We start from the raw sequence: 55,514 nt of genomic DNA, 5'->3' as shown, positions 1-55,514 counted from the left end.
TGCCGCAGATCATCGAACGCCTGGGCATCGCCATCGCCCAGGCGCAGTCCGCGCTCGACCGCAACAGCATCGAGACGGCCAAGGCCATGGCCGAGGCCGAGATCGAACTGGGCGGCGAGACGCACAACCTGATTTCGCTGGGCTTCACGCCCACCTTCTACAGCTTCACCGAGGCGACGGTGGAGGCCAAGCTGTCGTTCAGCATGACCGAGAGCACCGAATTCGGCGTCTCGGCCGGGGCCACGGTCGGCGTGCAGGCCGGCTTCGTCATGGTCGCCGCCTCGGTCAACGTCAGCTACGCGCGCAAGTTCTCGGTCAGCGCCGAGGGCATGAGTTCGATCGCGGCCCGGCTGGTCAGCCTGCCGCCGCCCGAAAACCTCGAAAACCTGCTTCGCAAGATCAGCGAGCCCACCCCTGCGCCCGCGCCCAATCCCTAGGAAGGACCAGACATGTCGATCGGGAGAGAGCTTCTGAACGTCCCCATGGGGGACATGATCCGCCAGATGGCCTTCGCCATCGCCGAGGGCCAGATCAAGCTGGACGCCAACAGCATCGAGGTGGCCGAGATGATGGGCGGCCTCCAGGCCGTGACCGACGACGAGGGCAAGACCACCTTCGACGACAGCCGCATCTTCTTCGGCTACGACCTGATGACCGCCAGCGACGCCCTGGCCTACATCGCCGCCGACAACGCCATTTCCGGCGGCGACACCAAGGCGCTGGAAAAGGTCGTCAAGGACCAGAAGGACGCCGCCGAGGACAACGGCGAGAACCCCGACACCACCCTGATCCGGGTGCCGACGCGCCTGTCGATGCTGGAGCTGGGCTTCTCGCCCACCTTCTACCAGTTCGTCGACACGATCATCGAGGTGAAGATCGCCATCAAGATCACCTACAGCAGCGAGTCCACCCGCACCTCCAAGGCCACCAGCCAGGTGACCACCAAGGGCTCGAGCTTCAGCTGGAGCCTGTTCCGCGGCAAGGCTGGCACGAGCAACACGACCCAGGTCTCGACCAGCCAGGTCGACGCCAGCTACTCGTCGAAATACAGCTACTCGGCCGAGGGTTCGAGCCTGCTGCGCACCAAGCTGGTGCCGATCCCGCCCCCGGCCATCCTGGAAGAGCGGATCCGCCGTCAGCTGGACGAGGAGGTCGAGCGTCGCCGCCGCTTGCTCGACAAGAAGCTGGGAACCCAGAACCCCGCCCCCGTGAACCCGTAACGTCCCGGAGGGAGAACGCGCCATGAGCGTGGGCACCGAACTGCTCGCCGTCCCCTTTCCGGAGATGGTCCAGCGCCTGGGCGTCGGCATCGCCACCGCCCAGCTGCAGCTCGACATGGTGTCGCTGCGGATAGCCCGGCTGATGGCCGGCTACGACGAGGACGCCGACGAGGAGAAGGAAGGCGAAGGGGCCAAGTCGAAGACCTACATGGTCAAGTTCGGCGACGGCCAAGAGTACAGCCTGCTGGAGCTCGGCTTCACGCCGACCTTCTACCAGTTCGTCGACACCGTGATCGAGCTGAAGATGTCGATCTCGTTCAAGTCCGAGACCGAGATCAAGCGCAGCAGCAGCAGCACGACGGTCAAGGCCGGCGGCTTCTGGACGCCGTTCGGCGGCGGCGGCGCGGTCAGCGCCAGCAGCGTCAGCGCCAGCTACGCGGCCAAGTACCAGTACAGCGCCGAGGGTTCGAGCCTGATGCGCACCAAGCTGGTGCCCATCCCGCCGCCGGCGCTGTTCGAGGAGCGGGTGCGCGCGCTGATCGAGAAGCGACGGGCCGCCGAGGAAGAAGACGACGGATGAGCGATCCGCCCTGGAAGGACGCCCTGCGTCGCGCCAAGTCGCCGGCGCCGGCGGCCGCGCCGGCCGCGCGGGCGACGCCTTCCCCGCCTCGCGGCCTGCCGCCGGGCGCCGACCCGGCCGCCGTGTCTCCGAACCTGGCGCGGCTGATGGCCGAACGCCAGGCGTTGGAGAGCAGGATGGCCGGCCTGACCGGCCAGGGCGGGCTCGGCGATCCCCGCTACGCCGTCACGCCGCTGGACCAGCGCCGGGCCGAGCTCGAACGCTGGAGCGCCGGGCGCGACGCCGCCCGCGCCGCCGTCGCGCCGCGACCCGACCCGCATCCGCCGGCCCTGCCGCCCGCCCTGCGCGGCACGGCCGCCGACGCCCTGCGGACCACGCCGGGCGAGGGCCTTCGCGCCACCCCGGGCGAGCAGGCGCGACCGACCCCCGGCGAGCTGACGCCCGACCTGCGCCGCTTCACCACGCCCGAGATCTTCGAGCGTCCGCCCGCGCCCGCCCGTGAGGCCGCCTGGGAACGTCCGGCGACCACGCCGCGCGAGGCGCCGTGGGAACGGATCGCCGCCCGCCGGGAACCCGCCTCCTCCACCGAGCCGTCGCGGCGGCTGGCCTCGCTGGCCGAGGCCGGTCGGGGCCTGCGCGACGCCGGCCGCGCCCTGCAGGGCGTCGACCAGCGTCCGCGCGCGGCGTCGGCCAGCGATCCCCTCGACCGACGCCTGGCCAAGGCCCGCGACATGGTCAGCCGCGGCCGCAAGGCCTACGCCGCCGCCGAACGCGCGCTGGACAGCGCCCGCGACGCCATTCCCAGCGACTGGGTGGAGCGGGCCCGCGAGCGCATCCCGGGCCTGGGCCGCGCCGATCCCTATGTGCGCGAGACGGCCCGCAAGCTCAGCGTCGCGGTCGGCGAACTGGCCGACTACGCCGAGAAGGCCGACCGCCTGCGCGAGATGGCCAGCGACGTGCGCGAGCTGAAGGAGGCCGACGAGGCCCGCGACGACGCTCGCCGCGACCGCGCCCTGGAGCGCCTGAAGGCCAAGCGCTCCGAAGAGTCCCGCGACAATTCCGAGGGAGACGCCTGATGCCGGCCGAAAGCCGCTTCGTCGGCAATTCGATCGAGGAGTTGCTTGTGGCCCTCGCCGAAGGAGTGCGCGAGGCGCAGCTGGCCCTCAACAGCGGCCCGAAGGTCGACGCCAGCGGCGCGCCCATCGGCGGCTACCAGCTGCCGTTCCTCGACTTCTCGATCAAGGTCGACATGCAGACCAAGGCCGACAGCGGCGGGCGGCCCATCGCCCTGCTGTTCACCGCCAAGGACCAGAACAGCACCAACCAGCAGGTCAGCAGCACGATCAGCGGGCGCCTCGTGGCCACCCCGCCAGGCGAGGGCCTGCCCACCCCGCGCATCGCCGTCTCGGGCGGCGGCAACATCGGCGGGCTGGCCAACCTATCGGTCGTGGTCACCAACAGCGCCGGCGAGGTGCTGGCCGGCCAGCCGGTCGAGCTGAACATCGACGACGCCGCCAGCGCCACCCTGTCGGCGGCGCGGGGCGTGGCCAATTTCGTGCGCCAGCCCGGCACGCGGCTGCAGCAGGCCCTGCTGCGCACCGACGCCGAGGGCCGCGCGGTCGCCGCCCTGTCGATCGCCAAGGAGCCCGCCCGCGCGGTCGTGGTGGTGGTCGCCTCCATCGGCGCCTATAGCGGCCGGGGCGTGATCGGCATGGAGGAAGTCGGATGAGCACCGCCTTCTCCTGGACCGCCCGGCTGACCGACGCCGACGGCGCCGTCGCGGCCGGCGCGTCGCTGGACGTCCAGCTGTTCGACCTGAAGACCGGCGCCTGGGCCAGCGCCTCCAGCGCCAAGACCGACGCGGCCGGCACGGCCAAGGGCGCGGGAACCATCGCCGACGACACCCTGCCCTTCGCCCCGGCCTTCCGGCTGGTCGAAGGCGCCGGCGTGATCTCGGCCAGCCCCGAGTTCACCCGCAACGCGCGCACCGGCGCACTGGCCATCGATTTCGGCCAGGTGCGCCGCCTGGCCGTGCAGGAGACGGTGATCGCCCGCACCCTGTCGGCCCGCACCCTGCGGACGGCCGCGCCGATCGGCGGGGTGGTGGCCACCGACGCGGCCATCGCCGCGACGCCGACGGTCGACGCCGCCGCGATCCGCGCCCAGGCGGTCGACGACACCACCAAGACCTTCACCGCGCGGCTGGCCAAGAACGACCAGGATCTGGCCGCACGGGACGCCCAGATCTCGACCCAGTCGAAACAGATCACCGAGCGCGACGCCCAGATCACCACCCTGCGCGCCGAAAAGGCCGACATCACCGCCGCCCGCGCCAAGAGCGACCAGGACCTGGCCGCCCGCGACGTCCAGATCGCGAGCCAGTCCAAGGCCCTGGGCGAGCGTGACGCCCAGATCGCCGCCGTCAGGGCCCAGGCCGCCGACGACGCCGCCAAGAGCAACGCCCGCCTGGCGCAACGCGACCAGGAACTGGCCGGCCGCGACGCCCAGCTGGTCGAGCGGAGCCGGGTGGTCGCCGAGCAGGAGAAGGAAATCTCCGGCCTGCGCGCCACCCTGGTCGCCAAGGACCTCGAGATCGAGGACATCAAGGCCACCCGCACGCCGGATCCCACGACGGGAACCACCGGCGGGACGACGGCCGGGACCACGGCCGGCGTGATCAACCCCGCCGTCGCGTCCACGCTGCGGACCGTGGCGGTCACCGATCTGGCCACCACCATGGCCACCCAGCTCGACAGCGCCCAGAAGACCCTGAAGCCGACGGGCTTTTCGCTGGGTGCGATCCAGGTCAGCGCCAAGGGCATACTGCGCGACAGCGGCAGCATGGAATTCCTCGACGCCGACACCCTCAAGACCCTGCCGCAGGACTCGCTGAGCGACCTGAAGTTCCAGTTCATTCCCGAGAAGGTCGCCAGCGAGGACGACGGCCCCCGCGTGCCCGACGTGCTGCAGCTGACCGAAAGCGCGGTGCGCCGCGTGCTGACCTCGGTGGGCCTGGTGCTGGAGGCCAGCACCGGCCCGCGCGGCCTCAACCCGGCCGTCGCCCCCGGCCAGGCCATGGTCCAGTCGCCCGGGGCCGGATCCATCATCGCCCGCGGCGCGCGGGTGATGGTCATCTTCGCCGACGAACAGGGAGCCTGACCCATGGCCCAGGACGCTTCGGACCTGCTCAGCGAAAGCCTGGCCACGCCGCTGGGCGAGGTGATCGCCGCCGTCGGTCGCGGGGTGGCCGAGGCCCAGGCGGCGCTCGACCACGCCTCTCTGGCCGCCACCCTGGCCATGTACGAGAGCGACGGCGACGAGGGCGTCGAGGCCCTGCGCGCCATCGGCTACCAGCCGACCTTCTACGTGCTGCCAGAGACCACCTGCGAAGTGCAGGTCTCGATGCACATCGGCGGCACGGGCGGCGCCGACGGCAGCGCCGGCACGTCGGGCCAGGTCGCCGCGATCGGCAAGGCGCGGACCTATGTCACCCCCGTCGATGCGGCCTTCCAGCAGCGCTACGCCTTCCAGGCCAGCGGCGCGGCCAAGCTGACCTTCAAGATCGTGCCCGTGCCGCCGCCCACCGCCCTGGACGATGCGGCTCCCATGCCCGAGGTGCGCGGCCTGACCGGCGCGCAAGCCGTCGCCGCGATGTCGGCCCGCGGCATCACCGCGGCCTTCGTCGACTCCCAGGGCCAGGCCGTGACCGCCGAGAAGGCCGCCGAACAGACCGTAGCCTCCCAGGACGCCCCGCCCCGGGCCCTGGTGCGCACGACCAACCCGGTCACCCTCGGGCTGAAATAGGCTGGACTTCCCCTCCCCGCCCGTCGGGCCGGCTCTTCCAGAGGGGGAGGATCACCGAGCCCGCAGGCCGAACGGGTCGTCGATCGACGGAGACGGCGGGGTGAACCAGGCCGCCCCGTCCTCGGTGACGTGGAAATGGTCCTCCAGGCGCACGCCGAAGCGGCCGGAGATGACGATCATCGGCTCGTTGGAAAAGCACATGCCCGGCGCCAGGGGCGTCGCATCGCCGCGCACCAGGTAAGGTCCTTCGTGGATCGACAGGCCGATGCCGTGGCCGGTGCGGTGCGGCAGGCCCGGCAGGGCGTAGTCGGGGCCCAGGCCATGACGTTCGAGCACCCGGCGGGCGACCGCGTCGACAGCCTCGCACGGCAGGCCGGGACGGACGGCGGCGAAGGCGGCGGCCTGCGCCTCGTGTTCGATCTCCCAGATCCGGCGATGCTCGTCGCCGGGCGCACCGAATACGTAGGTGCGGGTGATGTCGGCCTGGTAGCCCTCGACCTGGCAGCCGGTGTCGATCAGCACGAGATCGTCCTCGGCCAACTCCTGGTCGCCAGGCAGGCCGTGCGGATAGGCCGTAGCCTCGCCGAACTGCACGGCGCAGAAGGTCGAGCCGCCGCCGCTGGCCGCGCGATGCGCCTCGTCGATGAAGCGTTTCACCTCGCTGGCCCGCACGCCCGGCGCCAGCACCGCGCCGGCGCGGCGATGGACGTCCAGGGTGATGGCCTTGGCGTAGCGCATCAACGCCAGTTCGGCCGGCGACTTCACGCCCCGGCAGCCGTCGACCACCGGCCCGGCGTCCTTGACCGACAGCGACGGTGCGGCCTGCCGCAGGGCGGCGAACAGCGAGAACGGCGCAGCCGGATCCAGCGCCAGCACGTCGGCGCCCAGCTGCGCCAGCGCCCGGCCGACCAGGGCGGCGGGGCTCTCGTGCTCCTGCCACAGGCGGATCTCGACCTCGATCTTCAGGTCGGCCTGCAGCGAGCCCAGCTCGAAGCCGGGGCAGATCATCACCGGCGCGCCGGTCACCGGCAGCAGCAGGGCGACCAGCCGCTCGGTCGCGCCCCACGGCACGCCGGTGAAATAGCGCAGCGAGGCGCCGGCCCCGATCAGCAGGGCGTCGGCGCCCAGCGCGCGGGTCAGCGCCCTCGCCTTCTCCAGCCGCGCCTCGTACTCGGCGGCGGCGATGGCCGGCGGCCGGCCGGCGCGTAGCGAAAGGTCGGCCAGTTCGGCGGCCATGGTCGATCCGCCCACGCCCAGGGTCATGTGTCTTTCCTCGTGGTCTTGTCGCGACCGGATGCGAACCGGTCCAGGTCGAAGGGAGCCAGGTCTACGGGCTTGCCGGCCATCAACCGGGCCGTGATCTCGCCGGTGGTCGCCGCCAGGGTCAGCCCCAGGTGCTGGTGGCCAAAGGCGTAGTAGAGGTTATCGGCCCGCCGGCTGGCGCCGATGGCCGGCAGGTAGTCGGGCAAGGTGGGCCGCGCGCCGGACCATTGCCGCACCTCGCCCTGCAGCGAGATGCCCAGCGCCGCCAGGTGATGGTGCAGGCGCGCCCACTTGGCCGGGTCGGGCGGCGCGCCGTCGCGGCAGAACTCGACGAAGCTGGCCGCCCGCAGCCGGTCGCCAAAGCGGGTGAGGATCAGCGAGCGGTCCTCGAACACCACCGGCGGCAGGTCGGCCCAGCCGCCGGCCCCGCCTTCCAGGTGATAGCCGCGCTCGGCGATGACCGGCGCGACATGGCCAAGGCTTCGCATCAGGGGTCCCGAACCCACCCCGCCGGCGACCAGGATGCGGCCGGCGGCCACGCGCTCGCCGCTGTCCAGCACGGCCTGGACGCCGCGTCCGGCGGGCGCCAGGCGGGCCACGCTCGCAACCAGCCGGCGGCCGCCCTCGGCCTCGAACGCCTCGCCCAGCAGACGCAGGGCGCCGCCCGGATCGCTGACCTGGGCCGTGCCGTCGAAGCGCACGCCGCCGACCAGCGGGGGCTTCACCTGGCGGGCGACGCGGCGCAGGCCCGCATCGTCAAGGGTGGACAGGCTCGCCGTCCCGATGTCGGCCTCGCGCCAAGCGGCCAGGCCCTTGCGGGCCGCGTCGCTGGTCTCCCAGACCACCAGGTGGCCCTGCTCGATGACGAGGTCGGGGCGCCCCAGCGAAGCGGCCAGGCGTCGCCAGGCCGGCAAGGCGTCGGCCAGCAGGCCGCCCAGCGCCGCCCTGCCCCTGCCCGCGCGTTCGGCGGTGCTGGCGGCGACATAGCGGGCGACCCACGGCGCCCAGGTCCCGACGTCGGCGAGGCGGAAATCCAGCGCCCCGCCCAGACCGAACAGCCGGCGCGGGGCCGAGGCCAGGGCCGTCGGCGACGCCAGCGGCTCGACCTGTTCGACGGCGATGTGGCCGGCGTTGCCGAACGAGGCCGGCGGCGAGTCCCGGCGCGGATCGATCAGCAGCACGTCCTCGCCGGCGCGGCGCAGGGCGAGCGCGCAGGCCGTCCCGACGATCCCGCCGCCGATCACCGCCGTTCCAGCCGCCTTCATGCCCTTGCCACGTCCCTCAGCTTAATATCGTATACGATATGACGAAACAGGAGCCGCAAAGCAATGAGCCCCATGCGCTGGACCGGGGTATTCCCCGCCGCCACCACCCAGTTCAAGCCTGACCTGTCGGTGGACCATGACGCCAGCCAGCGGGTGCTCGACAATCTTGTGCGCGACGGGGTGCATGGCCTGGTCGTGCTGGGCACCTGCGGCGAGAACAATTCGCTGGAGCCCGACGAGAAGCGCAGCCTGCTGAAGGCCGCCGTCGAGGTGGTGGCCGGGCGGGTGCCGATCATCGTCGGCTGCTCGGAGCTGACCACGCCGCGCGCCGCCGCCTTCGCCCGCGACGCCGAGGCGATCGGCGCGACCGCGCTGATGGCCCTGCCGGCCATGGTCTATGTGCCCGCCGAGGCCGAACTGGAGGCCCACTTCCGCACGGTGGCCCGCGCCTCCGGCCTGCCGATCATGCTCTACAACAACCCACCGGCCTACCGCGTCTCGATCGGCCTGGAGGTGCTGTCGCGCCTGGCCGACGAGCCGACCATCGTGGCGGTCAAGGAAAGCGCGCCCGACACCCGCCGCTTCACCGACCTTTCCCGCGCCTTCGGCGAGCGCTTCGTGCTGATGGCGGGCTTGGACGACGTGGCGCTGGAGGGCCTGCTGCTGGGCGCCAAGGGCTGGGTCTCGGGGCTGACCAGCGCCTTCCCGCAGGAGTCGGTGGCCTTGGTGGAGGCGGTCGAGGCCGGCGACCTGGAGACCGCGCGGCGCATCTACCGCTGGTTCATGCCGCTGCTGCACCTCGACGCCGAGCACGACCTCGTCCAGTCGATCAAGCTGGCCGAGGAGATGATGGGCCGCGGCTCCGAACGCGTGCGCATGCCGCGCCTGCCGCTGGCCGGCGCCCGCCGGGCCCAGGTGGTCGCCATGGTCGAGGAGGCCGCCGCCAGCCGGCCGGTGCTGGCTAAGCCCCAGGCGGCCTGACACACCTGACCCCGACAGTCCCGCCGGTTCCCGGAGACGCCATGCGCCACACCTTCTTCTGCATCGACGGCCACACGGCCGGAAACCCCGTGCGGCTGGTCGCCGGCGGCGCGCCGCTGTTGCGCGGGGCCAGCATGAGCGAGCGGCGGCAGGACTTCCTGGCCCGCTTCGACTGGATCCGCACCGGCCTGATGTTCGAGCCACGCGGCCACGACATGATGTCGGGCGGCTTCCTCTACCCGCCCACCCTGCCCGACTGCGACGCGGGCATCCTGTTCGTCGAGACCAGCGGCTGCCTGCCGATGTGCGGCCACGGCACGATCGGCATCGTCACCTTCGCCCTTGAGAACGGCCTAATCACCCCGCGTGAGCCCGGCCGCCTGCGGCTGGAGGTTCCGGCCGGGGTCATCGACATCGCCTACGGGACCCAAGGCTCGAAGGTGACCTCGGTGAAGATCCGTAACGTCGCCAGCTATCTGGCCGCGACCGGGATCCGGATCGAGGTTCCGGGCCTTGGCCCGCTCAACGTCGACGTCTCCTATGGCGGCAACTTCTACGCCATCGTCGAGCCGCAGGGCGCCTATGCCGGGGTCGACGCCCTGGGCGCGGCCGAGATCCTGCGGCTGAGCCCGCTCGTGCGCGCCCTGGTGCGCGAGCAGGTCGAGCCGGTGCATCCGCTGGACCCGACGATCCGCGGGGTCAGCCACGTCCTGTGGGCCGACGCCCCCGCTGGCGACGGCGCGGACGGCCGCAACGCGGTGTTCTACGGCGATCGGGCCATCGACCGCAGTCCCTGCGGCACCGGCACCTCGGCGCGACTGGCGCACCTTTTCGCCACCGGCCGGCTGCAGGTCGGCGAGGCCTTCGTCCACGAAAGCTACATCAAGAGCCGTTTCGTCGGGCGGGTGGAGGCCAAGGCCGTGCTGGGCGATCACCAGGCGATCATTCCCTCGGTTCAGGGCTCGGCGATCGCCACGGGATTCAACACCCTCTGGATCGACCGCGAGGATCCGTTCTGGGCGGGTTTCCAAGTGGTCTGAAATGACCGAGGTTTAATCCGGGTCCCGGCGCAATCTGGTATACGGGGCTTGTTTCGGCGCGGGGGCGCCGACTGGGGCCAGTTCGCAACGCATGAGTATCGTCGTCCGCACCCTGTCCGATCAGACCTACGAGATCGTGCGACGGAGGATCCTAACGGGCGACATGCCGCCAGGCGCGGCGGTGCGGCAGGACACCATCGCCGCCGAACTGGGGGTCTCCAAGATTCCGCTGCGCGAGGCCTTGAGCCGCCTGGAGCAGGACGGGCTGCTGAGCTCGTACCCCAACAAGGGCTATGTCGTCCGGCCGGCGTCGACCGAGGAGGCCAGCGAGGTCTTCGCCCTGCGCCTGCGGCTGGAGCCCGGCGCGGCGGCCGAGGCGGCGCTGAAGGCCGGCCCCGACGACCACGCCCACGCCGAAAGCGCCCTGGCGACGCTGGAAGCCGAGCTGGGCAAGCCGCAGGGCGACCACGTGACCTGCAACCGCGCCTTCCACATGGCCCTGGTCCGCCCCGGCGGGCATGTCACGAGCCAGTTGGTCGAGCGCCTGCAGATCCTGTCGGAGCGCTATGTGCGCCTGCATCTGGAGCCGCTGGGCCGCGACGAGCGCGCCAGCCGCGAGCACCGGGCCATCCTCGACGCCTGGAAGGCCGGCGACGCGGCGCGGGTGGAAGCGCTGCTCGCCGAGCACATCGAAGGCACGCTGGCCGACCTGCGCCAGCAGCTGGCGGCCTAAGCCGCCCTCCGCGCATAGAGGAACTCGATCACCGCCGCCCGGGCATGGACGTAAGACGCGTCCTCCGCCACGGCCAGGCGATCGCGCGGCCGGACGAGATCCACCGGGCGCACCTCGCCGATCGTGGCGCGCGGGCCGTTGGTCATCATCACGATGCGGTCCGACAGCAGCACCGCCTCGTCGACGTCGTGGGTGACCATCAGCACGGTGTTGTTGAGGCTGGCCTGGATCTCCATGACGCTGTCCTGCAGGTGCGCGCGGGTCAGGGCGTCCAGCGCCCCGAACGGCTCGTCCAGCAGCAGCACCTTGGGCTGCATAGCCAGCGCCCGGGCGATGCCGACCCGCTGCTTCATGCCGCCCGAGATCTCGGACGGCCGCTTGTCCCTGGCGTGGGTCATCTTGACGAGGTCGAGGTTGTGCAGCGTCCAGTCGCGGCGCTCGGCCGCCGACTTCTTGCCGGCGAACACCTTGTCCACCGCCAGCTGCACGTTCTCGCGCACCGACAGCCACGGCAGCAGGGAGTGGTTCTGGAACACCACCGCCCGCTCCGGCCCCGGCGCGCTGACGGCCTCGCGGTCGAGGATCACCGCCCCGGTGGAGGCCGGAACCAGGCCCGCCACCACGTTCAGCAGCGTGGACTTGCCGCAGCCCGAATGGCCGATGATCGAGACGAACTCGCCCTTGGCCACCTGCAGCTCGACGCCGCGCAGCACCTCGGAAGCCCCCGCGCCGTGCCCGAAGGTGACGCCCAGGTTCTCGATGGAGAGATAGGCCTTGCCCATGATGTTTCTCCTTCTCAGCTCGCCGCGTCGCCGCGGGAGACGATGCGGCCCAGGAGGGCGACGATGCGGTCCAGGGCGAAGCCGGTCAGGCCTACCCACGCCAAGGCCACGACGATGTCGGAGATGCGCGAGGCGTTGTACTGGTCCCAGATGAAGAAGCCGACGCCGACGCCGCCCAGCAGCATCTCGGAGGCGACGATGGCCAGCCAGCTCATGCCCACCCCGATGCGCAGGCCCGTAAAGATGTAGGGCGTGGTCGCGGGCAGCAGGATCTTGAAGAAGTACTCTATCGGCGACAGCCGCAGCACGCGGGCGACGTTGCGATAGTCCTCGGGGATGTTGCGCACGCCGACGGCGGTGTTGATGACGATCGGCCAGATCGAGGTGACGAAGATCACGAACAGGGCCGACGGATTGGCCTCGTGGAAAGCCGCCAGCGAGATCGGCAGCCAGGCCAGCGGCGGCACGGTGCGCAGCACCTGGAAGATCGGATCCAGCCCCCGGTGGGCCCAGCGGTTGGCGCCGACCAGCACGCCCAGTCCGATGCCGACCACCGCCGAGATCGAGAAGCCGAAGGCCACGCGCTTCAGGCTGGTCAGCACGTGCCAGAACAGGCCCTTGTCGACCCCGCCCCGGTCGTAGAACGGATCGACGATCAGCTCCTTGGACTCCAGCCAGATGCGCGAGGGCGACGGCAGGCCCTCGTAGGAGTCGCCCGACAGCCCCTGCCAGAGCGCCATGATCACCAGCACGGTCAGCGTCGGCGGCAGGACGGCGGCGACGACCGCCCCCGCCCTGCGACCAAGGCCGCCCCCTCCAGGGTTCTTCGCAGCCGCCGGCGGCGGGACCGCAACCGAGGCCTTCACGGGGGCCGCGACGGGCGCGGCCTCGGCGAAGTCGGGCTTGGGATAGGTCATGGGGATCCCCTCCTCAGGCGAGCTTCTTGATGGGCTGGCTGGCGAGGTACGCGCCCGGATTGGCCGGATCGAACACCTTGCCGTCGAAGAACCGCTCGGGGCCGCGGCTGTCGCCGGCGGGACCCGACTGGCCGATGGACTTGGCGGCCGCGCGCCAGATGTCGGCGCGGTTGACCTTGTTGACGAGCGCCTGCTTGTTGACCCCCTGCCCGATCACGCCCCAGCGGATGTTCTCGGTGACGAACCACAGGTCGTGCGACTTGAAGGGAAAGCTGGCGTTGTCGGCCCAGAACTTCATGAGGTGGGGAGAGCCTGTGACCTTGCGGCCGTCGCCGTAGTCGATAGTCCCCTGCTGGCGGGGCAGGATGTCGCCCATCGGCACGTTGATGTACTGCCGCCCCGAGACGATCGAGCACATGGCCGCCTTGTTGGCCGGCTTGTCGCACCACATCTGGGCCTCCAGCACGGCGGCGGTCAGGGCCTGGGCGGCGCGCGGATAGCGGTCGACCCAGTCGGCCCGCATGCCCAGCGCCTTCTCCGGATGGTTCATCCAGAGCTCGCTGGTGGTGGTGGCGGTGTAGCCTATGCGCTGGTTGACCGTCTGGCCGTTCCACGGCTCGCCCACGCAGAAGGCGTCCTGGGTGCCGGCCTTGAGGTTGGCCACCATCTGCGGCGGCGGGATGACGATGGTCGAGACGTCGAGGTCGGGATTGATCCCCGCCGCGGCGAGCCAGTAGCGGACCCACAGGTCGTGGGTGCCGCCCCGGAAGGTCATCGCCACCTTGGCGATGTTTCCCGAGGCCTTCAGCTGGGCGAACTTGGCCTTGGCCCCGGCGGCGCTCAGCCCCACCTTCACGGCCTTCAGGTCGTTGCCGACCGAGATCGCCTGGCCGTTGGTGTTGAGCCTGGCCAGCACGTACATCGGCAGCGGCTTGCCGCCGGTCTGGACGCCCAGGGTGAACTGCAGCGGCATGGGCGAGAGGATGTGCGCCCCGTCGATGCCGCCGCCGCCCGAGCCCAGCACCAGGTTGTCGCGCGTGGCCGCCCACGAGGCCTGCTTGACCACCTCCACGTCGGGCAGGCCGTGCTTGGCGAAGAAGCCCCGCTCCTTGGCGATGATCAGCGGCGAGCTATCGGTCAGGGCGATGAAGCCCAGGCGCGCCTTGGCGGTTTCCGGCCCTGCGCCGGCGGCGTGGGCGCCCGCCGGGAACGCGGCCTTGACGGCGGCCATGGTGGCGGCGGCCCCGATCAGGGCCGTGCGGCGGGAGACGCCCGATTGGGCGGTCTTGTCGGTCTTGGTCATGATCGGGCTCACAGCTTGTATTCGAGGGAGAACCAGGCCTTGGTCCGCGAAGCCGGCGGGGCCAGGGTCCCGGCCGGCACGGTCGTCTCGCGCTGGAAGTCGGCGTACTTCAGCAGCAGGGTCAGCTTGGGCGTGATCGCCGCGGTCAGCTGGACCTCCCACTCGTGGCCGAGGTCGGCGCCGGTCCGCTGGTCGTCGAAATCGTGGTAGCGGACCAGCAGATCGCTGTTGAAGAAGTAGGTCTTCTTGAAGCGCGGCTTGACGTTGAGGCCGACGTTCAGGTCCTGCAGGCCGTCGGCGAAGCTCTTGTTGCCGCCCGGCGAGACCCACGAGTCGGACCAGCCGTTGAAGGCGTGAACCGTGCCCAGCGGCGTGGTGAAGCCCCGCGTGCCGTCGCCTTCCAGCTGCTCGTAGGCCAGGCGGGCGGTGTAGATGTCGAAGGTCCCCGCCACCTCGCCGGCGAGATAGTCCAGATCATAGCTGGGCGTGTTGCCGTGCCAGTCGCTCTGGCGGGCGAAGGTCGCGCCATAGGCCACCTGGTAAAGGCCAAGCCAGGTCTTGCCCGAAGCCTTCGCGCCCTTGGTGATCGACGAGTTGATCGCCGAATTGCCGAAATCCAGCGCGTAGACGAACCCCTGCAGCCGCAGCGCCTCGGCCGGCGACCAGGTGACGTTCAGGAGGTGGCTGTCGCTGTCCCAGTCGCGTAGTTCGCCCAGGATGCGGTTGACGTGGGTGAGATAGGCGTAGGTCCCCTTCACCCGGCCCGCCGCGAAGTCGGCGCGGACGCCGTCGAAGGTCTGCTCGTCCTGGCGCCAGGCGACGCCGCCGACGAAGCGCTGGTCGTCGAGCACGATGCGCTGGCGGCCCGCCGTGACCTGCAGCGCCGCGCCCGGCGTCCAGGTCACCTGGGCGCGGTTGACCTCGGTGACGTCCGGGTCGTTGACGATCGGATAGCGGGCCTTGTCGGCGCCGTTCAGCGGCGGCGTGGTCGCGCCGGGCACGTTGACGGCGTAGTGCTCGGGGCCGACCAGGCGGACGTCCTCGAACTCGATCAGGCCCTTGAGGCCATGGAAATCGCCGGTCTCCCAGCCAAGGCGAGTGCGCACCGTATAGGCCGAGGCCCTGTCGCGCAGGTTGGCCTGGTCGACGCCCTCGTAGCGGAGGCGCACCTCCAGGATCGGCTTGCCGGCCAGCACCTGGTCACTGAACGTCGGCGGCGGCGCGGGCGGCGGCGGTGGTTCGGCCGCCTCGGTCACGGCTTCCGGCTCGGCGGCCAGCGGCGTGCTTTGCGTTGTCGTCTGGGCGTGCGTTCCCGATGCCCACAGCAGCGCCGCGAGCCCAGCGCCGAGCGTCAGCCCGGCCCTCTTCGTCCTCATGCCTCTTCCCCTTAAGGCCAAAAAAAAACGCCCGGCGAGGGCGTGAGCCCCCTCCGGACGTCGTTGTCCAAAACAGTCGCCGACCCCGTCGTCGGCGTCAGGGCCTTGCGGCCCCTCGCGGAACGTCGTTGCCCCGCGTGTCGGTGATCAGGGACGCACCGACCGCCGGGGATCGGCAATCGACAAACCGTCGTTATCGGTCGCTTCGCAGGTGCGGCGCCCGTTTTTGCGCAGCGGCACGGCGCCCAAGACTTGAGCGGCGCCCGCAAACCGGGCGCCCTCCTCTCGCTACGGACGATCTCAGAGCTTGTACTCGAGGGTGAACCATACCTTCTTGCGCGACGCGGGCGGCGCCGGCGTGCCGGCCGGCACGCTCGCAACGCGGTCGAAGCCGGCGTACTTCAGCTGGGCCGACAGCTTCGGAGCGATGGTCGCCGTCAGCTGGGCGTTCCACTCGTGACCAAGATCAACGCCCGTGCGGTCGTCGTCGAAGTCGTGATAGCGGACCAGCAGCTCGGGGCTCGAGAAGTTGCGGACCTTGATCTTCGGCTTGAGGGTGACGGTGAAGTTCAGGTCGTCCAGGCCGTCGGCGAAGCTCTTGTTGCCGCCCAGCGACGACCAGGCGTCGGCCCAGCCGTAGAAGCCGTGGGCCGCGCCCAGCGGCGCGCCGAAGCCGCGCGTGCCGTCGCCTTCCAGCGTGTGGTAGCCGAGCTGAGCCGTATAGATCCCGCGCGTGGCCGCGATCTCGCCGCCCAGATAGTCGAGCTCGTAGTCGGCGGTGGCGCGGTGATAGTCGCTCTGCCGCGCGAAACCGCCCGAATAGTTCAGGGTGTAGGCGCCCGCCTTGGCCTTGCCGACGGCCCGCACGCCCTTGGTGATCGATGTGTTGAGCGGCGAGTCCGAGAAATCGAGCGCGTAGACGAAGCCCGTGGCCTTCAGGGCCTCGGAGAAGGTCCAGCTGGCGTTGACGAAATGGCTGTCGCTGTCCCAGTCGCGCCGCTCGCCCAGCGCCCGGTTCACGCGGGTGACGTAGACATAGGTCCCCTTGAAGCGGCTCAGCGACAGGTCGGCGCGCAGGCCGTCATAGGTCTGCTCGTCCTGGCGCCAGGCGGCGGCGGCGACGAAGCGCTGGTCGTCGAACTGGATCTTCTGGCGGCCGGCGGTCAGCTGCAGCGCCTTGCTGGGCGTCCATTGCAGCTGGGCGCGGTTCACCTCTGTGACGTTGGGATCGTTGATCGCCGGAAAGCGCGCCTTGTCGGCGCCGTTCAGCGGCGTGGAGACGCCCGGCGTGGTGATGGCGAAGTGCTCGGGACCCACGCGACGGACGTCGTCGAACTCGATCAGGGCCTTCACGTCATGCCAGGCGCCGGTCTCCCAGCCGAAGCGCGTGCGCACCGTCGTGCCCTCGGCGTTGTTGCGCAGCGTGGCGGTCTTGGTCTGGTCGTAGCGCTCGTAGCGGGCGCGGATCTCCAGCAGCGGCTTGCCGGCCTTCACGGCGTCAAGCAGCGACGCCTCCTGCGCGTTCGCGCCGCTCGCCCAGGCCAGGGCCGCAAGGCCCGCACACACAACATGAAGTCTGCTCATGCGGCGGGGCTCTAGGGCCCAAGGGTTAACCCGCTACCACCGCCAGCCCATCGAACGGCGTTGTATTTTCGCAAGACGGCTAAGCTTCTGGCGCTGCGGGGAAATTTCGCAGGTGCGACCGTTTGTCGCCCGCCGCGCCCGACTGCTACCTGTCGGCGATCAGGCCGTGCATCACCCCGTCCAGCGTGACCTGCATCAGTTCCTCGGCCGGCGCCCAGCTGCGGCTGGGCTTGGTGATGACCAGCGAGACGATGCCGTGGCAGGCGGCCCACAGCACCTGGGCGGCGCTCTCGGCCGTGCCGGTCTTCAGGCGGCCGGCGGCGGCGATCTCGCGGATCGGGCCGCTGAACTCGTCGAAGCAGCGGTCGCCGAGGTCGGACACCGCCTGCTGCTTCTCCACCGAGATCGCCTCGTTCGAGCCGCAGAACACCAGCTGGTAGGTGTTGGGGTTCTCGAAGGCGAAGCGCATGTAGGCGTCGAGCATCCGCCGCACCTTCTCGACCGCGTCGATCGGCTCCTGCGACAGGGCGACATTGATCGACAGCAGCTTCTCGATGGCTTCCTTGCCGATCTCGAGCAGGATCTGGTCCTTGTCGCGAAAGTGCATGTACAGCGCGGTCGAGGACACGCCAACGGCGTCGGCGATCTTGCGGATCGTCGCCCCGGCATAGCCCTCGGCGATGAAGATCTTCTCGGCGGCGGCCAGGATCTCGCCCCGACGCATGTGCCCGTCGCCCTTGGGCTTGCGGGCGGACCTGGGCGGCTTCTTCAACGCGACGGTCACGATACGGTACTTCCTCCCTCTTCCCCGACCTGACACTAAACGGGAATCACCCAGGGCCGACAAGCGTAACGCCGGTTTTGCGTAGAACGCGTATTTTTCCATTTGACACTTTATGGTTGAATTAATCGAGTCGTTCCCGCCGAAAGGCCTAGGTTCAGGCCAGGGGGGCTGGGGGACGACATGGCGCGTGAGGAACGACGGCTGCACGTCGATGGGCTGGATCACGCCACCCTGCCCGATCCGCCCCAGGTCTCGCCGCTCCCTGTCGCGGACGGCGCGCATCGACGGCTGAGCCCGGCGCAGAGCGTCGCGGGGACGGCGATCGCGCTCGCCCTGGTCGCCGCCCTGGCGCTCGCGCCCGGCCGGACGCTCGAAGTCCTGAAATGGACGGGCCTGGCTCTCTTCGCCCTCCTGGCCACGCTGCGGCTGGTCGCCGCCTGCACGCCCCGCCGCGCGAGCGCCGCCCCGCCCCTGCCCGACCACGCCCTGCCCGCCTACACGGTGCTGGCGCCGCTCTACAAGGAAGCCTCGGTGGCGGCCGAGCTGGTCGCCAACCTCGACCGCCTGGACTATCCGCGCGATCGCCTGCAGGCCCTGATCGTGCTGGAGGCCGACGACACCGAGACCATCGCGGCCTTCCACGCCCTCGACCTGCCCGCCTTCGTCCAGGTGCTGATCGTGCCGCCGGGCGGTCCGAAGACCAAGCCCAGGGCCTGCAACCACGCCCTTGAGCGGGCGCGCGGCGAGCTGCTGGTCATCTATGACGCCGAGGACGCGCCCGATCCTGGCCAACTGCGAGAGGCCGCCGCCCACTTCGCGGCGGGGCCGGCCAGCCTGGCCTGCCTGCAGGCCCCGCTGCGCATCGAGATCCCGGCCATCTCAGGCATGCTGCCCAGGCAGTTCCAGCAGGAGTACGCCGCCCACTTCGAAGTGCTGCTGCCGGCCCTGGCGCGCTGGCGGCTGGCCTTCCCCCTAGGCGGCACCAGCAATCACTTCGCCGTCGCGCCCCTGCGGGCTGTCGGCGGGTGGGACGCTTTCAACGTGACCGAGGACGCCGATGTCGGCTTCCGGCTGGCCGCCGTCGGCCTTGCGCTCGGCGTCATCGACCGGCCGACGCTGGAAACCGCGCCGACCACCTGGAAGGCCTGGCGCCCGCAGCGGGCGCGGTGGATCAAGGGCCACCTGGCCACCCTGCTGGTGCACCTGCGCGGTCCGGCCGCCCGCAGGCCCCGCGTGGCCCTGGCGCTGTTCCTGACCCTCTTCCTGTCGCTCGTCTCCACGCACCTGCACGCGCCGATCCTGGCCGGCGCCATGCTGATGATCCTGCTGGACCTGGCGCCGGACGGCCATGCCGCGATCGACGGCCCCGGCCTGGCGCTCTTCACCTACGCCTGGAGCGGATCGGCCATCGCCGCCGTGGTCGGCCGGCGGCGCGCCGGCGGCAAGGCCAGGTGGCTGGATCTGCTCGGCCTGCCGCTGATCTGGCTCCTGCAGGGCTGGGCCGGCTGCCATGCGCTGGTGCAATTCGTCCTGCGCCCGCACCACTGGGACAAGACCCCGCATGCGCCTCGGGCTGGACGACGCTTGGGCTGAGCGCGTATGGCGTGGCCATGCACCCGACCATCGCCGCCTCTCCCCTCGTCATGCGCACCACCGGCTGGGCCGACTACGCCCTGCTCGACAGCGGGCGCGGCAAGAAGCTGGAGCGCTACGGCCGCTACACCGTCGTCCGCCCCGAGCCGCAGTGCTTCTGGGAGCCGCGCCTGCCGGCCAGCGCCTGGGACGAAGCCGACGCCGTGTTCGACCCGTCCGACGAGGACGAGGCCGGCCGCTGGCGCTTCCGCGGCAAGCCGATCGAAAAGTTCGACCTGGCCTGGGGCGAGGCCAAGTTCCACGGCCAGTTCACGCCGTTCCGCCACCTGGCCTTCTTTCCCGAGCAGGCCGCCAACTGGGCCTGGCAGGACGAACGCGTGCGCGCCTTCATCAAGGCCCGCGGCCGTCAGCCCAAGATCCTGAACCTGTTCGGCTACACGGGCGTGGCCAGCCTGGTCTGCGCCGCCGCCGGGGCCCATGTCACCCACGTCGACGCCTCCAAGAAGTCGGTCGGCTTCGCGCGCGAAAACGCCGCCTTCGCCGGCCTCGCCGAAAAGCCGATCCGCTGGATCGTCGAGGACGCTCGCCGCTTCGTCGCCCGCGAGGTGCGCCGCGGCAACGTCTATGACGGGATCATTCTCGACCCGCCGAAGTTCGGCCGCGGCCCCGACGGCGAGGTCTGGCGCCTGTTCGAGGACCTGCCGGCGCTGGCCGCCGACTGCGCGGCGCTGCTGGCCGAGGACGCCGACTTCCTGCTGATGAACGCCTATGCCGCCCGCGTCTCTGGCGCGGCCATGTCGGGCCTGCTGGCCCAGGCTCTGGACGGCCGCGCCGGCGTCATCGACTGGGGCGAGTTGTCCCTCGTGGAAGACAAGGGCGACCGCCAGATCGGCCTGTCGTTCTTCGCCCGCTGGTCGTCGGAGGCCTGAGACCTATGAGCGTCAAGACCGTCACCTCCCTGACCAACGCCACGGTGAAGGCCGTCCGCGCCCTGCACATGCGCAAGGAGCGCGAGGAAAGCGGCCTGTTCCTGGCCGAAGGCCTGAAGATCGTCATCGAGGCGATCGACTGCGGCCACGCGCCCAAGATCCTGATGTACGGCCCCGACGCAGCCGACCACCCGATGCTGCAGAAGGCCGCCAAGGCCTGCGCCGCCGCCGGCGGCGAGGTCATCGAGGTCAACCGCGAGATCCTCGAGAAGGTCTCGCGCCGCGACAATCCCCAGGCCGTGGTCGGCGTGTTCCGCCAGGTCTACACGCCGCTGTCGGCCATCGTGCCGCAAAGCGCCGACTGCTGGGTGGCCCTGCAGGCCGTCCGCGATCCGGGCAATCTGGGCACCATCATCCGCACGGCCGACGCGGCCGGCGCCGGCGGCGTTATCCTGGTCGGCGACTGCGTCGACCCCTACTCGGTCGAGGGCGTGCGCGCGACCATGGGCTCGGTCTTCGCCGTGAAGATCGCCAAGGCCAGCGTGCAGGAGTTCCTGGCCTGGCGCGAGGAATGGCCCGGCAGCGTGGTCGGCACCCTGCTGACCGCCACCGTCGACCACAAGAGCGCCGACTACGTGAAGCCGTCGCTGATCCTGATGGGCAACGAACAGCAGGGCCTGCCGCCCGAACTGGCCGCCGCCTGCGACGTCAACGTCAAGATCCCGATGCGCGGCCGCGCCGACAGCCTGAACCTGTCGGTGGCCACGGGGATCATGATCTACACGGTGACGGGCTGACTTCCCGATCCCCTCTCCCCTTGCGGGAGAGGGTGGCCCGCGAAGCGGGTCGGGTGAGGGGTCGATGAACGGCGCCGCAGCGAAGCGGAAGGGCTGGGCGCGACGTCAGCCGCCTGAGAGACCCCTCATCCGTCGGCTGTCGCCGACACCTTCTCCCGCAAGGGGAGAAGGAACAAGCACTCCCCCGCCCCCTTGCGCGACAACGCGCCGCACACCATTTCGCAGCCTCGCCGCGGGAACGCACAGACCCCTATCGCCGCTCTCCCAAACGTGAAGCCGATTTCGACGGCGCCCCTGTGCTAAAGCGGCGCAGTCGGGCGGCGGCCTCTTCCAAAGCCGCCGCTTTTCCATATCTAATTCATGAAGGCGGGTGATTTGGTTCCCGCCGGGAGAAAGCGGTCGATGGCCGAGCGAAAGCAAGGCGGACAGAATAACGGCGCGGGCTCTTCGGTCGTCACGGAAGTGAAGCCGAAGACGCAGAAGCCCTCGTTGTATCGCGTACTGATCCTGAACGACGACTACACCCCCATGGAGTTCGTCGTTTACGTGCTCGAACGGTTCTTCAACAAGTCGCGCGAAGACGCGACACGGATCATGTTGCACGTTCACCAGAACGGCGTCGGGGTCTGCGGCGTATTCACTTACGAAGTCGCCGAGACCAAGGTCGCTCAAGTGATCGACTCAGCCCGCAGACATCAGCACCCGCTGCAGTGCACCATGGAAAAGGATTGAGGAGCCTCCCCTTGCCCTCTTTTTCGCGTCCTCTCGAAGAATCCCTGCATCGCGCCGTCGCGTACGCCAATCAGCGAAAGCATGAGTACGCGACCCTCGAACACCTCCTGTTGTCGCTTACCGACGATGACGACGCCGCCGGCGTGATGCGCGCCTGCGACGTTGACCTGGCGGCTCTGAAGAAGAGCCTGGTCAATTATCTCGACGTCGAACTCTCGTCCCTGGTGGTCGACGACGAGGAGGACGCCAAGCCCACGGCGGGCTTCCAGCGCGTGATCCAGCGCGCGGTGATCCACGTCCAGTCGTCCGGCCGCGAGGAAGTGACCGGCGCCAACGTCCTGGTCGCCATCTTCTCCGAACGCGAGAGCCACGCCGCCTACTTCCTGCAGGAGCAGGACATGACGCGGTACGACGCGGTGAACTTCATCGCCCACGGCATCGCCAAGAAGGCCGGCGCTTCGGAGCCCAAGGCCGCCAAGGGCGCGACCGCGGTCGAGGAAGACCAGGAAAAGCCCAACACCAAGACCGGCGGCGAGGCCCTTGAGGCCTACTGCGTCGACCTCAACGAAAAGGCCCGCCAGGGCAAGGTCGACCCGCTGATCGGCCGCGCGAACGAAGTGGAACGCGCGATCCAGATCCTGTGCCGCCGCACCAAGAACAACCCGCTGCTCGTGGGCGACCCCGGCGTCGGCAAGACCGCCATCGCCGAAGGCCTGGCGCGCAAGATCATCACCCACCAGGTCCCTGAAGTCCTGGCGGAAGCCACCATCTACTCGCTCGACATGGGCGCGCTGCTGGCCGGCACCCGCTATCGCGGCGACTTCGAGGAACGCGTCAAGCAGGTGGTCAAGGAACTCGAGAACCACCCGAACGCGGTGCTGTTCATCGACGAGATCCACACCGTCATCGGCGCCGGCGCGACCAGCGGCGGGGCGATGGACGCGTCCAACCTGCTCAAGCCCGCCCTGGCCTCGGGCACCCTGCGCTGCATGGGCTCGACCACCTACAAGGAGTTCCGCCAGCACTTCGAGAAGGACCGGGCCCTCGTCCGTCGCTTCCAGAAGATCGACGTGAACGAGCCGACGGTGGAAGACACCATCAAGATCCTCAAGGGTCTGAAGACCTACTACGAGGACTTCCACAAGCTGAAGTACACCAACGAGGCCCTCAAGGTCGCCGTTGAGCTGTCGGCCAAGTACATCACCGACCGCAAGCTGCCCGACAAGGCGATCGACGTGATCGACGAGGCGGGCGCGGGCCAGATGCTGCTGCCCGAAAGCCGTCGCAAGAAGACCATCGGGGTCAAGGAGATCGAGGCCGTCGTGGCCAAGATCGCCCGCATCCCGCCCAAGTCGGTCAGCAAGTCGGACACCGAGGCCCTCAAGGAGCTCGAGAACGACCTGAAGCGCGCGGTGTTCGGCCAGGAAGAAGCCCTCACCCAGCTGTCGGCCGCGATGAAGCTGGCGCGCGCCGGTCTGCGTGAACCCAACAAGCCGATCGGCAGCTACCTGTTCAGCGGCCCGACGGGCGTGGGCAAGACCGAAGCCGCCAAGCAACTGGCCCAGACCCTGGGCATCGAGATGCTTCGCTTCGACATGTCGGAGTACATGGAGCGCCATACCGTGAGCCGCCTGATCGGCGCCCCTCCCGGCTATGTCGGCTTCGACCAGGGCGGCCAGCTGACCGACGCGGTCGACCAGCACCCGCACGCCGTCGTCCTGCTCGACGAGATCGAGAAGGCGCACGGGGATGTCTACAACATCCTGCTGCAGGTGATGGACAACGGCACGCTCACCGACAGCAACGGCAAGAAGGTCGACTTCCGCAACGTGGTCCTGATCATGACCACCAACGCGGGGGCCTCGGACGCCCAGCGCAACTCGATCGGCTTCGGCCGCTCGAAGGTCGAGGGCGAGGAAGACGCCGCGCTCAAGCGCCTGTTCACGCCGGAGTTCCGCAATCGCCTGGACGCCGTCGTGGCCTTCAAGCCGCTGACGCCGGAGATCATCCGCCAGGTCGTCCAGAAGTTCGTCATGCAGCTGGAGGCGCAACTCGCCGACCGCAACATCACGATCGAACTGGCCGACGACGCGGCCGACTGGCTGGCCAAGAACGGCTTCGACGAGCTCTACGGCGCCCGTCCGCTGGCCCGGGTCATCCAGGAGCACATCAAGAAGCCGCTGGCCGACGACATCCTGTTCGGCCGCCTCACCCGCGGGGGCCACGTCAAGGTGGTGCTCGAGAACGGCAAGATCGGCTTCGAGATCGAAAGCGCCTCGGAAGGCAAGTCCGGCAAGTCGGACGACGCCGAGGAACCGGCCCTGGCCGAATAAGGCCCAGAGCCGCATGAGACTGGAAAAGGCCCGGAGCGATCCGGGCCTTTTTCTTTGATCGCACGTCCAGTCGGGTTTGCCGATCGGACGCCCCGCGCCTTCTCCATCGCAGAAAATGCGCGCGGCCGAAAAGCCGCGCCCGCCGACAAGGAACCTCCCCCTCTGGGGGAGGCGGCCAAAGGCCGGCGGGGGGTCGTTTTCAGCTTCCGGGACGTCTGAAGGCCACCACCAACTCCCCCCACCGATCGCTGACGCGATCGCCTCCCCCACAGGGGGAGGTCCGCAGATCCAAGATCCTCCCCCTTCAGGGGGAGGTGGCCGCGAAGCGGACGGAGGGGGCCAGCGCCAGCCGCGCGCCTAAAGCGCCGCGCTGATCTTCGCCGCCAGGGCCTTCAGGTCGTCGATGTCGGCCATGCCGCCGCCGTGACGGCCGAGCGCCTCGCCCTCGTAGCGGGGGATGACGTGGAAGTGCAGGTGGAACACGGTCTGGCCGGCCGGAGCGCCGTTGAACTGCGTGACCACCACGCCGTCGGGCTTCAGGGCCGCCGTGACCGCGCGCGCCAGCTTCTGGGTCGCGGCGGCCAGTTCGGCCAGCACCTGCGGCTCGACCTCGAGGATGTTGCGGGCCTTGGAGGTCTTGGAGATCACCAGGGCGTGGCCGCGCGACTGCGGGAAGGCGTCCATGAAGGCCAGGACCGCGTCGTCCTCGAAGATCTTCACGCTGGGAATCTCGCCCCGCACGATCTTGGCGAAGATGTTGGCGTCGTCGTAGCTTCCCGTCAGGCTCATGGACCGCTCCCTTGCGTAGAGGACGGTCCTAGCAAACCAGGGAGGGGGCGCAAGCGTGGGCAAGACCGACGAGACGGGCCAGGGCCTGACCGAACGCCAGAAGAAGTGGTTCGCCTCGGTGCAGGCCAGCCTGGAGCGCGACACCGGCAAGACCCTGGAGCAATGGGTCGAGATCGTCCGCCGCGACTGCAAGGAGACCAAGCCCAAGGCCCGCGTCGACTGGCTGAAGGCCAATCACGGCCTGGGTGTCAACCGCGCCGCCCACATCCTGGGCGTGGCCTTCCCCTCCGAGCTGGGCTGGGACGACGCGGCCGGCCTGCGCGCGGCGCTGTGGACCGACCCGGCCTCGGCCGCGATCCTGAAAGCGATCGAGGCGGCCGTCGCGGACTTCCCCGGCGTCGTCACCGGCCAGCGCAAGGCCTTCACGGCCTGGTCGGGCAAGGTTCAGTTCGCCGCCGCCAGGCCGTTGAAGGGCGGAACGGTGTCGCTGGGCCTGGCCCTGACGCCCGACGCCTCCCCTCGCCTTTCCGAGCCGAAGAACGAAAGCTGGTCCGAGCGGCTCAAGGCCAAGCTGGCCCTCGCCTCTCCGGCCGAGGTCGACGACGAGGTCAAGGCGCTGCTGAAGGCGGCCTGGGACCGCTCTTGACGGGAACGGCGCCGGGCGCGGCCACGTTTCTACGGCGGGAGGACAAGACCATGTCCAAGGAAGCCGATCTCACCGCCCGGTTCTGGAAGGCCATGAGGGCCGACCGTACCGTCATGCTGGGCCTGCCCGACGTCGAGGGCGGCCACAGCCAGCCGATGACCGCCCTGATGGAGAGCGAGCAAGGCGGCCCGCTATGGATCTTCACCTCGGCCGACTGCGACATGGTCGCCGCCCTCGACCGTGAGCGCGACGCGGTGATGCACTTCGCCTCGAAGGGCCACGACCTGTTCGCCGAGATCGACGGCCGTCTGCGCATCGACAACGACCGCCAGGCCATCGACGCCCTCTGGCACCCGTACGTGGCCGCCTGGTTCACCGGAAAGACCGACCCGGCGCTTCGCCTGCTGCGCTTCGAGCCCGAGCACGCCCGGATCTGGCGCAACGAGAACAGCCTGTTCGCCGGCGTGCGCCTGATGCTGGGCGAGGATCCGAAGAAGAGCTACCGCAACAAGGTCGCCGAGGTTGTTCTGCACTAGCCGGAGATTGGCGCTTTAGCCCTCGTGACGGAACGGCGAGTACTCCTCGGTGAGCATCGCCATGTCCTGCGTCACCGCCTCGCGCTCGCGCTCCAGATAGCGGGCCACCGGCTCGCGCAGGGCCGGATCGGCGATCCAGTGCGCCGAATAGACGGCGCTGGGCAGATAGCCGCGGGCGATCTTGTGTTGGCCCTGCGCGCCCGCCTCGACGCGCGGCAGGCCCAGCCGGATCGCATGCTCGATGGCCTGATAGTAGCAGAGCTCGAAATGCAGGAACGGCACGTCCTCGGTGCAGCCCCAGTGGCGGCCGTACAGGCAGTCGCGGCCGATCAGGTTCAGGGCGCCGGCGATCCACGGCCCGCCCGGCCGCCGGGCCAGGATCAGCAGCACCTTGTCGGCCATCCGCTCGTGCAGCAGCGAGAAGAAGCGGCGGTTCAGGTACGGCCGCCCCCACTTGCGCCCGCCGGTGTCCATGTAGAAGCCGAAGAACGCGTCCCAGTGCTCGTCGGTCAACTCGTCGCCGCTCAGGGCGACGATCTCCAGCCCGTCCTGGGCGTCGCGGCGCTCGCGGCGGATGGTCTTGCGGCGGTTGGACGACAGGGCCGCCAGGAAGTCGTCGAACGTGGCGTAGCCGGCGTTCTCCCAGTGATACTGCTGGTCCTGCCGGCGCAGCAGGCCCCGGTCGCCCATCCAGTCCCATTCGTCTTCCGTCGGGAAGGTCACGTGCAGCGACGAGGCGCCGATGCGCTCGCACAGGGTCAAGGCGCCGCCCAGCAGGGCCGCCCTCGCCTCGTCGGGATCCACGTCCGGCCGGGCGATCAGGCGCGGTCCGGTCACCGGCGAGAACGGCGCCGAGCATTGAAGCTTGGGATAGTAGGCGCCCCCCGCCCGCTCGTAGGCGTCGGCCCAGGCGTGGTCGAAGACGTATTCGCCCTGGCTGTGGTTCTTCAGATAGAGCGGCATCACCCCGGCGATGGCGCCATCGGTGTCGGCGACGCTGACGTGATGCGGCGCCCAGCCGGTGCGATCGGACGCGCAGCCGCTCTCTTCGAGGATGTCGAGGAAGTCGAAGCTGACGAAGGGATCGCCGGACGCCACGGCGCAGGCGTCCCAGGCCTCGCGGCCGATATCGGCGATGCGGCGGTGGACGCGCACCTCCGCCTTAAGCGAACTCACGCAGCGAAGCCCTCGAAGATCAGGTTGTCGCAATGGTCGGAAACGGCATCCCATTGCTCGGGCGAGCGCACCGTCCAGGCGACGATCGGCATGCCCTTGGCGCGGAAGACGTCGGCGCGGGGACTGGGCAGCATGTCCAGGCCCAGGGCCAGAAAGTCCGGGCGAGCGATCTCGACCTGCTCCAGGGCCGCCAGCGACTTGCGCAGTTCCGGCGCCAGCTTGCGGGCGTTCTCGTCGTTCCAGCTGTAGGAATCCAGGCCTCTCAAGACCTGCGGATTGTGATCGGCGAACCAGGCATGGGAGTACGGGTTGAAGCCGATCACGGCGATCGGACCGGCATGGTCGATCAGGATCTCAGAGACCTTCTTCTCCAACTCGCCGACCTCGCCGAACGGGGTCTTGAGCTCGATCTGGACCATGGCCCGGTGGCCGATCACGGCCAGCGCGTCGGCCAGGGTCGGGATGGTCTCGTCCGTGCCCGACAGCTTCATCGCGGCCAGTTCGGCGGCGGTGTGGTCGCGCAGCCGTCCCTCGACGCCCGTCAGGCGCTCCAGACGATCGTCGTGGAAGACCACCGCCTGGCCGTCGGCCGTCAGCTGCACGTCCAGTTCGATGGAGTAGCCCTTGGCGCAAGCGGCCTGGAAGGCGGCCAGCGAGTTCTCGGGCGCGCCATCGGGCGTCCACAGACCCCGGTGCGCGATCGGCGGATCGAAGAGGCGCTCCCACGCCTCGCCGAACACCTCGGTCCCGGGCCGCGGACGCGCGCGCATCAGAAGACCTCCACCACCGCGTCGACCTCGACGGCGAAGCCCAGCGGCAGCTTGTAGACGCCGACGGCCGAACGGGCGTGGCGACCGGCGTCGCCGAACACCTCGACCATCAGGTCCGAGCAGCCGTTGATGACCTTGGGAATGTCGATGAAGTCGGGGCCGGCCTGCACGAAGCCGCCCAGCTTGACCACCCGGGCCACCTTGTCGAGGTCGCCGACCGCGGCCTTGATCTGGGCCAGCAGGTTCACGCCGCACAGGCGCGCGGCCTTCTGGGCGGTCTCCAGGTCGACGTCGACGCCGACCGTGCCCTTGATGCCGCCCGAAGCGTCGATGGAGATCTGGCCGGAGATGTGGACGAGGTTTCCGGACCGCACGAACGGCACGTAGTTGGCCACCGGGGCCACCGGCTGCGGCAGCGTGATCCCCAGACCCGCCAGACGCTCTTCCACCTTCGACATTCAAACGCTCCCTTACCGAGAGCGCATGCTTAGCAAGGGCGGGCCTTCGTACAAGGAAAAAGGCCCGGCCGCGGCCGGGCCAGGGGCAAGGAAGAGGCCCGGACGCGGGTCTGGGCCAAGGGCAAGAAAAAAGGCCCGGACCGAAAGGTCCGAGCCTGAAGGCTGGGTAGACTTACGAAACGGCCCGCAAGCGGGGCCGTTCCGAATTTCGAATTAACGCGCGGCCTGGAACTTCTCGACCGTGGCGGTGACGCGCTCGTTCAGCGGCTTCACCGAGTCCTTGATCGAGGCCGAGACGATCTCCGAGGCCTTGCTCAGCTGGGCGATGTAGGCTTCCAGGGCCGACTTGGCCCAGGCGGTCTGCAGCTCGACGGCTTCCTGCACGCTCTTGGCGGCGGCCAGCGCCTTGGCGGCGGCCACTTGGTCCTCGGCGGCCTTCTTCGAGTAGGCGAAGGCTTCGGCGCCCAGGGCTTCGGCGCCCTTGGTCGCGGCGGTCACCGAGGCGACCACGGCTTCGAGGTTCTTCTTGGAATGGGTGTTAGCTTCGGCCAGGGCGGCGAGGGACTTGTCGACACCATCCTTGAACGCCTGGTTGCTGGCGGAGGTGTACTGCTCGACGGTGCTCTTCAGGGTCTCGGTGACGGCCATGGGGAGGGCTCCTGGGCGGGTCATGGTGGGACGACGCGGCGTTTTTGGAGTTTTCCAGCCGCGATCCCGCGCCATGCGTTGGGACGACATGGTTTTCTCATGTTGCAGTGCAGCAGTCAAACGTTTTTGTGCAGCGCACCATAACCTAGGGTGAAGCTGCTCCGTGGTCTGAACGCCCAGGCAGCGAAGCGTTGCCGCAACGCCTAAGTTTTATCTTAATGTGCGGCGAAATCGCTCACCAGTTGTTTACTTTGGCGTAAGGCGACAACGCGCATGCTAGCTCTCACGCGTGTGGCGGTGCGGAACCGCTCAGTTCAAATGACGGACGTTTGTCGCATGTTCGCCAAGCTTAAATCCGCCCGTCGCCTCCTCGTCGCCGCCGGCCTCGCCGCGGCTTCGCTGGTCGGCGTCGCTGCTCCCACCGTCGCTTCGGCTCAGATCCCGTACCTTCAGCTGAACGCCGCCGAACCCAAGTACGCGGCCATCGTGATCGACGCCAACTCGGGCGAAGTCCTTTACGACAAACGGGCCGACAGCCCGCGCTACCCGGCTTCGGTCACCAAGGTGATGACGCTGTACCTCACCTTCGAGGCGCTGAGCGAAGGCCGCCTGAAGCTGACCGACCGCGTGCCGATCTCACCGCGCGCCGCCGCCCAGGCCCCGACCAAGATGGGCCTGCGTCCGGGCGACAGCCTCAGCGTCGACGAGGCGATTCGCGCCATGGCCGTTAAGTCGGCCAACGACATCGCCACCGCCATGGCCGAGAAGCTCGGCGGCAGCGAAAGCCGCTTCGCCGCCCTGATGACCCTGCGGGGCCAGGAGCTGGGCATGCGCAACACCCGCTTCGTGAACGCCTCGGGCCTGCCCGACAGCCGCCAGATCAGCACCGCCCGCGACCTGGCCATCCTGTCGCGCGCCACCATGCGCGACTTCCCGCAGTACTATTCCTACTTCAGCCTCAAGGGCTTCGAGTTCCGCGGCAACTACGTGCGCGGCCACAACCGCCTGCTCACCAGCATGGAAGGCTTCGATGGCCTGAAGACCGGCTACACCAACGCTTCCGGCTACAATCTCGCCGGCTCGGCCGTGCGTGACGGCCGCCGCCTGATCGCCGTGGTCCTGGGCGGCTCGTCCACCGCCTGGCGCGACAACAACATGGAAGACCTGCTGACCACCGGCTTCGACGTGATGAAGCGCCGCTCGCACGGCGAGCGCACCAGCATCGCCGCCAACCTCTACGAAGAAGATCCGACCGGCCCGATCATGCGCCCCTCCTCGGAAGAGGGCGACGGCGACCAGGCCGGCCTCAAGATCGTGCTGACCGACAACCCCAAGCCCGCCCCGGTGAAGGTCTCCCCCACCCTCAAGGCCGCCAAGGACGCCGCCAAGCCGGCGCCGAAGAAGGCCAAGGGCGAGTGGAGCGTCCAGGTCGGCGCCTTCCAGTCCAAGAGCCTGGCCAACAAGCAGCTCTCCATCGTCCGCGGCCGCTTCGCCAAGGCCGTCTCCGACGCTGAGGGCGCCGTGGTCAGCGCCGCCGGCGGCGCCTTCCGCGCCCAGTTCCAGGGCATGACCGCCGACGCCGCTCGCGCGGCCTGCTCGGCGATCACCGCCAAGCGCCAGCCCTGCATGGTCATCGCTCCGCGCTGATCGCAGGCGCCGAGCCAGAAACAGGAAAGCCGGCGACCTCGCGGTCGCCGGCTTTTTCTTTGCCCCAATATCCCTGTCATCCCGGCCGAAGGCGCGCAGCGCCGTAGAGCCGGGATCTCCCACGCCGGACTGATCAAACACGGGAGATCCCGGCGCTCCGCTTCGCTACGGCCGGGATGACAATGAGGAGAGCCCCCTCACCGCCCCTTCAGTAGCCGGTCCCGCGCCGCGTTGAGCTGCGCCGCCAGTCCCGCCGTGCCGCCCTTGTCGGGGTGAGCCAGGCGGATCAGACGAGCGTAGGCGGCCTGGATCTCGTCGGGGCCGGCCTTGGCGTCGACCCCGAGGATCGAGCGGGCCTCGCTGGCCGAAAGCTGGGCCTTGCCCGGCTCGGCGACCTTGCGGATCACCGGCCGCTGGCGGGCCGACGTGGCGCACCACAGGCCCAGCACGCACAGCGCCAGGGTGGCCGGCCACTGACTGCGCACCCCGGCATAGGCGGCCGCGGCGAAGGCGGCGGCCGAGGCCACCCCCGCGCCGACGCGCCAGCCCTCGCCCGCGAAGAGCGGCTTGCGCTTTCCCCACAGCAACCAGGCGACGACCACCGCGCCGAGGATCAGATAGAAGAGCATGCGCGGACCCGGCGCCGCCCCAGCGGGTTACTGGGCGGCGAGCAGAGTTTCGCCCGAGAAGGCGGCCAGGCCAAGCGAGTGCATCAGCGCCCGCAGTTCCTGACGCGCGGCCAGGTGCTGCAGCGACACCGGCACCGGGCGGACCTGGGTCGACAGGTCGGCGATGGTCAGGCCGAACGGGAACAGCTCGCGATAGATCACGCGGTCGCGCAGGCCAGGGCCCATGCGGAAGCCCACGCGCTTGGCCAGGGCCGTCAGGCGGTCTTCCAGGCGCTTGCGGTTACGGGCCTCGGTGGTGGCCAGGCGGTTGCGCAGCACCACCCAGTCCAGCGGCTGGCGCTGGCCGGCCATGGCGCGGGCCTTGCGGGCCTCCCACACCGTCTGGGAATAGAGGCTGGGCTTCTGCAGCTCCATGGTCACCGGGTCGACGTGGCCCAGCATGTCGAAGTCGACGAAGCTGTCGTTCATCGGCGTGACGATCAGATCGGCCAGGCCGTGGGCCATGCGCGTGATCTGGGTGTCGCCGCCGGGGGTGTCGATAAGCACGAAGTCGGCGACCTCGCGCGCGGCCAGGAACGCCTTCTCGAACGCGGCCACCTGCTCGGCTTCCGACGCCGCCGCCAGGGCGATGTCGTCGTCGCTGAGACGGAAGGTCTGCGGCATCGGCAGCTTGACGTCGTTGCCGGCCAGCCAGGCCGCGCGGTTCTCGCAGAACCGCATGCTGGTGCACTGGCGCAGGTCCAGGTCCATGATCGCGACCCGGGCGCCGCCGTACAGCAGCGACGTCATCAGGTGCATCGCGATGGTGGACTTGCCGGCCCCGCCCTTTTCGTTGCCGACGACGATCACGCGCGTTTCGGCCATAGGCTTCATCCTTCGTTCCGCCGACTCGGGCGAATCTAACCAAAATCTTAACGCGCATGAAACGCCCTGCGCGCTCCTAGCGTCAATCTTATGGCGCCCTGCGTCCACAGACTCGGTGTCGCAGGTGGACCCGCTGTCCCATATCGGCCATAAGCCGCGCGTCCGAACGCTCGTTTTTGCGTCGCAGCAGAGTTCCCCCGACATGACCCGTATCGTCCGCACCGTCGCCGAATTGCGTGAGCAGGTCCGCGCCTGGAAGGCCGCGGGCGAACAGGTGGGCCTGATCCCGACCATGGGCGCGCTGCACGACGGCCACCTGTCGCTCGTCCGCCTGGCCCAGACCCGCGTCAAGCGCACCGTGGCCAGCGTCTTCGTCAATCCCAAGCAGTTCGCCCCGCACGAGGACTTCGACGCCTATCCGCGCGGCGAGGCCCGCGACGCCCAGCTGCTGGAAAGCGCCGGCTGCGACCTGCTGTTCGCCCCCAACGCCGCCGAGATGTACCCGCAGGGCTTCTCGACCACGATCAACCTGACGGGTGTCTCCGAGCCGCTGGAAGGCGCGGCCCGCCCGCAGTTCTTCGGCGGCGTGGCCACCGTGGTCACCAAGCTGCTGATCCAGGCGCAGCCCGACATCGCCGTCTTCGGCGAGAAGGACTACCAGCAGTTGCAGGTCATCCGCCGCGTCACTCGCGACCTTGATCTGCCCGTCGAGATCGTCGGCGCGCCGACCGCCCGCGCCGAGGACGGCCTGGCCCTATCCTCGCGCAACGCCTACCTCACGAGCGAGGAACGCGCCGCCGCCGTGGCCCTGCCGAACGCCATGAAGGCCGCCATCGCCGCCGTGCAGGCGGGCGAACGCGTCGAGACGGCCGAAGCCGCCGGCAAGGCCGCGCTCGAGGCCGCCGGCTTCCGGCAGGTGGACTATTTCGATTTCCGCGACGCCGACGACCTGTCGCGCCTGGGTCCCGATGCGCTGCACGGCGCAAAGGCCCGCCTGCTGGCGGCCGCCTGGCTGGGCAAGACCCGCCTGATCGACAACATGGGCGCCTAGAGAACCGGGGCGGCGCCCTACCCCTTCGCCACCAGGGCGATGCCGACGGCGATCACCATCGCCAGGAACAGCAGACCCATGCCGAGCGCCATATAGGCCAGTCGCATCTTCGCTCTCCCCCGAAAAGGTCGAGCGGCCAACTTCGCACGCCTGGGTTGATGATCCGCTAAGCGATCACCAAGCCCCGAGCTCCCGGAGTTGGCGAGCCAGCTCCGGCGGCATGTCGGCGGCCTCGCCTTCGCTCAGGTCGGGCGGCGCGTCCTCGGGCTTGAGATAGCGCCAGCCCTGGAAGGCCCGGCGCGGCTGGGGCGCGACCCGCACGATGGTCGGGTCGACCGTGACCTCGCAGCGCGCGTTCTGCCCCTCGCCCACCGTGTCGATGGCCAGGATCGTCTGGCGGCACAGCACCTGGCCCTTGAACACCCGATACAGAGAGCCGCCGTCGAGGATCTCGTCGATCCGCTTGGGGGTCATGCGGGTGTGCATCACCCAGGGATGACCTTCCTTGTGCCAGGCGACGAGGTCGTCGATCGTGTCGCAGCCGACGACCAGCTTGATCATGTGCAGAGCCATGTACGCGGATTTAGCGCGCTGCAGTCGCCGCGCAAGCGCTCACCTCCGGCGACTACGTGACAACGCTATCATTTAACATCTAGGTCCGGTTCCAGACCGATGATATCGGAGAGCCAAGGGAAGAGACGGCGACCGTCGAACGACGGCGCGATTTCGGGGGAATGGGACCATGACGGCGGCTGAGCTCAGCGTTGTCTTCTTTTTGCAGATGTTCGTGATCATCGCCGTCAGCCGGCTCGTCGGCTGGCTCGCGAAGAAGTATCTGGGCCAGCCCCAGGTGGTGGGCGAGATGATCGCCGGCGTGCTGCTGGGCCCGTCGCTGCTGGGCCTGCTGGCCCCCGACATCCAGCACATGCTGTTCCCCAAGGACTCCAAGAGCGTGCTCTATGTCGGCGCCCAGATGGGCGTCGGCCTCTACATGTTCCTGGTCGGCCTCGGCTTCCAGGCCGACCACTTCAAGAGCAACGCCAAGAGCGCGGCGGCCGTGTCGCTGTCGGGGATGGCCGCGCCGTTCCTGGTGGCCGTGGGCATCGCGCCGTGGCTGCTGAGCCTTGGCCTGTTCGGCAAGGGCATCGACACCTTCCAGGCCACGCTGTTCATGGGCGCGGCGATCTCGATCACCGCCTTCCCGATGCTGGCCCGCATCATCCACGAGCGCGGCCTGTCCAAGACCCCGCTCGGCACGCTTTCGCTGTCGGCCGGCGCCATCGACGACGCCGGCGCCTGGACGGTGCTGGCCATCGTGCTGGCCACCTTCGGCGGCGGTCCGGCCGTGGCCGTCAAGGCCATCGTCGGCGGCGGTCTGTTCGCCGTCTTCATGATCACCCTGGGCCCCAAGCTCCTGGCCCCGCTGGGCCGCTGGGCCGAGCGCGAAGGCAAGGTCACGCCCAACATTCTGGGCGTGGTGGTCATGCTGTTCATGCTCAGCGCCTGGGCCATGGACGCGGTCGGCATCCACGCGGTGTTCGGCGGCTTCATCCTGGGCACTGTGCTGCCGCGCGGCGTGCTGACCCGCGAGGTCAAGAAGCAGCTGGAGCCGTTCGCGGTCGTGCTGCTGCTGCCGATGTTCTTCACCTTCTCGGGCCTGCACACCCAGCTGACCATGGTCAACAGCATCAGCCTGGTCGCCGTGACCGCGGTGATCCTGGCCGGCTCGATCCTGGCCAAGGGCGGCGCCTGCTGGGCCGCCGCGCGCCTCACCGGCCAGGACAACGCCACCGCCTGCGGCATCGGCGCCCTGATGAACGCCCGCGGCCTGATGGAGCTGATCATCATCAACATCGGCCTGCAGAAGGGCATCATCGGCCCGGCGCTGTTCTCCATGCTGGTGCTGATGGCGATCATCACCACCCTGATGGCCAGCCCGCTGTTCGAGCTGCTGTACGGCAAGGCCGCGCGGGCCCGGGGCGAACTGGGCGCGTTGGACGAAAGCGAGGACGAGGACAGCGAACTGGCGAGGCTGCCGGCTTAGAACCTCCCTCTCCCCTTAGATAGCCCTCTCCCCCTGCGGGAGAGGGTGGCCTCCGAAGGAGGTCGGGTGAGGGGTCGCATGAACAGAAACGCCGCGACGGCCGATCAGCTGTCGCGGCGTTTGATTTTTGAGAGACCCCTCATCCGTCGGCTACGCCGACACCTTCTCCCACAAGGGGAGAAGGATCAGGCCGCAGCCTCCAGCCGGGCCAGCACCACGCCCTCGGCCACCTGGCCGCCGGCAACGGCCGACAGTTCGCCCACCACGCCGTCGAACGGCGCGGCCAGGGCGTGCTCCATCTTCATGGCTTCCAGCACCAGCAGGGTCTGGCCCTTGGTCACGGACTGGCCGGCCGAAACCGCCACCGACACCACCTTGCCCGGCATCGGCGACAGGATCGCCCCGTCCGAGGCCGCGCCATGGGCGCCGCCGCCGACCTGGGGCGTGAAGTCGAACTCGCGCACGTCGCCGCCTTCGAACACATAGAGCGGATCGCGCCCATAGACGCCGGGCAGCACATCGACGTCGTCCAGCGGCCGGCCGTCTTCGACGGTGATGTCCCACGACCAGTCGTCGCCGGCGCCGGTCACCAGCCCCACCCGCAGCGGAACCCTGGCGCCGTCCACGGTCAGCGGCAGCGCCATGGCCGCGCGCGGCGCGCCCATGCGGAAGCCCAGCAGGCGCGAGGGCGCGCTGGCCCATGGATCGGCCTTGGGCTGGTCGGCGGCCATGAAGGTCTCCAGCCGCTGGCCGATGGCGGCCAGGGTCGGAGCATCCGAGAACTGGCGCTCGACCAGCTCGTCCAGCCGCGCGGCGATGAAGCCGGTGTCGATCGCGCCGTCCACGAAGTCCGGATGGCTGGCGCAGGCGGCCAGGAACGCGGCGTTGGTCTTGACCGGATAGACCTCGACCAGCTTGCAGGCCTCGGCCAGGCGGTGGGCGGCGTCCTCTCGATCGACGCCGTGGGCGATCAGCTTGGCGATCATCGGATCGTAGAACGGCGTGACCTCGCCGCCTTCCTCCACCGCGCTGTCGACGCGCACGTCGCCCTCGGGCAGGCGGAAGTGCTTCAGCGGCCCGGTCGAGGGTAGAAAGCCGGTCGCCGGGTTCTCGGCATAGAGGCGCGCCTCCATGGCCCAGCCCTGCAGCTCGATCTCGTCCTGGGCCAGCGGCAGCGGCTCGCCCGAGGCGACGCGCAGCTGCCACTCCACCAGGTCCTGGCCGGTGACCATCTCGGTGACGGGGTGCTCGACCTGCAGCCGGGTGTTCATCTCCATGAACCAGATGCGGTCGGCGCGCAGGCCCTCGCTGGCGTCGGCGATGAACTCCACGGTGCCCGCGCCGACATAGCCGACGGCCTGAGCGGCGCGCACGGCCGCGCCGCAGACGGCCTCGCGCGTCTCCTCGTCCATACCGGGGGCCGGAGCCTCCTCGATGACCTTCTGGTGGCGACGCTGCAGCGAGCAGTCGCGTTCGAACAGGTGGACGACGTCGCCGAACTGGTCGCCGAACACCTGCACCTCGATGTGGCGCGGACGGGTGACCCACTTTTCAAGCAGCACGCGATCGTCGCCGAAGCTGGCGGCGGCCTCGCGGCGGCACGAACCCAAGGCCTCGACGAAGTCTTCCGCCCGATCGACCTTGCGCATGCCCTTGCCGCCGCCGCCGGCCACGGCCTTGATCAGCACCGGGAAGCCGATCTTCGCGGCTTCGATCGTCAGGCGTTCCACCGACTGGTCATCGCCCAGATAGCCGGGGGTGGTCGGCACGCCGGCCTCGATCATGACCTTCTTGGCCGCGTCCTTCAGGCCCATGGCGCGGATGGCCGAGGGCGGCGGGCCGATCCAGACCAGGCCAGCATCGATCACGGCCTGGGCGAAGTCGGCGTTCTCCGACAGGAAGCCGTAGCCGGGATGGATCGCCTCGGCGCCGGTCTGGCGCGCGGCGGCTAGGATCTTGGCGGGATCGAGATAGCTTTCACGGGCCGGCGAGCCGCCGATCAGGATGGCCATGTCGGCCTCCATCACGAACGGCGCGTGGCTGTCGGCCTCCGAATGGACGGCGACCGTGCGCACGCCCATCTCGCGCGCGGTGCGGATGATCCGGCGCGCGATCTCGCCGCGATTGGCGATCAGAACCGACTCGATCAACGCGTTCCTCCTAGGGGCGAGGCTGTTTTGGGCCAGCCTCTGTCGCATGCTTCGTTATCGGCCGAGGTTTATGCCCTAAAACACCGATAGGCCAGCACGACCTTTGCCGCACACCACGACAACGCCGACAGCTTGCCCCCTGCCCTCGCCGTTGCAAAGCGCCGCCATGTCTTCCTAGATCGCGGCTCGTACAGCGTCGCCCGGAGGAAGCATGCCCATCGACACCTCGCGACGGGCCGTCGCCCTCGGGGCCGCCGCCCTGGCGCTGGCGCCCGCCGTCGCTCGCGCCGAACCGATGCTGCGCCTGCCCAACATGCCGCTGCACGACCCGTTCATGGTCGCCGACACGCAGGCGGGACTCTACCGGCTCTACACCTCCAACATCGCTCGGCTCAGCGGAACGCCGGGCCTGGGGACGATGATGTACGTCAGCCGCGATCTGGCGAACTGGGAAAAGCCGCGCTGCGTGTTCCAGGCTCCCACCGACGCCTGGTTCAAGGGCGGGGCCTGGGCGCCGGAGGTTCACCAGTGGCGCGGCCGCTGGTTTCTGTTCGCCACCTTCCACGACGAGGCCGCGCTTCTGCCAACCGCCGGCAAGCGCAAGCCCTATCGGCGGGGCGCGATCCTGGCTGTAGCCGACAGCCCCGAGGGACCATTCACCGTTGTCCGCGACGGCGAACCGATCGCGCCCAAGGCGCTGATGACCCTGGACGGCACGCTCTACATCGCGCCGGACGGGCGGCCCTGGTACGTCTATTCGCGCGAGTGGCTGCAGGTGGGCGACGGCGCGATCGAAGCCCTGCCCCTCACCGACGATCTTGCCGCCGCCGGGCCGCCGCGCACGCTGTTCACCGCCAGCCAAGCGACCTGGGCCGACGGCAAGAAGCAGCCCGAGGGCGATCTGGCCTATGTCACCGACGGTCCTCAGCTCTTCACCAGCAAGACCGGCCAGCTGCTGATGCTGTGGTCCAGCTACGACAAGGACGGCTACGTCCAATCGCAGGCGCGCTCGAAAAGCGGAACGATCGAGGGCCCGTGGGAGCAGCTGCCGCCGCTGGTCCGCCACGACAGCGGCCACGGCATGCTGTTCAACCGCTTCGACGGCCAACTGATGATGGTGGTCCACCGCCCCTTCAAGAACGCCCGCGGCAAGCTCTACGAGATGCGCGACGCGGGGGACCGGCTGGAGATCATGCGGCAGCGGGTGGACCTGGATGGGGATGCGAAATCCCTCTCTCTTTGAGAGAGGGTTTTTCGTAAGCCACCCGGAACCCCACGTGCGAGGTTCCGATCCCCTCCTCCTGCGCCTGCCAGGCGGCGGGGCGGAAGTTGGCGCAGTAGTTGAAGGCGCAGAGGAACGAGCCGCCCTTGATCAGGCGCTCGACACCCGAGGTTCCGGCGGCGCTGGCCGTCCACTCCCAGACGTTGCCGATCATGTCGACGAGGCCGAAGGCGTTGGGCGAAAAGCAGCCGACGGGCGCAAGACCCGTGAAGTGGTCCTCGTTGCTCTGCGCCAGCGGGAAATCGCCCTGCCAGGTGTTGGCGGTCGGCTTGCCGTCGTCGTCATAGGCCCAGGCTTGCGGCGCGCGCGGGCCTAACTGGTCGCCGCGCGCCGCGCGCTCCCACTCGGCTTCGGTCGGCAGGCGCCCGCCGGCCCAACGGGCATAGGCGGCCGCATCGGCATAGGCCACGTGCACCACCGGCTCGTCGGCATGGGCCAGGTCGTCGGCCCCGCCGCCATGCGGCCGACGCCAGTTGGCCTTGCGCACCAGCTTCCACCACTGGCCAGCGTCGTCCATGCCCGACAGGTGCTCGGGCTGGACGAACACCGCCGAGGCCCCGTCGCGCTCGCCTTGCGTGACGTAGCCGGTGGCGTCGACGAAGGCGGCGAACTGGCGATTGGTCACCTCGTGGCGATCAAGCCAGAAGCCCGCCACCGTCACCGCCCTGCCCGGCCGCCCCGGACCGTCCTCGCCCAGCGACACCTCGCCGGCCGGAATGAAGGCGCGGCCTTCCCGGGTCTTGCAGGCGCCGGGAGGCGCGGCGCGGATCGCTGCAACCTCCGCGCCCGCCGGATCGGGGGTCGTAAAGCCGCCGGCCGAAAGGCCCGCCAGCATCGCGACCACCGCCGCCGCCCCAGGAAGACCGCGCCGCATCAGCGCGCGCCGGCCTTGGCGGGCGCGGGCGAACCGGCCGCGGGCGGCGGCGGCAGGACCACGCCGTTCTGGGCGGCGTAGCGGTTCCAGGCCTCGACCAGTTCCTTCAGCTTGTCGGGCTGGCTGGCGGCCAGGTCGACGGCCTCGGCCGGGTCGCTCTTGAGGTTGAACAGCTGCCAGTTGGCCGGCAGCACCGCCTCGCGCGAATAGGCCGCCCCGCCCGGCGCGCTGGGCAGATAGACCGCCTTCCACTCGCCCTGGCGCACCGCGCGGCGGAAGAACAGCTCCCAGGCCACCAGGTCCTGCGGCCCGCGCACTCCGGCGTCGGCGCTGGCCAGGGCCGGAACCCACGAGCGACCGATCGACGGGGCGACCGCGCGGCCGCGATAGGTCTCGGGGCGCTTCACCCCGGCCAGCTCCAGCACCGTGGCCTCGACGTCGGCCACGTGGGCCAGGGAGTCGACGATGCGGCCGTCGCCCTTGACGCCCGGCCCCTCGACGATGGCCGGCGTGTGGATGCCGCCTTCGGTGGTGTAGCCCTTGACCTGGCGGGTCGGGGCCGTGGCCGCCTGCGCCCAGCCGGGGCCGTAGCCCACGTGCGAGGAGCCTGCGCCCAGATTGTCGAAGCTGTTGTCGATCGGCAGGGTCGCCAGCTTGGCCGGATCGGTGACGCCGCGCACGGTGTCGATGCGGCTGCCTTCCGCGCCGTTGTCCGACAGGAAGACGATGACGGTGTTGTCGTACTGGCCGCTCGCCTTGAGGGCGGCGACCACCTTGCCGATGTTCTGGTCCATCCGGTCGACCATCGCCGCATAGATCTCCATGCGACGCGACTGGTCCTTCTTCTGCTCGGCGGTCAGCGACTTCCAGGCCGGCGTGTCGATGAACGGATGCGGCTTGACGTCCTTGGGAACCAGGCCCAGCGCCTTGAGCCTGGCCAGCCGCTGCTCGCGCAGCGCCTCGTAGCCGGCGTCGTAGCGGCCCTTGTACTTGGCGATGGTCTCGGGCGGAGCCTGCAGCGGCCAGTGCGGCTCGGTGAAGGTCAGGTAGGCGAAGAACGGCCGGCTATCGCCCGCCCCATCGCGGATGAACTGGGCCATCTTGTCGCCGTAGAAGTCGGCCGAGTAGACGCCCTTGGGATAGGTCACGACCTTGCCGTCCTCGCGGAAGGTCGAGGCGGCGCCGGCGGCCTTGTAGGCCTCGGTCTGGTCTTCGCCGAAGTGGTTCTGCAAGCCCTGCAGCAGGGCGTAGGAGCGCTCGAAGCCGCGCGCGGCTGGCGACTGGTCGTCGGCCAGGCCCAGATGCCACTTGCCGGCCATCAGGGTGCGATAGCCGCTGTCGCGCAGCAGTTCGGCCACGGTCACCGAGCGGTCGTTGAGATAGCCCTCATAGCCCGGCTTGCCCTTCTGGCCCGGTGTCAGCACCTCGGCCATCGAGCCCAGGCCGACCTGGTGGTTGTCCGAGCCGGTCATCAGCATCGAGCGGGTCGGCGAGCAGGTCGGCGCTGTGTGGAAGCCCGACAGCCGTACGCCGGCCTTGGCCAGGGCGTCCAGGTTGGGCGTCTCGATCTCGCCGCCGAACGCGCCCAGGTCAGAATAGCCCAAGTCATCGGCGACGATGACCAAGAAGTTCGGACGCTTCTCGACGGCGCGGGTCGCGGCCGGAACCGTAGGTTCCGCTGCGCTGGCCAGGCTGCCCGCGAGGCTGGTCGCGGCGATCAGGGCGCCGGCCAGCAGCCGTGCGCGCAGGGTCGTGTGATGGGTCTTCATGACGCTTTCCCTCGTGTTCTCCCTTCCCCCTAAGGCCTCCGGCGGCGAGCGCTCTTACGACAATTTCGAAACGCGCTGTTGAGAATTTCTGTAATGCCGATCGGAGTAGTTGGGATTTAAAGCTCCCCCCGCACCGCAACGACGACGCATCGGCGAAGGGCCCGCCGACGCGTCACTGATCGTCGTTTTTCTGCGGTTGTTCTTGCCGTTTATGGGGGCTCCTCGCGATGTCGGGCGTACTCGTTTCTATCCATCAGGCGAATACTCGCCGTGACCACAACCACAACGTGACGCTGCGTCGCCTGGCCTTGGCCGCCTCGTGCGTCGCCCTGATGGCCGGCGCCGCGCCCGCCCTCGCCGCCGAGACCGCTCCCGAGCCGACCAACGCCTCGGCGGACGACTCCGTGGGCCTGGAGGCCGTGGTCGTCACCGCCCGTCGCCGCGACGAGGACGCCCAGACCGTGCCGGTGGCCGTCTCGGCCTTCGGCGGGGCCCAGTTGGAAGCCGCCCGCGCCTTCAACGTCCGCGACCTGCAGACCCTGTCGCCCAGCCTGTCGGTCAGCGTCACCAACCCGCGCAACACCAGCATCAACATCCGGGGCCTGGGCAACAACGTCTCGGTCTACAACGACGGCCTGCAGTCGGCGGTCGGCGTCTATCTCGACCAGGTCTATCTGGGCCGTCCGGGCCAGGCGGTGTTCGACCTGGCCGACCTCGACTCCGTGCAGGTGCTGCGCGGTCCGCAGGGCACGCTGTTTGGCAAGAACACCTCGGCCGGCGCCCTGGTGATCGCCACCAAGGAGCCGAAGTTCACCCCGGAGTTCAGCGCCGACGTCACCGGCGGCAACTACGACTACTTCCAGGCCCACCTGATCAGCTCGGGCCCCATCGTAGAGGACAAGCTGGCCTACCGCGTCTCGCTGGCCAACACCCAGCGCGGCGGCTACATGACCAACGTCTATGACGGGTCGAAGACCCAGGATTATCACGACTTCGGCGGCCGCCTGCAGTTCCTGCTGACCCCGAACGAGAGCCTCTCGATCAAGCTCTCGGGCGACTACGGCCAGCAGTATTCCAACACCAGCGCCAGCGTCCTGACCGGCCTGTTCACCAACTACGCCGACGACGGCGCGGCCTATCCGAACGGCTATCTGGCCCGCGCCGCCCGCGTCGGCTTCACGCCGCCGCCGATCGATCCGGGCGCGCGCCGCGTCTCGACCAACACCAAGAACAGCTATTTCGAGACCCATGGCGGGGTCTCGGCGATCGTCGACTACAAGCTGGCCGACGCCACCATCACCTCGGTCACCGCCTGGCGCGGCTGGCACTGGCGTCCGCACAACGACGCCGACGGCACGACCGTCTCGGCGATCATCGACGCCCACCAGGACAACGACCAGCAGCAGTTCAGCCAGGAACTGCGCATCCGCTCCGAAGGCGACCGCAAGCTCGATTACGTCGCCGGCCTCTACTACTTCTGGCAGGATCTCGAGGCCGAGGCGGTCAACTACTACGGCCCGGCGGCGGCCGACTGGCTGCTGGCCCCGGCGGCCGCTTCGGCCACGGTGCGGGCGGCGGCGCTGAACAACTATTCGATCGTCAGCCACTCCAGCCCCGAGACCACCAGCGCGGCGGCCTTCGCGCAAGGCACCTGGCACGTCACCGACCGCTTCGATATCACCGGCGGCCTTCGCTACACCTACGAGAAGATGACCGGCTGGTTCGATCAGACCGCGTGGGGCGCGGACCTGTCGGGCCTCAGCGCCGCCGACCAGGCCACCGCGCTCGCCCTGCGGGCCCGCTTCGGCGCGGCCAACAAGTTCGCCTCCAAGACCTCGGGCGACAGCCTGACCGGCAACATCACCCTGGCCTACACCTTCGACGCCGGCCCGCTGGTCTATGCGACCTACGCCCGGGGCTACAAGGCCGGCGGCCTGAACCTGTCGAACATCAACACCTCCGGCGCCAACGCCGTCGATCCGGTCATCGCGCCGGAGACCATCGACGCCTACGAGGCCGGCCTGAAGAGCACCTGGTTCGAGCGCCGGCTGACCGCCAACCTCGCCCTCTTCTGGACGCAGGACGACGGCTACCAGACCACGGCGGTCAACCTGATCAACAACGCCAGCTACCTGACCAACGCCGGCAGCGTGCGCAGCCGCGGCGTCGAACTGGACCTGCGGGCGGCCCCGATCGACGGTCTGACCCTCTACGGCTCGACCACCTACAACGACGCCAGCTACACCAGCTACGAGCAGGCCGCCTGCCCGATCGAGATCCACCTGACGACCTACTGCAACCTCACCGGCCGCCGCCTGCCCGGCGCGTCGCTGTGGGCCGCCTCGACCGGCGGCGAGTATCGCAAGGCCGCCGGAACCTGGCGCGGCGACGGCCTGCAGGCCTATGCCGGCTACGACGCCAGCTACAAGTCGTCCTACTACACCAGCGCCTCGAACTCGGAGTACTCCAAGATCAAGGGCTACACCCTGCTGAACCTGCGGGCCGGCATCGGCGCCGAGGACGGCAGCTGGGACCTGCAGGTCTGGGGCCGCAACGTCTTCGACAAGCTCTACTACCTGTCGCTGGGCGCGGGGAACACCGGCGCGATCACCGGCACCCTGGGTGATCCGCGCACCTTCGGCGTGACGCTGCGCGTTCGCCGCTAGATCTCTTCTTCTCCTGCCTCCTTGACTGGGCCCGCTTCACGGCGGGCCCTTTTTCTTTGTCCTGATGGCTGCGCTTGATGCGTGGCGGATTGACTCGTTGCGCGAGCGATGAAATTTTACCAGCAACATCGATTTTATAAATAAACGGGATGGAAGCGCGGATGGACGTCGCCCAAGAGCGATCGCAGGCCCTGGCGCGGTTGCCGCGACTGGGCTTCGGCGGCGCGGCCGTGGGCAACCTCTACGCCGCCGTGTCCGACGCCCAGGCCCGCGCGGTGATCGACGCGGCGCTGGCCGCCGGCATCCGCTATTTCGACACCGCCCCGCACTATGGCTTCGGCCTCAGCGAGACCCGCCACGGCGAGGCGCTGGCCGGCCGCGAGGCGATCATCTCCACCAAGGTCGGCCGCGTGCTGGAGCCTATTGAGACCGACCGGCGCGAACGCCACGGCTTCGTCGACGCCGCCCCGTTCGAGCCGGTGTTCGACTACAGCTACGACGGCGTCATGCGCTCGTTCGAGGCCAGCCTGCGCCGCCTGCGACGCGACCGCGTCGACATCCTGCTGGCCCACGACCTGGGCCGCCTGACCCACGGCGAGGCCCACGCCGGCCACATGCGCGCCTTCCTGGACGGCGGCTACCGCGCCATGCGCCAGCTGAAGGACGCAGGCGCGGTCGACGCCATCGGCCTGGGCGTCAACGAGCAGGCCGTCTGCGAGGAGGCGCTGGATCACGCCGACCTCGACGTCTTCCTGCTGGCCGGCCGCTACACCCTGCTGGAACAGGCCGCCCTGGACGGCTTCCTGCCGCGCTGCCGGCAGCGGAGCGTGAAGATCATCGTCGGCGGCCCGTTCAACTCCGGCGCCCTGGTCGAGAAGCCCGGCGGCGGGCCGATCCATTACGATTACGCACCGGCCGGAGCCGAGATCGTCGCACGGGTGGAGAGCCTGCGCCGCGTCTGCGCCGCCCACGGCGTTCCCCTGGCCGCGGCGGCCCTGCAGTTCCCCCTCGCCCACCCGGCCGTCGCCAGCGTGATCCCCGGAATGGCCGGCCCCGCCCAGGTCGCCGACGCCGTCGCCTGGATGGAGATGCAGCTGCCCGCCGCCCTCTGGAGCGACCTGCGCGCCGAGGGCCTGCTGCGCCCCGACGCGCCGACGCCCGTCTCGCGAGCCGCCGCGTGAAGCCGATCCTGCTGCATCCGGACGACAACGTCCTCGTGCTGGCCGAAGCGATCCAGGCCGGCCAGTCGATCGAGATCGACGGTGCGATGCTGGCCGCGCCGCACGACGTCGCCGTCGGCCACAAGATCGCCCGCCACGCCCTTTCCGTCGGCGACAAGGTGCTGAAGTACGGCGCGCCGATCGGCTCGATGACCGCGCCCGCCGCGCCCGGCGCCCATGTCCACATGCACAACATGAAGAGCGACTACATCGCCAGCCACACCCGCCAGGCCACCGGCGAGGCGTCGTCATGAGCGCCCTGACCGGTTTCCTGCGGGCCGACGGCCGCAAGGGGATCCGCAATGTCGTGGCGGTGGCCTACCTGGTCGAATGCGCCCATCACGTGGCCCGCACCGTCGTCACGAAAAGCGACGATCCCGACGTCCACCTGATCGGCTTTCCCGGCTGCTACCCCAACGCCTATGCGCTGAAGGTCATGCAGGCCATCGGCACGCATCCCAATGTCGGCGGGGTGCTGCTGATCTCGCTGGGCTGCGAGAGCTTCAACCGCGAGGCCCTGCGCGCCGCGATCGCCGCCAGCGGCCGCCCGGTCGAGGTGCTGGTCATCCAGGAGAGCGGCGGCACGGCGCAGACCGTCCGCAAGGGCGTCGAAGCCGTCGCCCGCCTGAAAGCCGTCGCAGGCCAAGCCCCGCGCGTGCCCATGGACGTCTCCGAACTGGTGATCGGCACCATCTGCGGCGGCTCTGACGGCACCAGCGGCATCACCGCCAACCCCGCGGTCGGGCGCGCGTTCGACCGCCTCGGCGCGGCCGGCGCGGCCTGCATCTTCGAGGAGACGGGCGAGCTGGTCGGCTGCGAGAAGATCATGGCCGATCGTGCCCTCACCCCGGAACTGGGTCTTGAACTCGAGGCCAGCGTCCGCAAGGCCGAGGCCTACTACACCGTCATGGGCTACGGCAGCTTCGCGCCGGGCAACGCCGAAGGCGGCCTCACCACCCAGGAAGAAAAGTCGATGGGGGCCTACTCCAAGTCGGGCTCGGCCCCGATCGTGGGCATCCTCAAGCCCGGCGACCAGCCGGTCAGCGGCGGTCTCTATCTGCTCGACGTGGTGCCCGACGGCGAGGTGCGGTTCGGCTTTCCCAACATCTCCGACAACGCCGAGATCGTCGAGCTGATCGCCTGCGGAGCGCACCTGACGCTGTTCACCACCGGGCGCGGCTCGGTCGTCGGATCGGCGATCTCGCCGGTGATCAAGGTCTGCGCCAATCCCGAGACCTACCGCAAGCTGGCCGGCGACATGGACGTCGACGCCGGCCGGATCATGGAAGGCCGCGGCACGCTCGACGAGGTGGGCGACGAGATCTTCGACCTGGTGCTGGCCGTGGCCGGCGGCGAGCGGACGGTGTCCGAAGCCCTGGGCCACCAGGAATTCATCCTCACCTACAAGGCCTTCGACCCGATCGGTCCGGCCTGCCTGCCGCTGCGGCGCGTGAGTTAAGGGGCGACACCAATGGGAAGACTTTCAGGCAAGACCGCCCTGGTGACGGCGGCCGCCCAGGGCATCGGCAAGGCCAGCGCCGAACTCTTCGCCCGCGAGGGCGCGCGGGTGATCGCCACCGACCTTAACGAGGATCTGCTGGCCGGCGTCGAAGGCTGCGAAGGCCGCCGCCTGGACGTTCGCGATCCCGACGCCATCAACGCCCTGGCCGCCGAACTCGGCGCCGTCGACGTGCTGTTCAACTGCGCCGGCTACGTCCATTCGGGAACCATCCTCGACTGCGACGAGCAGGCCTGGGCGTTCTCCAACGACCTCAACGTCACGGCCCAGTACCGCGCCATCCGCGCCTTCCTGCCGGCCATGCTGGCGGCCGGCGGCGGCTCGATCGTCAACATGGCCTCGGTGGCCAGCTCGATCAAAGGCGTGCCGGGTCGTTTCGCCTACGGCGCCACCAAGGCCGCCGTCATCGGCCTGACCAAGGCCGTGGCCGCCGACTTCGTGGGCCAGGGAATCCGCTGCAACGCCATCTGCCCCGGCACGGTCGACACGCCTTCGCTGAACCAGCGCCTGGCCGACACCGGCGACTACGAGGCCGCCCACAAGGCCTTCACCGCCCGCCAGCCGATGGGCCGCCTGGGCAGGCCAGAAGAGCTGGCCCAGCTGGCCCTCTATCTGGCCAGCGACGAGTCGGCCTTCACCACGGGCCAGATCCACATCATCGACGGCGGCTGGATCAACTGACCATGCGTCGCTGCCTCGCCCTCGACCTCAAGGACGACGCCGACCTGATCGCCCGCTACGAGGCCTGGCATCGCCCCGGCGCGGCGCCCGAGCCCGTGATCCGGTCGATCCGCGAGGCGGGCGTCGTCGAGATGGAGATCTGGCGCGTCCAGGACCGGCTGTTCATGGTCATCGAGGCAGGGCCAGACTTCTCGCCGGAAGCCAAGGCGGCGGCCGACATGGCCTCTCGCGACGTGCGGGCCTGGGAGCGGCTGATGTCGGCCTTCCAGAAGCCCCTGCCCGGCTCGGCCCCGAGCGAGAAGTGGCGCGACATGCGCCGGATCTTCGCCCTTTCCGAGCAGCCCTGACCTTCCGGCCGCTCTTCCCGACACCACGATTGTTTTCGCTTTCAGAACGAGGCACGGCGACAAGATGAATGTGACCCGCAGAACCGCCCTGGCCGCCACCGCCGGCGTCTCCCTGGTCGCCGCCTCGCCGGCCCGCTCTGCTCCGGCCAAGGCCGCCGCGCCCCGCCTGTGGTACCGCCAGCCCGCCAAGGAATGGGTCGAGGCCCTGCCCGTCGGCTCGGGCAAACTAGGAGCAATGGTGTTCGGCGGCGTCGCGGCCGAGCGCCTGCAACTGAACGAAGACACCCTGTGGGCCGGCGGCCCCTACGAGCCGATCAATCCCGAGGCCAAGGGCGCCCTGCCCGAGATCCGCCGCCTGATCGACGCCGGCGAGTACGCCAAGGCCACCGATCTCGCCGAAGCCAAGTTCATGGCCCTGCCCAAGCGCCAGATGTCGTACCAGACCATCGGCGACCTCAAGCTCGACTTCCCCGGCCTGCCGCAAGCCGTAGAAGGCTATGTCCGCGATCTCGATCTCGACGGCGCCATCAGCACCACGCGCTTCACCGTCGGCGGCGTCAGCCACCTGCGCGAGGTGATCGCCAGCCATCCCGACGGCGTCATCGCCGTGCGCCTGACCGCCAGCCGCAAGGGCGCGATCAGCGTCGACCTCTCCTTCACCTCGCCGCTGAAGTCCAAGCCCGTCTCGTCGGTCGAGGGCGCGCACCTGGTCCTCGCCGGCAAGAACGAGGCCTCGCAGGGCATCGACGCCCGCCTGACCTTCGAGACCCGGGTCGAGGTGCGCGCCAAGGGCGGCCAAGTCTCGGTCGCCGACGGCAAGCTGTCGGTGAAGGGCGCCGACGAGGTTCTGCTGCTGATCGCCGCGGCCACCAGCTATCGTCGCTACGACGACGTCTCGGGCGACCCGGCCGCGCTGAACAAGGCCACGCTCGCCAAGCTGGCCGGCAAGCCGTGGGCGAAGATCCTGGCCGAGCACCAGGCCGATCACCGCGCCCTCTTCCGCCGCTTCAGCGTCGACTTCGGCCGCACCCGCGCCGACCTGCTGCCCACCGACGAACGCATCAAACAATCGCCGACCACCGACGATCCGTCGCTGGAGGCGCTGTACTTCCAGTACGGCCGCTACCTGCTGATCGCCTGCTCGCGCCCCGGCAGCCAGCCGGCCAACCTGCAGGGGATCTGGAACGACAAGACCTTTGCGCCCTGGGGCAGCAAGTACACGATCAACATCAACACCGAGATGAACTACTGGCCGGCCGAGCCGACCGACCTGCCCGAACTGGTCGAGCCGCTGATCGCCCTGGTCTCCGACATCGCCCAGACCGGCGAGCGCATGGCTCGGGCCATGTATGGCGCGCGCGGCTGGGTCACTCACCACAACACCGACCTGTGGCGTGCGACGGGCCCGATCGACGGCGCCAAGTTCGGCGTCTGGCCCACCGGCGGCGCCTGGCTGTGCAAGCACGTCTGGGACCACTACGACTACGGACGTGACAAGGCCTATCTCGCCCGCGTCTATCCGCTGATGAAGGGCTCGGCCCGGTTCTTCCTCGACACCCTGGTGGTCGATCCGAAGTTCGGCGTGCTGGTCACCAACCCGTCGATCTCGCCCGAGAACAACCACGGCCACGGCTCGTCCCTGGTCGCGGGGCCGACCATGGACCAGGCGATCATCCGCGACCTGTTCGACAACTGCCTGAAGGCCGAGGCCATCCTGGGCCCGGACGCCGACTTCGTCGCCGAAGTCCGCGCCGCCCGCGACAAGCTGGCCCCCTACAAGATCGGCAAGGACGGCCAGTTGCAGGAGTGGCAGGAAGACTGGGACGCCGACGCCAACGACATCCATCACCGTCACGTCTCGCACCTCTACGGCCTGTTCCCGTCCGACCAGATCTCGGTCGACACCACGCCCGACCTGGCCAAGGCGGCCAAGACCTCGCTGATCACGCGCGGCGACCTGTCGACCGGCTGGGCCATCGCCTGGCGCCTGAACCTCTGGGCCCGCCTGGGCGACGGCGACCGCGCCCACAGCATCCTCAAGCTGCTGCTGGGCCCCGAGCGCACCTACCCCAACATGTTCGACGCCCACCCGCCGTTCCAGATCGACGGCAATTTCGGCGGGACCTCGGGCATGACCGAGCTGGTCATGCAGAGCCGCAACGACCGCCTCTACCTGCTGCCCGCCCTGCCCAAGGCCTGGCCCACGGGCGCCATGACCGGCCTGCGCGCACGCGGCGCGCTTGGCGTGGATGTCCGCTGGAGCGGCGGCAAGCTGACCGAGGCCGTTCTGAAGGCCAAGCAGGCCGGCAAGCACACCGTGGTGCTGGCCGGCTCGACGCTTGAGGTCGACCTCAAGCAGGGCCAGCGCGTGCGGCTGGTGGCTCGCAACGGCGTGCTGAAGCGGGCATGAACAGCCCCGCCGCCGCAAAGTTCGCTGGAGTGATTTGATGGTCTCGCGTTCAAGCAAGCTGGCCGTGGCGGCGACGCTGCTTCTGGCCCCGATGGCCTCGCCCGCCGTCGGAGCCGCACAGCCTCCGGCCGCCGCGACGGCCGTCGAGGCCGTGCCGACGCTCGGCCCCAAGCCCTTCATCGGCTATTTCAAGCCGATGCCGCGCGCCAAGCTGTCCCGCAAGGCCTGGGGCGCCGCCGAGGTCGGCCCGCGCGATCCGCGCAACGGCCTCGAGGACGGCTCGATGAACCGGTGGAACTACTGGGACGGCCAGATCCTGAAGGGCGCCGACGGCAAGTACCGCATGTTCGCCAGCCGCTGGGACCAGGCGCTGGGCCACAAGGCCTGGGGCCAGTCCCTGGGGGTCAGCGCGATCAGCGACACCCTCTTTGGCCCCTATCGCGATCGTGGCCTGACCTGGCCCGAAAACCAGGGCGGCCTTGGCCACAACGTCACGGCCCTGAAGATGCACGACGGCCGCTACGCCGTGGTGGTCAGCGAGACGCGCGGCGGCGACGTGTTCGTCTCCGACGGCCTCGACGGCCCCTGGACGCAGCTGGGAACCATCAGCCTCGACCAGAGCCGCTTCCAGCTGGTCAAGACGCCGGGCGACGTGGCCCTGCGCGACACGCCGACGGCCAAGCCCGCCAAGCCGGCCAATTTCAGCGTCATGCTGCGGCCCGACGGCGCCTACCAGATCGTGCCGCGCTCGGGCCAGATCCTGATCAGCAGGACGGGGATCCTCGGCCCCTATACCGTGATGGGCGACAGCGTCTATCGCGGCCTCGACGGCATCCCGCAGCGCGACATGCGCGCCTTCGAAGACCCTGTCGTCTGGTTCAGCGGCGGCCTCTACCACATCGTCGTCAACCAGTGGCGCGAGCGCCGCGCCTATCACCTGATCTCGCGCGACGGGATCACGGGGTGGAAGGTGCAGGGCCTGGCCTACGAGCCCGGCGCCGACTTCATCCGCTACGCCGACGGGACGAAGAACAACTGGAACAAGCTCGAACGTCCCGGCGTGGTGATGGAGAACGGCCATGTCGTCGCCATGACCTTCGCCGTCGTGGACACGCCGAAAGACGACCAGACCGGAAACAACGGCCACGGCAGCAAGATCATCGTCGTGCCGTTCGACGGCGCGGCCATGGATCGGGACCTGGCGGGACTTCCCTAGACCCCGTTCCGCGCCGTCGGGCCGATCTCGGCGCTGATGGCGGCGGCGTGGCGCTGCAGGTTGGCGATGGTCTCGGGCATCGAGATCGCGCTGGGCGTATCGACATACGGACAGGTCAGGGCCGCCACCACGCCGTCGGCGCCCCGCACCGGCACCGACAGGTCGATCACCGCCGAGGTCACGTAGCTGGCGGCCTGCACGTGGCCGTCCTTGCGGGCCTGGGCGGCGCTGGCGAGGAAGGCTTCCCACGCCGCCTCCGAGACGCCCTCGCGCAGCTGTCCGCTCCAGCGTTCGCGCACCCGCTCGGGTTGGAAGGCGAACAGCACCAGGCCCGAGGTGGCCTCGGCGATCTTGCGGCGATAGCCCACCCGCACCGAATAGCCCTGGTCGCCCGGGGCCTCGATGCGCGCCACCACCACCATCTGGTCGCCGCTGGCCACGGCCAGGTGACACGACTGGCCGGTGACCTGGCACGAGGCCCGCATCTCCGGCAAAGCCGCTTCCAGAAGGTCCTTGGCCGGCGCCCGGGTCATGCCCAGCGCGAACAGCTTGTTGGTCAGGACGAGGCCGTCCTCGTCGGCGGCGCGGCCGACATAGCCCCGCGCCTCCAGCACCTGGACCATGCGGAACAGCTCGCTGGACGAACGATCGAGCGCCGCCGAGATCTGCGCCAGCGTCAGGCCGCCCCGGTGCGCGGCCAGCAGCTCCAGCACGTCGAGACCCTTTTCCAGGGCGGGAGCGCGATATTCTCGCTTCTTGGCGGGCGCGTCGGACATGCCTTCTATAAGCGATAGAATCGTCGCGCCGTCTCGCCAAATAGCGCCGCTCGCCGGTCCGGCGGGACCCAGGCCTCGCACATCCGCCGCCAGCCGGCGTAGTCGCCGGCCAGGTTCAGCACCGGCCAGTCGCCACCCCACATCAGTCGCTCGGCCCCGAACGCTTCCAGCAGATGCGCGACATAGGGCGCCAGGGCCTGCGCCGTCGGCGTGTCGCCAGCCTCGGTCAGCAGACCCGAAAGCTTGCAGAAGACGCCCGGCTCGGCAGCCAGGGCGGCGATGTCGTCGCGCCAGGGGTGCATGACGCCCTCCCCGATCGTCGGCTTGCCGCCATGGTCGATCACCACCCGCAGATCCTGCCAGCGGCGAACCAGGGTCAGCAGAGCCGGCAGGTGCCTGGGCCTGACCAGGGCGTCGAAGGCCAGCCCCGCCTCGACTATCGCCGCGATCGCCGGCGCCACGGCCGGGCTCAGGATCCAATCGTCCTCCAGATCCTGCAGCATCGGCCGCAGGCCCTTCAGCCGCGCGTTTCCGGCCAGGGCCAGGATCGCCTCCACCGCATCCGGCGCGGCCAGGTCGGCCCAGCCCACCACGCCCAGGACCAGCGGGTCGCTTTCCGCCACCTCCAGCAGCCAGGCGGTGTCGCGCGCGCTCGGCTGCGACTGCACCAGCACCACGCCGTCTGGACCGCCCGCCGCCCGCAGGTCGTCGAGGCCGAAGTCGCGGTGGATCACCGCCAGGTCCCGCCCCGGCCATCGGCAATCGTTCTCGCCGATCCGCCAGACATGGCAGTGGGCGTCGATCAGCACGCGACGATGGCCTTGATCACCCCCGCCGCCGGCTCCATCCAGCCCGGCAGCGCCTGCGCAAGGTCATGCAGAGAGGCCTTGTGGCTGTTCAGCGCCGCCGTCGGCACCTGGCCCGCCCGGATCGCCGCCAGCACGTGGTCGAAATCCTCCAGCGTGGCGTTGCGGCTGCCCAGCAGCGACATCTCGCGCTTATGGAATTCCGGATCCGAGAAGGTGATGTCGGCCGCCACGACCGAGACCAGCACATAGGTCCCGCCATGGCCGACATAGCCGAAGCCCTGCTGCATCGCCGCCGGATTGCCGGTGGCGTCGAACACCAGGTCGTAGAAGGCGCCGTCGGTCAGGCCGGCCAGCGTCTCTGCCGTATGCTTGCCGAGGGGGATCACCCGCTCCACGCCCAGGTGCTCGGCGCAGAAGGCCAGGCGATCCTCGCGGCCGTCCAGCACGCTCACCCGCGCCCCGGCCAGCCGGGCGAACAGGGCGACGGCGATGCCGATCGGCCCGGCGCCGACGACCAGGGCCGCCTGCCCCGGCTCGATCCGCGCCCGGCGCACGGCGTGGGCGCCGATGGCCAGGAACTCCACCATCGCCGCCTCGTCCAGGCCCACGCCCTCGACCTTGCGCACGAACCCCTCCGGTACGGCCAGGTACTCGGCCAGCCCCCCGTCCATATGCACGCCCAGCACGCGGATGTTCATGCAGCAGTTGGTCTTGCCCTTGGCGCAGGCCGGACAGGTTCCGCACGACAGGTAGGGCATGACATAGGCCGTATCGCCCGGCGCCAGATCGCTTTCCCGCGGCGCCGAGACCACCTCGCCCGACAGCTCGTGGCCCATCACCCGGGGATAGGACAGGAAGGGCTGGGTGCCGCGATAGATGTGCATATCGGTGCCGCACACCCCGACCCTGCGCACGCGCAGCAGCACCTCGCCCGGCCCCGGCCGCGGCGTCACCCGCCGCTCGAGAACCAGTCGCCCCGGCGCGGCGCAGACCAGCACGTCCATCAGTTCCGGCGTCATGCTCAGTGACCTCCGACCAGCACGGCGTCGTGGGCCGAGACCTCGCGCTTGCGGGCGGTGACGGCGAACAGGCCGACCACGGCGAAGCAGGCGCAGGGCACGAGGATCGCCGTGCGGATCGAGCTTGCGTCCGACACCGCGCCCATCACCGCCGGCAGCACCGCCCCGCCGATGATGCTCATCACCAGCAACGACGAGCCGGTCTTGGTCAGCGGGCCCAGGCCCTTCAGCGAACCGGCGAAGATGGTCGGGAACATGATCGACATGAAGAAGCTGGTCGCCGCCAGGGCCAGCAGGCCCGTGTGGCCGCCTATGGCCACGGCCGCCAGGGTCAGCGCCACGTTGGCGGCGGCGAACAGCGCCATCAGGCGCGAGGGATCGACCCGGCTCATCAGCGCCGTGCCGGCGAAGCGTCCGACCATGAAACCGACCAGCGACCACGACAGATAGGCCGCCGCGGCCTTCTCGCCCATGCCCGCCACCTGGTGCTGGCCGTAGCGGATCATGTAGCTCCACACGCCCACCTGCGCCCCGACATAGAAGAACTGAGCGACCACGCCGAACAGGAAGCGCGGGCGTGAGAACAGGCCCAGGATCGGCCGATCGACCTTGTCCTCGACGGCGTCGGCGGCGGGGCGGCTGGCCTGCGCCGGAAAGCGCGTCAGCGCCACCAGCAACGTCCAGGTCAGCACCACGGCGGCGATGATCAGGTAGGGAACCTGGGTCGACTGGGCCTCGGCGGCCTGGAAGGCCGACAGCTGGTCCGGGCTCATGGCCGCGAACTCCGCCTTCGTGGGCTCCACGCCCGACAGGATGAACTGGCGGCCCACCACTACGGCGGTGATCGCGCCCAGGGGGTTGAAGGCCTGGGCCAGGTTCAGGCGCTGCTCGGCCCTGGCCGGATCGCCCAGCACGGTGATCAGCGGATTGGCCGAGGTCTCCAGGAACGCCAGGCCCGAGGCGATGACGAAGAGAGCGCCCAGGAACAGTTCGTAGCGGCGCAGTTCGGCCGCCGGCCAGAACAGCAGCGCCCCCGCCCCGAACAGCAGCAGCCCCACGATCACGGCGGCCTTGTAGCCGAAGCGGCGCATCAGCAGGCCGGCCGGCAGGGCCAGGAAGAAGTAGCCGAGATAGAAGGCCGACTGCACCAGGCCCGACTGCAGGTCGGTGAGGAAGAAAGCCTTCTTCAGGTGCGGGATCAGCACGTCGTTGAGGTTGTTGGCCACGCCCCACAGGAAGAACAGCGCGACGATCAGAACCAGCGGCGCAAGGCCCGTGCGCGCGCCCTGCTCACGGGCTCTGGGATCTTGGGTCATCAGGCGTTTCCTCCCGGCCGCGCTCTCTGACGGAGCGCCTGCGGACAAGGCATCATATATGAACCATGACGTCAAATATGAAAATTGATGCGTACGCCCTGGCGATGACGAAAGCCGGCGGATCTGTGCGGAGGGGCGAAAACGACGAAAGCCCCCAGCTTTGGGCTGGGGGCTTTACGTAGAAAC

52 protein-coding genes and 2 pseudogenes (1 of these 54 running past the window's edge) are annotated in these 55,514 nt (G+C 69.6%); 30 read left to right on the top strand and 24 right to left on the bottom strand.

Features of this window, described 5'->3' with window-relative positions; all coding sequences use genetic code 11:
• The 7 genes in view from G5B46_RS15280 to G5B46_RS15250 are tightly spaced (at most 22 nt apart) and all read left to right on the top strand, a layout consistent with a single transcriptional unit that may run on beyond the window.
• Positions 1–437, top strand: partial view of a hypothetical protein gene (locus G5B46_RS15280; RefSeq protein WP_205691703.1) — the 3' portion only. Its footprint begins 46 nt before the window's first position; the window shows 437 of its 483 coding nt (coding positions 47–483); its start codon lies off the left edge, out of view; it ends in the stop codon at positions 435–437.
• Positions 438–449: 12 nt separating this feature from the next.
• A complete protein-coding gene (locus tag G5B46_RS15275) occupies positions 450–1,220 on the top strand; it encodes a hypothetical protein (protein ID WP_205691702.1) in 771 nt (256 codons plus the stop codon).
• Positions 1,221–1,242: 22 nt separating this feature from the next.
• Positions 1,243–1,800 (top strand): hypothetical protein, encoded by a 558-nt coding sequence (locus tag G5B46_RS15270; protein WP_165259996.1) that lies wholly within the window; start codon positions 1,243–1,245, stop codon positions 1,798–1,800.
• Positions 1,797–2,876 carry a hypothetical protein gene (locus G5B46_RS15265; protein WP_165259994.1) on the top strand — a complete coding sequence of 360 codons (1,080 nt, stop codon included), beginning with the start codon at positions 1,797–1,799 and terminating at the stop codon, positions 2,874–2,876. The genes G5B46_RS15270 and G5B46_RS15265 overlap by 4 nt, the downstream gene beginning before the upstream one ends.
• Positions 2,876–3,529 carry a hypothetical protein gene (locus G5B46_RS15260; protein ID WP_165259992.1) on the top strand — a complete coding sequence of 218 codons (654 nt, stop codon included), beginning with the start codon at positions 2,876–2,878 and terminating at the stop codon, positions 3,527–3,529. The genes G5B46_RS15265 and G5B46_RS15260 overlap by 1 nt, the downstream gene beginning before the upstream one ends.
• The gene (locus G5B46_RS15255) at positions 3,526–4,959 is read left to right on the top strand and encodes a hypothetical protein (RefSeq protein ID WP_165259990.1); all 1,434 of its coding nucleotides are present in this window, start codon (positions 3,526–3,528) and stop codon (positions 4,957–4,959) included. Before G5B46_RS15260 ends, G5B46_RS15255 begins: the two co-directional genes overlap by 4 nt.
• Positions 4,960–4,962: 3 nt before the next feature.
• Entirely contained in the window at positions 4,963–5,604 is a 642-nt protein-coding gene (locus G5B46_RS15250; RefSeq protein WP_165259988.1) for a hypothetical protein, read from the top strand.
• Positions 5,605–5,655: 51 nt separating this feature from the next.
• On the opposite strand, the gene G5B46_RS15245 is transcribed toward G5B46_RS15250, so the two are convergent.
• Positions 5,656–6,867, bottom strand: coding sequence for a Xaa-Pro peptidase family protein (locus tag G5B46_RS15245; RefSeq protein ID WP_165259986.1), 1,212 nt, complete (start codon positions 6,865–6,867; stop codon positions 5,656–5,658).
• Positions 6,864–8,132 (bottom strand): FAD-binding oxidoreductase, encoded by a 1,269-nt coding sequence (locus tag G5B46_RS15240; protein WP_165259984.1) that lies wholly within the window; start codon positions 8,130–8,132, stop codon positions 6,864–6,866. The genes G5B46_RS15245 and G5B46_RS15240 overlap by 4 nt, the downstream gene beginning before the upstream one ends.
• A 63-nt stretch (positions 8,133–8,195) precedes the next feature.
• Between G5B46_RS15240 and G5B46_RS15235 the strand changes: the two genes are divergently transcribed.
• The 3 genes from G5B46_RS15235 to G5B46_RS15225 all read left to right on the top strand — a co-directional run bounded on the left by G5B46_RS15235 (position 8,196) and on the right by G5B46_RS15225 (position 10,886).
• On the top strand, positions 8,196–9,113 hold the full coding sequence (locus tag G5B46_RS15235; RefSeq protein ID WP_165259982.1) for a dihydrodipicolinate synthase family protein: 918 nt from the start codon (positions 8,196–8,198) through the stop codon (positions 9,111–9,113).
• A 41-nt stretch (positions 9,114–9,154) separates the two neighbouring features.
• Positions 9,155–10,153 carry a 4-hydroxyproline epimerase gene (locus tag G5B46_RS15230; protein ID WP_165259980.1) on the top strand — a complete coding sequence of 333 codons (999 nt, stop codon included), beginning with the start codon at positions 9,155–9,157 and terminating at the stop codon, positions 10,151–10,153.
• A gap of 91 nt (positions 10,154–10,244) precedes the next feature.
• Complete coding sequence (locus G5B46_RS15225; protein WP_165259979.1) at positions 10,245–10,886, top strand: GntR family transcriptional regulator; 642 nt, start codon at positions 10,245–10,247, stop codon at positions 10,884–10,886.
• Here G5B46_RS15225 and G5B46_RS15220 read toward each other — a convergent pair.
• The 6 genes from G5B46_RS15220 to G5B46_RS15195 form a co-directional block, all read right to left on the bottom strand.
• Positions 10,883–11,668, bottom strand: coding sequence for an ABC transporter ATP-binding protein (locus G5B46_RS15220; RefSeq protein WP_165259978.1), 786 nt, complete (start codon positions 11,666–11,668; stop codon positions 10,883–10,885). The two genes, G5B46_RS15225 and G5B46_RS15220, sit on opposite strands and share 4 nt — an antisense overlap.
• Positions 11,669–11,682: 14 nt before the next feature.
• The gene (gene ntrB, locus G5B46_RS15215) at positions 11,683–12,585 is read right to left on the bottom strand and encodes a nitrate ABC transporter permease (protein WP_165259977.1); all 903 of its coding nucleotides are present in this window, start codon (positions 12,583–12,585) and stop codon (positions 11,683–11,685) included.
• Between the two features lie 13 nt (positions 12,586–12,598).
• The gene (locus tag G5B46_RS15210; protein WP_165259976.1) at positions 12,599–13,888 is read right to left on the bottom strand and encodes a CmpA/NrtA family ABC transporter substrate-binding protein; all 1,290 of its coding nucleotides are present in this window, start codon (positions 13,886–13,888) and stop codon (positions 12,599–12,601) included.
• An 8-nt stretch (positions 13,889–13,896) separates the two neighbouring features.
• Entirely contained in the window at positions 13,897–15,264 is a 1,368-nt protein-coding gene (locus tag G5B46_RS15205; protein WP_205691701.1) for an alginate export family protein, read from the bottom strand.
• A gap of 300 nt (positions 15,265–15,564) precedes the next feature.
• On the bottom strand, positions 15,565–16,848 hold the full coding sequence (locus tag G5B46_RS15200) for an alginate export family protein (protein ID WP_165259973.1): 1,284 nt from the start codon (positions 16,846–16,848) through the stop codon (positions 15,565–15,567).
• 145 nt (positions 16,849–16,993) lie between these two features.
• Entirely contained in the window at positions 16,994–17,632 is a 639-nt protein-coding gene (locus tag G5B46_RS15195; RefSeq protein ID WP_165259971.1) for a TetR/AcrR family transcriptional regulator, read from the bottom strand.
• A 180-nt stretch (positions 17,633–17,812) separates the two neighbouring features.
• Here G5B46_RS15195 and G5B46_RS15190 point away from each other — a divergent pair, with 180 nt between their 5' ends.
• Genes G5B46_RS15190 through G5B46_RS15180 form a run of 3 tightly spaced genes read left to right on the top strand, consistent with a single transcriptional unit; the run spans position 17,813 to position 20,951 of the window.
• Positions 17,813–19,225, top strand: coding sequence for a glycosyltransferase (locus G5B46_RS15190; RefSeq protein ID WP_165259969.1), 1,413 nt, complete (start codon positions 17,813–17,815; stop codon positions 19,223–19,225).
• Positions 19,226–19,242: 17 nt separating this feature from the next.
• Complete coding sequence (locus G5B46_RS15185) at positions 19,243–20,154, top strand: class I SAM-dependent methyltransferase (RefSeq protein ID WP_165259967.1); 912 nt, start codon at positions 19,243–19,245, stop codon at positions 20,152–20,154.
• Between the two features lie 5 nt (positions 20,155–20,159).
• Positions 20,160–20,951 (top strand): RNA methyltransferase, encoded by a 792-nt coding sequence (locus G5B46_RS15180; RefSeq protein ID WP_165259965.1) that lies wholly within the window; start codon positions 20,160–20,162, stop codon positions 20,949–20,951.
• A 9-nt stretch (positions 20,952–20,960) separates the two neighbouring features.
• Here the strand turns inward: G5B46_RS15180 and G5B46_RS24470 are convergent.
• Positions 20,961–21,032 (bottom strand): annotated as a pseudogene (locus tag G5B46_RS24470) (hypothetical protein); the annotation flags it as partial.
• A gap of 176 nt (positions 21,033–21,208) precedes the next feature.
• Between G5B46_RS24470 and G5B46_RS24465 the strand changes: the two are divergent.
• The 3 genes and pseudogenes from G5B46_RS24465 to clpA form a co-directional block, all read left to right on the top strand.
• Positions 21,209–21,325, top strand: a pseudogene (locus tag G5B46_RS24465) (hypothetical protein); the annotation flags it as partial.
• A 28-nt stretch (positions 21,326–21,353) separates the two neighbouring features.
• Positions 21,354–21,683: an ATP-dependent Clp protease adapter ClpS gene (gene clpS / locus G5B46_RS15170; protein WP_101715544.1), complete on the top strand. Its 330-nt coding sequence runs from the start codon at positions 21,354–21,356 to the stop codon at positions 21,681–21,683.
• Positions 21,684–21,694: 11 nt separating this feature from the next.
• Positions 21,695–24,016 carry an ATP-dependent Clp protease ATP-binding subunit ClpA gene (gene clpA / locus G5B46_RS15165; RefSeq protein ID WP_165259963.1) on the top strand — a complete coding sequence of 774 codons (2,322 nt, stop codon included), beginning with the start codon at positions 21,695–21,697 and terminating at the stop codon, positions 24,014–24,016.
• A gap of 357 nt (positions 24,017–24,373) precedes the next feature.
• Here the strand turns inward: clpA and G5B46_RS15160 are convergent, their stop codons facing one another.
• On the bottom strand, positions 24,374–24,805 hold the full coding sequence (locus G5B46_RS15160; protein ID WP_165259961.1) for an HIT family protein: 432 nt from the start codon (positions 24,803–24,805) through the stop codon (positions 24,374–24,376).
• 55 nt (positions 24,806–24,860) lie between these two features.
• Here G5B46_RS15160 and G5B46_RS15155 point away from each other — a divergent pair, with 55 nt between their 5' ends.
• Together G5B46_RS15155 and G5B46_RS15150 are read left to right on the top strand one after the other, a co-directional pair.
• Positions 24,861–25,451, top strand: a complete 591-nt coding sequence (locus tag G5B46_RS15155) for a DUF4287 domain-containing protein (RefSeq protein WP_165259959.1) — start codon at positions 24,861–24,863, stop codon at positions 25,449–25,451.
• 50 nt (positions 25,452–25,501) lie between these two features.
• Positions 25,502–25,987, top strand: coding sequence for a pyridoxamine 5'-phosphate oxidase family protein (locus tag G5B46_RS15150; RefSeq protein ID WP_165259957.1), 486 nt, complete (start codon positions 25,502–25,504; stop codon positions 25,985–25,987).
• Between the two features lie 15 nt (positions 25,988–26,002).
• Here G5B46_RS15150 and G5B46_RS15145 read toward each other — a convergent pair whose 3' ends face one another.
• The 4 genes from G5B46_RS15145 to phaP form a co-directional block, all read right to left on the bottom strand.
• Positions 26,003–27,163, bottom strand: coding sequence for a GNAT family N-acetyltransferase (locus tag G5B46_RS15145; RefSeq protein WP_346764937.1), 1,161 nt, complete (start codon positions 27,161–27,163; stop codon positions 26,003–26,005).
• Positions 27,160–27,933 (bottom strand): glycerophosphodiester phosphodiesterase, encoded by a 774-nt coding sequence (locus tag G5B46_RS15140; RefSeq protein WP_165259953.1) that lies wholly within the window; start codon positions 27,931–27,933, stop codon positions 27,160–27,162. The genes G5B46_RS15145 and G5B46_RS15140 overlap by 4 nt, the downstream gene beginning before the upstream one ends.
• Entirely contained in the window at positions 27,933–28,391 is a 459-nt protein-coding gene (locus tag G5B46_RS15135; RefSeq protein WP_165259951.1) for a RidA family protein, read from the bottom strand. The genes G5B46_RS15140 and G5B46_RS15135 overlap by 1 nt, the downstream gene beginning before the upstream one ends.
• A 213-nt stretch (positions 28,392–28,604) precedes the next feature.
• The gene (gene phaP / locus G5B46_RS15130; protein WP_165259949.1) at positions 28,605–29,039 is read right to left on the bottom strand and encodes a TIGR01841 family phasin; all 435 of its coding nucleotides are present in this window, start codon (positions 29,037–29,039) and stop codon (positions 28,605–28,607) included.
• Positions 29,040–29,375: 336 nt separating this feature from the next.
• Between phaP and G5B46_RS15125 the strand changes: the two genes are divergently transcribed.
• Entirely contained in the window at positions 29,376–30,686 is a 1,311-nt protein-coding gene (locus G5B46_RS15125) for a D-alanyl-D-alanine carboxypeptidase family protein (protein WP_165259947.1), read from the top strand.
• A gap of 197 nt (positions 30,687–30,883) precedes the next feature.
• On the opposite strand, the gene G5B46_RS15120 is transcribed toward G5B46_RS15125, so the two are convergent.
• On the bottom strand, positions 30,884–31,315 hold the full coding sequence (locus tag G5B46_RS15120; RefSeq protein ID WP_165259945.1) for a molecular chaperone DnaJ: 432 nt from the start codon (positions 31,313–31,315) through the stop codon (positions 30,884–30,886).
• 27 nt (positions 31,316–31,342) lie between these two features.
• Entirely contained in the window at positions 31,343–32,179 is an 837-nt protein-coding gene (locus G5B46_RS15115) for a division plane positioning ATPase MipZ (RefSeq protein ID WP_101719620.1), read from the bottom strand.
• Positions 32,180–32,381: 202 nt separating this feature from the next.
• On the opposite strand from G5B46_RS15115, the gene panC reads away from it, so the two are divergent.
• Positions 32,382–33,230: a pantoate--beta-alanine ligase gene (panC, locus tag G5B46_RS15110; protein ID WP_165259943.1), complete on the top strand. Its 849-nt coding sequence runs from the start codon at positions 32,382–32,384 to the stop codon at positions 33,228–33,230.
• Positions 33,231–33,404: 174 nt separating this feature from the next.
• Here the strand turns inward: panC and G5B46_RS15105 are convergent, their stop codons facing one another.
• Positions 33,405–33,803, bottom strand: a complete 399-nt coding sequence (locus G5B46_RS15105) for a DUF1489 family protein (RefSeq protein WP_165259941.1) — start codon at positions 33,801–33,803, stop codon at positions 33,405–33,407.
• Positions 33,804–34,011: 208 nt separating this feature from the next.
• Here G5B46_RS15105 and G5B46_RS15100 point away from each other — a divergent pair, with 208 nt between their 5' ends.
• Positions 34,012–35,274, top strand: coding sequence for a cation:proton antiporter (locus G5B46_RS15100; protein WP_346764938.1), 1,263 nt, complete (start codon positions 34,012–34,014; stop codon positions 35,272–35,274).
• A gap of 185 nt (positions 35,275–35,459) precedes the next feature.
• On the opposite strand, the gene G5B46_RS15095 is transcribed toward G5B46_RS15100, so the two are convergent.
• Complete coding sequence (locus G5B46_RS15095) at positions 35,460–37,424, bottom strand: acetyl/propionyl/methylcrotonyl-CoA carboxylase subunit alpha (protein ID WP_165259937.1); 1,965 nt, start codon at positions 37,422–37,424, stop codon at positions 35,460–35,462.
• 211 nt (positions 37,425–37,635) lie between these two features.
• On the opposite strand from G5B46_RS15095, the gene G5B46_RS15090 reads away from it, so the two are divergent.
• Complete coding sequence (locus G5B46_RS15090) at positions 37,636–38,667, top strand: glycoside hydrolase family 43 protein (RefSeq protein WP_165259935.1); 1,032 nt, start codon at positions 37,636–37,638, stop codon at positions 38,665–38,667.
• Here G5B46_RS15090 and G5B46_RS15085 read toward each other — a convergent pair.
• On the bottom strand, positions 38,615–39,580 hold the full coding sequence (locus G5B46_RS15085; RefSeq protein WP_205691699.1) for an SUMF1/EgtB/PvdO family nonheme iron enzyme: 966 nt from the start codon (positions 39,578–39,580) through the stop codon (positions 38,615–38,617). The two genes, G5B46_RS15090 and G5B46_RS15085, sit on opposite strands and share 53 nt — an antisense overlap.
• Positions 39,580–41,349 (bottom strand): arylsulfatase, encoded by a 1,770-nt coding sequence (locus G5B46_RS15080; protein WP_165259933.1) that lies wholly within the window; start codon positions 41,347–41,349, stop codon positions 39,580–39,582. The genes G5B46_RS15085 and G5B46_RS15080 overlap by 1 nt, the downstream gene beginning before the upstream one ends.
• A 287-nt stretch (positions 41,350–41,636) precedes the next feature.
• Between G5B46_RS15080 and G5B46_RS15075 the strand changes: the two genes are divergently transcribed.
• The 8 genes from G5B46_RS15075 (at position 41,637) to G5B46_RS15040 (ending at position 51,408) form a co-directional block, all read left to right on the top strand.
• Entirely contained in the window at positions 41,637–44,015 is a 2,379-nt protein-coding gene (locus G5B46_RS15075; RefSeq protein ID WP_165259931.1) for a TonB-dependent receptor, read from the top strand.
• A gap of 161 nt (positions 44,016–44,176) precedes the next feature.
• Positions 44,177–45,196: an aldo/keto reductase gene (locus G5B46_RS15070; RefSeq protein WP_205691698.1), complete on the top strand. Its 1,020-nt coding sequence runs from the start codon at positions 44,177–44,179 to the stop codon at positions 45,194–45,196.
• Entirely contained in the window at positions 45,193–45,489 is a 297-nt protein-coding gene (locus G5B46_RS15065) for a UxaA family hydrolase (RefSeq protein WP_165259929.1), read from the top strand. Before G5B46_RS15070 ends, G5B46_RS15065 begins: the two co-directional genes overlap by 4 nt.
• Positions 45,486–46,694, top strand: a complete 1,209-nt coding sequence (locus G5B46_RS15060; protein WP_165259927.1) for a UxaA family hydrolase — start codon at positions 45,486–45,488, stop codon at positions 46,692–46,694. The genes G5B46_RS15065 and G5B46_RS15060 overlap by 4 nt, the downstream gene beginning before the upstream one ends.
• 12 nt (positions 46,695–46,706) lie before the next feature.
• Entirely contained in the window at positions 46,707–47,435 is a 729-nt protein-coding gene (locus G5B46_RS15055) for an SDR family oxidoreductase (RefSeq protein ID WP_165259925.1), read from the top strand.
• 2 nt (positions 47,436–47,437) lie between these two features.
• The gene (locus G5B46_RS15050) at positions 47,438–47,782 is read left to right on the top strand and encodes an L-rhamnose mutarotase (RefSeq protein WP_165259923.1); all 345 of its coding nucleotides are present in this window, start codon (positions 47,438–47,440) and stop codon (positions 47,780–47,782) included.
• A gap of 64 nt (positions 47,783–47,846) precedes the next feature.
• Complete coding sequence (locus G5B46_RS15045; protein WP_165259921.1) at positions 47,847–50,192, top strand: glycoside hydrolase family 95 protein; 2,346 nt, start codon at positions 47,847–47,849, stop codon at positions 50,190–50,192.
• Positions 50,193–50,229: 37 nt separating this feature from the next.
• Positions 50,230–51,408, top strand: a complete 1,179-nt coding sequence (locus G5B46_RS15040; protein WP_165259919.1) for a glycoside hydrolase family protein — start codon at positions 50,230–50,232, stop codon at positions 51,406–51,408.
• Here the strand turns inward: G5B46_RS15040 and G5B46_RS15035 are convergent.
• From G5B46_RS15035 to fucP, 4 genes are read right to left on the bottom strand one after another with little or no spacing between them, the layout of a single operon-like run.
• Positions 51,405–52,184: an IclR family transcriptional regulator gene (locus G5B46_RS15035; RefSeq protein ID WP_165259917.1), complete on the bottom strand. Its 780-nt coding sequence runs from the start codon at positions 52,182–52,184 to the stop codon at positions 51,405–51,407. The genes G5B46_RS15040 and G5B46_RS15035 overlap by 4 nt on opposite strands.
• Before the next feature lie 5 nt (positions 52,185–52,189).
• Positions 52,190–52,993 (bottom strand): amidohydrolase family protein, encoded by an 804-nt coding sequence (locus G5B46_RS15030; RefSeq protein ID WP_165259915.1) that lies wholly within the window; start codon positions 52,991–52,993, stop codon positions 52,190–52,192.
• Entirely contained in the window at positions 52,987–54,012 is a 1,026-nt protein-coding gene (locus tag G5B46_RS15025; RefSeq protein WP_240903514.1) for a zinc-binding alcohol dehydrogenase family protein, read from the bottom strand. Before G5B46_RS15025 ends, G5B46_RS15030 begins: the two co-directional genes overlap by 7 nt.
• Before the next feature lie 2 nt (positions 54,013–54,014).
• A complete protein-coding gene (gene fucP, locus G5B46_RS15020; protein WP_165259913.1) occupies positions 54,015–55,328 on the bottom strand; it encodes an L-fucose:H+ symporter permease in 1,314 nt (437 codons plus the stop codon).
• Positions 55,329–55,514: the final 186 nt, after the last annotated feature.

It is taken from the genome of Caulobacter sp. 602-2 (genome assembly GCF_011043625.1).
In the GTDB taxonomy this organism is placed as follows: domain Bacteria; phylum Pseudomonadota; class Alphaproteobacteria; order Caulobacterales; family Caulobacteraceae; genus Caulobacter.
Note: the sequence above shows the minus strand (reverse complement) of the source record. Positions and strands in the feature narration are given on the sequence as shown.

Coding starts and splice junctions, on each gene's coding strand:
- G5B46_RS15275 (WP_205691702.1), top strand. CDS start 450: ATGTCGATCGGGAGAGAGCTTCTGAACGTCCCCATGGGGGACATGATC.
- G5B46_RS15270 (WP_165259996.1), top strand. CDS start 1,243: ATGAGCGTGGGCACCGAACTGCTCGCCGTCCCCTTTCCGGAGATGGTC.
- G5B46_RS15265 (WP_165259994.1), top strand. CDS start 1,797: ATGAGCGATCCGCCCTGGAAGGACGCCCTGCGTCGCGCCAAGTCGCCG.
- G5B46_RS15260 (WP_165259992.1), top strand. CDS start 2,876: ATGCCGGCCGAAAGCCGCTTCGTCGGCAATTCGATCGAGGAGTTGCTT.
- G5B46_RS15255 (WP_165259990.1), top strand. CDS start 3,526: ATGAGCACCGCCTTCTCCTGGACCGCCCGGCTGACCGACGCCGACGGC.
- G5B46_RS15250 (WP_165259988.1), top strand. CDS start 4,963: ATGGCCCAGGACGCTTCGGACCTGCTCAGCGAAAGCCTGGCCACGCCG.
- G5B46_RS15245 (WP_165259986.1), bottom strand. CDS start 6,867: ATGACCCTGGGCGTGGGCGGATCGACCATGGCCGCCGAACTGGCCGAC.
- G5B46_RS15240 (WP_165259984.1), bottom strand. CDS start 8,132: ATGAAGGCGGCTGGAACGGCGGTGATCGGCGGCGGGATCGTCGGGACG.
- G5B46_RS15235 (WP_165259982.1), top strand. CDS start 8,196: ATGAGCCCCATGCGCTGGACCGGGGTATTCCCCGCCGCCACCACCCAG.
- G5B46_RS15230 (WP_165259980.1), top strand. CDS start 9,155: ATGCGCCACACCTTCTTCTGCATCGACGGCCACACGGCCGGAAACCCC.
- G5B46_RS15225 (WP_165259979.1), top strand. CDS start 10,245: ATGAGTATCGTCGTCCGCACCCTGTCCGATCAGACCTACGAGATCGTG.
- G5B46_RS15220 (WP_165259978.1), bottom strand. CDS start 11,668: ATGGGCAAGGCCTATCTCTCCATCGAGAACCTGGGCGTCACCTTCGGG.
- ntrB (WP_165259977.1), bottom strand. CDS start 12,585: ATGACCTATCCCAAGCCCGACTTCGCCGAGGCCGCGCCCGTCGCGGCC.
- G5B46_RS15210 (WP_165259976.1), bottom strand. CDS start 13,888: ATGACCAAGACCGACAAGACCGCCCAATCGGGCGTCTCCCGCCGCACG.
- G5B46_RS15205 (WP_205691701.1), bottom strand. CDS start 15,264: ATGAGGACGAAGAGGGCCGGGCTGACGCTCGGCGCTGGGCTCGCGGCG.
- G5B46_RS15200 (WP_165259973.1), bottom strand. CDS start 16,848: ATGAGCAGACTTCATGTTGTGTGTGCGGGCCTTGCGGCCCTGGCCTGG.
- G5B46_RS15190 (WP_165259969.1), top strand. CDS start 17,813: ATGGCGCGTGAGGAACGACGGCTGCACGTCGATGGGCTGGATCACGCC.
- G5B46_RS15185 (WP_165259967.1), top strand. CDS start 19,243: ATGCACCCGACCATCGCCGCCTCTCCCCTCGTCATGCGCACCACCGGC.
- G5B46_RS15180 (WP_165259965.1), top strand. CDS start 20,160: ATGAGCGTCAAGACCGTCACCTCCCTGACCAACGCCACGGTGAAGGCC.
- clpS (WP_101715544.1), top strand. CDS start 21,354: ATGGCCGAGCGAAAGCAAGGCGGACAGAATAACGGCGCGGGCTCTTCG.
- G5B46_RS15160 (WP_165259961.1), bottom strand. CDS start 24,805: ATGAGCCTGACGGGAAGCTACGACGACGCCAACATCTTCGCCAAGATC.
- G5B46_RS15150 (WP_165259957.1), top strand. CDS start 25,502: ATGTCCAAGGAAGCCGATCTCACCGCCCGGTTCTGGAAGGCCATGAGG.
- G5B46_RS15140 (WP_165259953.1), bottom strand. CDS start 27,933: ATGCGCGCGCGTCCGCGGCCCGGGACCGAGGTGTTCGGCGAGGCGTGG.
- G5B46_RS15135 (WP_165259951.1), bottom strand. CDS start 28,391: ATGTCGAAGGTGGAAGAGCGTCTGGCGGGTCTGGGGATCACGCTGCCG.
- phaP (WP_165259949.1), bottom strand. CDS start 29,039: ATGGCCGTCACCGAGACCCTGAAGAGCACCGTCGAGCAGTACACCTCC.
- G5B46_RS15125 (WP_165259947.1), top strand. CDS start 29,376: ATGTTCGCCAAGCTTAAATCCGCCCGTCGCCTCCTCGTCGCCGCCGGC.
- G5B46_RS15120 (WP_165259945.1), bottom strand. CDS start 31,315: ATGCTCTTCTATCTGATCCTCGGCGCGGTGGTCGTCGCCTGGTTGCTG.
- G5B46_RS15115 (WP_101719620.1), bottom strand. CDS start 32,179: ATGGCCGAAACGCGCGTGATCGTCGTCGGCAACGAAAAGGGCGGGGCC.
- panC (WP_165259943.1), top strand. CDS start 32,382: ATGACCCGTATCGTCCGCACCGTCGCCGAATTGCGTGAGCAGGTCCGC.
- G5B46_RS15105 (WP_165259941.1), bottom strand. CDS start 33,803: ATGGCTCTGCACATGATCAAGCTGGTCGTCGGCTGCGACACGATCGAC.
- G5B46_RS15100 (WP_346764938.1), top strand. CDS start 34,012: ATGTTCGTGATCATCGCCGTCAGCCGGCTCGTCGGCTGGCTCGCGAAG.
- G5B46_RS15090 (WP_165259935.1), top strand. CDS start 37,636: ATGCCCATCGACACCTCGCGACGGGCCGTCGCCCTCGGGGCCGCCGCC.
- G5B46_RS15085 (WP_205691699.1), bottom strand. CDS start 39,580: ATGCGGCGCGGTCTTCCTGGGGCGGCGGCGGTGGTCGCGATGCTGGCG.
- G5B46_RS15080 (WP_165259933.1), bottom strand. CDS start 41,349: ATGAAGACCCATCACACGACCCTGCGCGCACGGCTGCTGGCCGGCGCC.
- G5B46_RS15070 (WP_205691698.1), top strand. CDS start 44,177: ATGGACGTCGCCCAAGAGCGATCGCAGGCCCTGGCGCGGTTGCCGCGA.
- G5B46_RS15060 (WP_165259927.1), top strand. CDS start 45,486: ATGAGCGCCCTGACCGGTTTCCTGCGGGCCGACGGCCGCAAGGGGATC.
- G5B46_RS15055 (WP_165259925.1), top strand. CDS start 46,707: ATGGGAAGACTTTCAGGCAAGACCGCCCTGGTGACGGCGGCCGCCCAG.
- G5B46_RS15050 (WP_165259923.1), top strand. CDS start 47,438: ATGCGTCGCTGCCTCGCCCTCGACCTCAAGGACGACGCCGACCTGATC.
- G5B46_RS15045 (WP_165259921.1), top strand. CDS start 47,847: ATGAATGTGACCCGCAGAACCGCCCTGGCCGCCACCGCCGGCGTCTCC.
- G5B46_RS15040 (WP_165259919.1), top strand. CDS start 50,230: ATGGTCTCGCGTTCAAGCAAGCTGGCCGTGGCGGCGACGCTGCTTCTG.
- G5B46_RS15035 (WP_165259917.1), bottom strand. CDS start 52,184: ATGTCCGACGCGCCCGCCAAGAAGCGAGAATATCGCGCTCCCGCCCTG.
- G5B46_RS15025 (WP_240903514.1), bottom strand. CDS start 54,012: ATGACGCCGGAACTGATGGACGTGCTGGTCTGCGCCGCGCCGGGGCGA.
- fucP (WP_165259913.1), bottom strand. CDS start 55,328: ATGACCCAAGATCCCAGAGCCCGTGAGCAGGGCGCGCGCACGGGCCTT.